The following is a 56,301-nucleotide window of genomic DNA, read 5'->3' as shown; positions in this document are numbered from 1 at the left end:
TGCAAAGCCGAGCAAAAGTCGTTGAAGTGAATCATTCATCCGCCTGTGCATAAAAAAAACACATGCGGAACCTAAAGCTGTTCCTAAAAAAGGAATTGACAACCCCCAAAAAGTTATGCTCAATTTTCATCCTCCAAGAATTTTACGACTAAAAATTCCACATGATTCCTATCGCTGGCAAAAAGCGGAATTTTCCTTTTAAGTCAGAAGCCTCAATTTTGCAAGAATAGGTTTTCTCGTATCCGTTTTCGTCAAAAGTCCATTTTTTCTCAAACGCACTGCTTCCTTTCGGAATGTATCGCAAACCAAGATTTGTATAAAAACCAAAATGAGTGAGCACTTTATAAGAAAGGAATAAATCCAGACCGACATCAAGCGTCCCCATCGAATACTGAGTTTCGATTTTTTTTGTAATTTTTTTGAGTCTTCAATTACATCGTTATCAGTACTGTTAAAAATCGTCACGTCAAAACCCAACATTCCGAGCAATGAAACGGTAAGATTTTCTGTTTTTACAAAAGTGTAGCCTGCACCGAATGCTACGTCATAAAAAAATCCAGTGTCTATCAATTTTCCGTTAATATTTATATCGTCCGAAGACGAAACACCGAGCGAAAAGCCAGCTTTTAACGAAAAACCGTTATCTTTAACGCCCAAAAAAAAGCCGTTTGCACCAAATCCTTTTGTAAAAACAGAATCTGTATTTTCTTCGTCAAATTCTAAAGATGAAAGAGGAAGAGTAAAACCGAGACCAATCTTATTTTTCCATTTTTCAGCTGAAATTCCTGCCAAAATCAATGTAAATGATATCAAAAATGATATAATTCTTTTCATATTGAATCTCCAAATATAGAATGCACATGTCACTGCCAAACTTGCTTGTGCAAGATTATTACACAAACACACGAATGCCAAGGATTCTAACAGTCTTCCTAAATATTTATTATAACGTATATTCAAAAATCATAAAGTTTTTTTATTTTAGAGTTATGGGTACTTCGAAAAATAGAGCTGCCCAATAAATTCAGAATGAAAATATTTTTTGGGCATCTCCATTATATTTCTACAAGAATTTTTTTAGTTCTTCAATTTTTTCTTTTGTAGTCGCCCAACTTGTGGCAAAGCGAACAACAGTGTGCGAGTCGTCGTATTTTTCCCAGAAACTGAACTTTACATTTTTCTGCAATTCCTGCATTTTTGTGTTTTCAAGAATCACAAACTGCTGGTTTGTAGGCGAATCGATAAAAAATTGATAATTTCTTTCTATAAATATAGCTTTTAATTCTTCTGCGCGCTCAATCGCATTCCGGCTGATTTTAAAATACAAATCATCGGTAAAGAGCGTGTCAAATTGGATTCCCAACAGGCGTCCTTTTGCAACAAGCGCACCGTGTTTTTTTGTAAGGTTTTCAAAGTGATTCGGCATGTTCTTTTTGGTAAAGACTACAGCTTCGCCGCAAAGTGCACCAACTTTCGTTCCTCCGATATAGAAGACATCGCAAAGGGAAGCAATGTCTTTTAGAGTAACGTCGGTGTGAAGGCTTTCGAGAGCATAACCGAGGCGCGCACCGTCCATAAAAAGCGGAATGCCATATTTTCTGCAAACTTCGCTCAACTTGGTAAGTTCAGCCTTTGTGTAGAGCGTGCCGTATTCTGTAGGATGGGAAATGTAAACGATTCCTGGAAAAACCATGTGCTCGTGATTACCGTCCGCATAGAAATCTTTGATAAACTGTTCAAGTTCATCTGCGTCCATTTTTCCGTTATGAGCCGGCAAAGGAAGCACTTTGTGCCCAGTATACTCAATGGCACCGGCTTCGTGAACGCTTACATGCCCGGTTTGCACAGAAACCACGCCTTCGTATGGATGAAGCATAGTGTCAATTACAAGTTGGTTTGTCTGAGTTCCGCCTGTAATAAAGGCAATCTGCGCCTCAGGGCAAGCACAAGCCGCTGCAATTTTGTTCTTAGCAGAAGAAGTATATTCATCTGCCCCATAGCCCGAAAGGGCCTCCATGTTTGTCTCTGCAAGCCGCTTTAGAATCTGCGGATGCGCTCCTTCGATATAATCACTTTCAAAAGAAATCATGGGAGGATTATAGCATAAATGCAGCATGAAAGAGAATTAATTATAACAGATTCCATTTCGAGTTTTTACAAATCCCGTCATTCGTCCTATTAATTAAGATTCGATGCTATTCATCTTTAAAAATCACGCGATTTTTTCCGTGAGTTTTGGCAAAATAAAGGCGGTTATCGACACGTTTATAAAAACTTTGAATATCATCATTTTCTTCAATGCCAGCAACGCCCAGAGAAATTGAAATTTGATTCATTTTTTCCCATTTTAGGCTGTAAATCTCTGTTCTAATCCGCTCCGCAACCGCAACTGCAACTTCTTCCGCTGACTCTGGGAGCAAAATCATAAATTCCTCGCCGCCCCAGCGCCCAATCGAATCTTGTTTTCGTATGCATTGCTTAGCAGTCTGAGCAATTTTTACAAGAACTTCGTCTCCCATGTCGTGCCCGTAAGTGTCGTTAATATGCTTAAAATTATCAATATCAAACATAATTAAATGGATATTTTTTGAATCACGCTTTTTTAATTCATAACTTATACGCTCAGAAATTTTTTTGCGGTTAAAAATCTTCGTAAGACCGTCAATTGTCGCCGCTTCCTCAAGCTTGATATTCGCAAGATAAAGGTCTCTTGTTGTTGCATGAAGAAAATTTACAAGTCGCTCTTCAAACGGTAAAAGCTGATTGTCTTTTTTATTCTGCGTAAGTTCGGCTACCCATTTATTAAAATCATTGTAATTGCTCGTGCCGTAAAAAACGTTTTCCACGTAACAATCATCAGAGTAAATTTTCTCTTCTGCATTTTCAAATTCCCTAAATCCCACCGCGACCAACGCACTGTTCTGCAAACCACCGCTTTTATTTTTGTAAAGCAACTCAGAAAATGCATAACAGCCGGCAGTTTCCCTGTAAAAATTCGAAAAAGCCTGAAGTTCCAGATGCTCTGTGTCTTTTAAATAGAGTCGTCTTGTTCGGCAAACGTGCAGCAAAAGTCCTTCAAGATTTTTTCGGCTCATATAATCTGCAAGATTGAATGCCTGCTTTAAAATTATATTTTTTGAGCCATAAGAGAACAAAAGTTTTTCACCTTTTTGAATGTCCGCAGTAAAATGAATGTTTCCGTCCTCATCTTTTTGGATTGGCACCCTTGCAACCCATTTGTCGCCCCGCCTGAGCATAAAAGGAAACTCGCAAGTGTTTTCCAAGAAAAATTTTGCTGAATTAACGCCCAAATATTTTTTGTAGATTTCACTGGCACTTATGTTATCAATCGTTTTTAGAACGTTATTATTTTCCACGTCTGTGACAACCATTTCTTTGCCGATTGGAGTCCACCCCAGCGTCGATTCAGCATAAATTCCAAGTTTCTCTCCGCTGAACAAAGTTATTACAATGCCGTCTTCATAAATTCCGTTGCCAAAAACATAGATTTTTTTATCATCCTCACGGCTTCCAAAGGCTGCCCCCGCTCCAAAAATCGGAATATCTTTTTTGTCAAAATCGTCCAGGGGCATAAAATCGTTTGTAACAGCATTCGCAAGCGGAGTCATGTAGACTTGAATGCCTTTAAGCTCCGGATATTTTTTTATTGAACTCAAAAAAGAGGACTTTGCTTCTTCAATGGAAATTTTTGAAAAATCATACTCTAGAACTTCGATATCTGAACTTTTAAAGCACAAGAATGTGATAATCGTGCTGCCCTTAAAGTTTTCGCCAAGGGCAAAGCCTTCAAGACAGGTAAGGCCGGAAATTTTCGCCTTTGGAAGTTTGCTTTTTATAAGAGATGAAATGTATGAAATATAATCTTTTTGTACGCGTTTTGTAAAAATATTGACAAGAACCGTTTTTGCGTTTTTATAGTCAACGCATTCTTTAGCTTCATCCAAGAATTTTACCGCATCATAGCTATCAACAATTGCACAAGTTATTTGTCTCATATTTCTACAGGCTCCTTCCATAAAATGATACAATGCAAATTCCGGGCCGACAATATAAATCAGTCAGGGAGGCCGAACTAAATTCGGTATGACAAGTTTTTAGCCAGTCTCCCCCCAAAAAGTTATATCATCATCTTGTAGATTTTTGTGCAGTCTTCTTCATTGAGCGTCACAAATCCAGAAAGATAGCCCGGGCGACCATTTCCGTGACAAAGCACTTTGACAAGGTGAGGAATATCTTCTTCCTTTGCGCCAAGTTCGGCAAAATTCTTCGGCATTCCAATTGAAACAAGATAATTCTGCAAAGCATTGATTCCCTCGAGGGCAGTCACTTCCGGGTGCTCAAAGTCCATCTGGCATCCCCACACACGAACAGCAACCTGTGCAAAGCGCATTACGTTATGATTCATTACGTATTTGAAGACAGCCGGCATAGTAACGGCAAGCCCCGCGCCATGAGCACAGTCGTACAATGCCGAAAGTTCATGCTCAATTTCGTGGCTGTTCCAGTCCTGGCTGCGTCCGACTCCGCAAGAATTGTTGTGAGCCATCATTCCAGCCCACATTATGTTCGCACGCGCGTCGTAGTTGTTAGGATTTTCAATAACGCGAGGGCCTTCGTGTTTCATCGTGAGCAAAAGTGCCTCAATCAATCTGTCGGTAACTTCAACTTCTTTTGTGTTGGTAAGATAACGCTCGTAAAGATGAGCGATTATATCCGTAATTCCTGCCGCACTTTGGAAAGGTGGCAATGTCTGAGTGAGCGCAGGATTCAGAATGCTGAACTTCGGGCGAAGTGCATCCCCGCCAGTCCCGCGTTTTAACATTCCTTCCTCTTTTGTAATAACAGAATCACCGCTGCCCTCACTTCCTGCAGCTGCAATCGTCAAGACAGTTCCAACCGGCAGAGCCTTCTCAATTTGCTTTCCGCTGTAAAAATCCCAAAAATCACCGTCGTACACAGTTCCCGCAGCAATCGCCTTTGCGGAATCAATCGTGCTTCCGCCACCTACGGCAAGAATAAAATCAACCTTCTCTTTTTTGCAAAGTTCAATTCCTTCGTAAACAAGCCCGCTCCGAGGATTAGGTTTTACACCGCCAAGCGAAACATACGGAATTTCCTCTTTTTTTAAGGAAGCTTCAACCCTGTCCAATAGCCCGGATTTCCTTGCACTGTTTCCGCCAAAATGAATCAGAACTTTAGTTCCGCCAAAGCGTTTTACATACTCCCCCGCCTGACACTCTGTATTCTTCCCAAAAGCAAAAAATGTCGGTGAATAAAAAGTGAAATTTTCCATAAATCGAATCTCCTAGAAGAAAGGTATGGAAATAGAATAAAATTAGGTTAATAAAAAAACAAATAAAAGATATGTTATTGAAAGCAACGCAAGTCAGTTGCTTCGGAGAATGCGCCCTATTCCAAAGTTTTGAATAAAATCTATTGGTCATTTCGACCACATTCAACGGTAGGTAAATTACTAGAATTGTATTTTGTTTTTTTTATAAAGACTATAATTGCCGTGCTTGACACGGCAATCTTTAAACCAGCGAAAAACTACTGAGCTTCCCACTTCCAGAGTCCGTGTTTATTGCAGAACTCGTATACAGCAAGAACTTTGTCTCCGTCTGCAAGCGCAAACACCGCGGAAGGCTTGTCACCAGGGGAAAGAGTTTTTCTCTGCACTCCATGATTCGTCTCGATTTCGATGAACTGAATCCAATGGTCGCTCTCCATTGGGTGCAAAGCAGAACCAATCGTAACGTCAACAAAATGACCTGCAAGATTTACCACAGGAACATGCTTTTCTGTAGCACCATCGCTCGTATTTGCTTTTAAAAGCACCATTTCGTCCCCACAGCACACCGTAGGACACGAAGAGCCCTGAATCATCTCCACGATTTTTTTGCACTTTTTGCACTGATAGAATTCAACAGCCATAAGTACCTCCTTTATAATCCGTTTTTCAATTATAAAGCACCTTTCACCATTCTCAAAATTAAAAATTAAAAATTAAATTTTCCTTAAATTTTTGGTTGATAAATTCCCCTCCCCCGTGTACAATGATTTAAGATTCATTTAATTTTAAGGAGATTGCAATGAAGAAGACTACAAAGAATATTTTCGCATGTTTGGGTGCGATAACGGTATTCGCCGGATATTTCGTGCTCTCCCTTTCGTGCGCAACAAACAATGGCGTTGAACGAGAAAGCGGTACAGAAGTTTCTGTAAAAACAAATCTAACAGAAAACAAGTGGCAGGATTATGACATTACGGTCGTCAGTTCGGAAAAATGCCCTTCAAGAATTTTAAAGCTCGTTCAAAAGAACGGAACTTCCGGCGAAAACGGAAAAATTTTCTACGCAATTTCTGACCCGAACGACACTGAGGTTTACCAAACCATAAAAAAGGACGGAATGAGCAAAAAGGTAAAAGTTGCCTCAGACCTCGTTACGGCAAGCGAACTTAAAGGCAAGCATTTGATAAACGAGGAAGATGCCAAAGCCGCCGTTGCATTCATCAACCAGCTCGAAACGAAGTTCAAAAAGGAGCGCAAAGGTGACGGTGTTCTCGACAAATTCGAAATATTCAAGGTCGTAAAGAAGAGTGACACTGTTTGGGTTAAGACTGGTGCTTCAAGAACCGGTGGGTACGTTACAGAAACAGGTGAATACCAAACTGTTGAGTGGGAAGAAAAAACACGAGTATTCTTTATTCAGCACTCGACAGCTTACGGAAAAGACGAAATCTTGTATTCCGCAAATGACCCGAAAGTTGCTTTGCCAACAGGCGGAGTCGCTCCAATGCCGCCGGTTGTCGTAAAACTTGAAGAAATCCTTGCAGTAAGAGATGCATTGTCAAAATAATCCAAGGATTTTATCTTGCTGAACAAGAAAAAAGTTTTTGTAGGATTGCTGATACTAATTTTTGCAATTATTCTTTTTGCAGTCCTACATGATTTTACCAATCTTTATATTTTCAAGGATTTTCAAAGTTCTCCCATTTTCGAAAAATACAAGGAAATCCAAATACTCGCCCTGTCATTCCTAAAAAAAGTTCCATGCTTCAAGTTTATCAATAATCATTTAGTAGATTTTCTTTGGTTTCTTTCGTTCGCCTTAATCATTACAGAATTTTTGCCAGAATACCGAAAAATAAGATTTCTCGGTATTCTATTGATGGCACTCCTAAGTGAATTCTCCCAACTACTCTGTCCCAGACTCGGCACCTTCGACATTTTTGACTTGATTGGTTATTTTTTGATAGCCTGCGTTCTTGTTTGGGGCAAAGTTGTTCGATAATTTTATTTTCTCTTGAAGACAAGCTTTCCATAAATTTGCGCAGAATTCAAAAGATGTACTGTATTAGGTTCATTTTCAAACCAATCTTTTTTATAAACAAAAGAATCACGAATTCCCAGCGTAAAATGCTCCGTAAGTTCATATTCATATCCCAATTTTACCTGAGCTATAAAATGTTTGTTGGCTTCTGATTCTTCAAGTTTTGCGTAAATGTACGGAACCAAAAAATTCACTTCGCCTTCGCCGTAAAGACGTCCAAAATTTTCAGTCTCCAGAGAAAATCCAGCCTTAAAAAGCGCACCGCCACCAAAGTTATACGACCGTACAGGATTCAATTTATCTTCTTTATTGGTATTGATACGAATATTTTGAAAAAGCCGATACAAGCTTCTCGTGCCGAGAAAAATTCCATCAATCTGGGCAAAATATCTAAATTTTGCAAAATCATAAATCTTCTCATATCCAAAATATTTCAAGCCAAGCGCGGCATTCGAAAAAGCAATGATATTCGATTTTTCGCCTTCATACATCAAGTTTAAGCCAATCGTTCCTTCTGATTCTTCAAAATAAAGCGCACGTGAATACAAAAATCCATCAATACAATAAACAATATCATAATAATGGGAGGAAATTTTTAATTCCAAATCCGCGGTGAATGAATCATAGTTTTCTTTTGTCGTGTGACCTTCCAGCTTGCCATACTGAATATGAAAAGCTATGCCGCCAGCATTCTTATTTATCTTGTCAGAATCATCGCTTCCGCAATAATCCACGTTTGAATTGTCAAAATCTCCATGAAAAATAATGTCCAACTCCTCGGTACGTCCAGAAGCCCGAATTTCTTTTCCTTTGCACATTGAATTAATCGCATCCAGCGGGCTGATAAGCCATGCAAGTGGCGGAAAAATCTCGTTCGCGTCAATATAGAGACGATGCAAAGTTTCACCAACGAGCGAACCACAGAGCGGAGTCGTAATAAAATCATTCACAGCAGGTGTTGTAGTCTCTCCGAATTCTTCCCACATAAGAGAGCCGCCAGCCGTAACCAAAAAAGACTGCCAAAAATTAAGTCCGTTTGAGCGAGCGGCATTAAAATACAAAGAGCCCTGATAAGGATGCCCGAACTGATTCATAAAAAATCCGTCTTTATCCCAGCACCAGTTTCTGTGCAAATTAGTTTTCATTGTATCGATATCTATCTGAGAATAATCTTCTTTAAGAAAAATCCTTGCGCTGCTGTTGAACACCATGTTTATAAGAAAAACATCGCCAGTCGCAATAACAATGTCCTTTGCAGAAAATTTTTCCTCATCTGAATCAGAGTCAGCCCCGGTCTGTGCAAAAATATTTCCGGCCAAAATTAACAACAACAAAGACGTAAACAACTTTCTCATATTGAAGTGAATTATAGCAAAAAGCAGAGAAAAAAATCCATTATTGATTCAATGTTGCAAAATCCACTTCTCATGCTAGAATATAGGGAACTTTTGTGCATAAACAAAACGGAGGAACGCACTATGGCAGAAAAAGAACAGATTCTTGAGGCAATGAAAAAAGCGGGAGAACCGCTTAACGCAGGAAAAATTGCAGAACTTACCGGCTTAGACCGAAAAGTTGTGGACAAAACAATGACCGCCATGAAAAAAGACGGCTCAATCGTTTCTCCAGTTCGCTGCAAATGGGAGCCTGCCGAAAAATAAAATCATACGGTGTCAATTTACCGATTTTAACGGACGAATTGCACCGTGCGGACATGCAGCTTTGCAGTCGCCGCAACGGATGCAGTCAGCCGAATTCGGTTTTTCGTACACGGGAATATCGAGTTTGCAGATTTTCTGGCACGCACCGCATTTTGTGCATTTTGTCTCGTCGATTTTGAATCGGTAGAACGAGATTTTGTTGAAAATGCCGTAAATCGCACCGAGCGGGCAAACGTATCGGCAGAACGGACGATACAATATAATAGAAGAAAATAGCGTAATTGCGAGAATTGCGATTTTCCATCTAAAGATAAATCCAGCCGCGCCACGCATCGCATTGTTCAGAAGCACAAGCGGAATTCCGCCCTCAAGCGTGCCGACCGGGCAAATCCACTTGCAGAACCACGGTTCGCCCAAGCCGGTAATGTCAATCACGAACATTGGAAGAAGAATAACGAAGATTCCAAGAAACACAAAGCGCAGCCATCTCAGTCCTTTTTCGCCCGGAAGACGGCGGATTTTTTTGACGAAGGGAATCTTAAAAAGCAAATCCTGAATCAAACCGAACGGACAAAGAAAACCGCACACGAATCGTCCGAGCAACGTTCCAAAAATCACAAGAAGGCCCACAACATACAGTGAGATTCTGTACTCGCGGGCGTTGAGCGTTGCCTGCAATGAGCCAATCGGACATGCGCCGAGCGCGCCCGGACAGGAATAGCAGTTCATGCCGGGAACGCAGACGAATTTGGAGTTGCCTTCAAAAATCTTTCCTTGCGCAAAGCCTTTTATGTAGCCGTTTGAAAGGGCTGCAAAACATGCCTGTATTATGAGACGAATGCGAGAATGTTTTTTTAGTTTTAATTTACCTGCCATTTGTTGTCCCCAGTACGAAAAATCACCCGATTCCGATGCATTCCATGCAGATTCTGGTGGCTTTATAAAAAACGGTCTCCGCCTCGCCTCGGAAAATGCCCGTAATTACGAATAAGATTCCAAGGCAAAGGGAAATTGCTGCGATGATTTTTCGTTTTCTTTCGGTCAATCTCATTTTTAAAATCTTATTTTTTCAAAATTTCATCGATGATTTTCTGCCAGTCTTTCTGGCTTCTTGCGCCGAGATAGGCTTCGCCAATCTGTTTTCCGTTTGAGTCAACAAAAATCGTTGTCGGAACAGCCTGAATGTTTTTGAGAAAACCAGAAAACATTTCTTTTGTCGGAATTATGTGCGTGTAATTCGCGCCCGTCTGCTTGATGATTGTCTCTCCGCTTGATTTTACGCGAGAATCAACGTTTCCTTTTCGGTCAAGAATGTCAATCACGATTCCGACTACCTCAACGCCGTTCGATTTGTTCGCCTCGTTGAGTTTAGCAAGGTCAGGCATTTCACGGATGCACGGTCCGCAAAAAGTTCCCCAAATATTCACCATCGTCACTTTGTTTTTGGCAAAAATATCGCTTGAAACAGTCTTTCCGCTCATGTCCGTAGCGCTGAACGAAATTTTGTCGCCAGCTTTCTGCGCAAAAGAAAGTGTCGTAAGTGCGAGCAATGCGATTATCGCAAAAATCTTTTTCATTTTGATACTCCTTGCATTTTTATGCGTTTTGTGTTTTCCGCATAAAAGTACGATATTGTTCTAACACAGAATTGATATTTTTTCTGTGATTTTGTCACTTTTTTTTACAATCATTGAATTTTCAGCAGTTTGACATTTTTCTTCAATTTCATGATTCAAGTATAATCATGAAAAAACAAAGTTGCTTTTTGATTGTCTATAGGATTTCTATAAAAAAATATAGCCTGAAAAACTTTAGGGAACTTCGAAAAACTGAACTTTTTTGAAGTTCCCTTTATTACTTCTATGGAAATTCCGAATTTTCATAGAATGACAAGGTTTGTAAAAACTCCACAGAAACTCAACATTTGCCTTTATAATCAAAATACGCATTGATGATTTTAGCCAATTCTGATAATTTAAAATTACTGCCACCGGGTAGGAATGTTTTAAACATTCAGTCTCATCGTTAGGTCTTAGAAGATGGACAAACAACATAAAAAGGAGTCCATCATGTTTTCATACATCTGGCCAATTTTATTAATCGTTACAGCAAACACGCTTTATCAGATTTGTGCGAAAGGCATTCCAGAATCGATGAACACTTATGCTTCAATGACGGTGACTTATGCCGTTTCGTCTGTTTTTTCGTTCATAATGTTTATCGTCACATCAAAAGCGAAACCTTCCTTTAGTGACTTCGCGCTGACAAACTGGGCAACAATTATTCTTGGAGTCGTAATCACCGGGCTTGAAGTTGGCTTTATTTGCGCCTACAAATCAGGCTGGAAAGTGAACACACTTGCGCTCGTTTCAAGCACAATCCTGGCCGCAGTGCTTATTTTCGTTGGATTCTTTTTGTACAAGGAACAGCTGAGCGTTTCGAAAATTGCAGGAGTTGTAATCTGCCTTGTAGGGCTTTATTTTATCAACAAATAGTTTTTTGAGCGAATTTCGCAAACAGGGAGCATCCACAATAAAAATTCAGATTGACATCACAAGTGACAGCGGAACGACAAATAGGATTTATTCTCCTGCGGTACAGCGGCATTCAAACTTTACGGGAATTTGCAGAAACCTCTAGAATCGTTTTATAATTTATCAGTAAACAGGAGCCAATTTTGAAAAAGTTTGTTTTATTATTTTGTTCGGCAGTAATCCTTTTTAATTCGTCGTGTACTTTCAACAAAAAGGTAGGTTCTATAGTCCGAAAAAAAGTGAGTGCCGAAGGAAAAACTTATGTAAAAAATCTGAAAATTTCTGAATGGAGTGAATTTGACGCGCAGGGCCGAAAAATTTGTACAAAATACAGCAACGGAAGCGAATATATCTTTGATTACGACGAGACCGGAACTAAAATGCATACGGTGAGTTTTTTTAACTCAGAGAAAAACAGCGAATCGTGGAGCGAGCTTGATTCCAAAGGAAATGTGATTTACGAAAAAGATTCCAACGAAATTGAACAATGGTTTGAATACGATGATAAAAACAGACTCATTCATTTGCGGTACAATTCTGGAATTGAGGCCTGGTATGAATTTAATGGAACCATAACCGAAGTATATACTGTTGATAATGATGGAAAAACCTCCACCGCGACAATCGACAATGGAGATGAATATTTTGAATATGACTCCTGCGGAAATAAAATCTATTTTAAAAACAGTGGCGGCTACGAAGAATGGTATGAATACACTTTTTGGCAAGACGGAACCGTAAAGACCAAAACAACGTATACGAAGCCTGAAGACAATATCCTATTCTTTTTATAAAGGAAAGAATGAATCGTAATATAAAAACTACAATCTCTTCTGATCCAAAATGATTTCCTACTCTTACTCTTTCCAGTCCAGCCGCATTTTAAGAAAGTCCTTCATGTCTTTGTAAAAATCCATTGGCGGCGGAGTGATATTGATTTGCTTGAGGGCTTCCTGAACCAGCGGATTTTTGTAGCAGCAGACGGCACTTGATGAAGCATAAAAAAGCACGTCCAGCTGAATTTTGTAGGCAACTTCCTGACTGATTTTTAGCATTTTTGAAAGTCTGTCGCGGAAAGCGTAGGCAAGCTCATAATATTTTTTCTTAAAGGCGGCAAGCCGTTCCACCGTAACATTCGTTTCAATTACCGGGTTAAGGTAAGAAACATAACGCATATAATCCTGATTGGCATTTAAGATTCCTGCCCAGACTTCTGAAATCACTTCAATAGAAAAATTATTGCCTTCCGGAAAAGCCGAAAGCAGAGAGCCGTAATAGGCATTCATTTTTTCAGCAGCGATTTCCAAAAAGATTTCTTCTTTAGTTGTAACGTATTTGTAAAGGTTGGCCCGTGACCAGCCAAGTTTTTCTGCAATTGTGGTGAGCGTAATTTCGGTGTAAGGGGCGTTTTGAAAAAGTTCTGCCGTTGCCTCTTTGATTTGAGAAAGTCGCTCTTCTTTGTGTTCGTCGCTTCGCGCGCGGATATAATTTGGCATAAAAGCAGAATAGCACAGCGGCGGGATTTATGCAATAAGCAACTTTTTGTCACTAAAATAAGATTTTAGTATTGACAAGTCACAAAAGATGGCATACATTTTAGTTAAGTGACATTATGTTACTAAAACGCGTTAGGGATTGGAGCACCCGCGAAGCGGTCCACCGCAGCGAAGCGAGGAGGATGAGCGTTAGCGAAGTGCGCAAAGCCCGGTGGCGAGAGCAAAGCGAACGCCGAACGCCCTAGAAAAATATGGAGAAAACAATGAAAAAAATTATTTCGATTTTTGCTCTGCTGGGCTTCTTTACCATGACAGCCTGTGCAGGCGGGAATAATAAATCATCAACAGAAAAAGGAGAAGCCACAATGAAAATCCAGATTGAAATCACAAGCGAAAGCGGAAATCATACTCTCACCGCTACCCTGACCGACAATTCTTCGGCTGTGGCGTTCTATGAGCTTTTGAAAAAAGGAGCTGTAACGATTTCAATGCACGATTACGGCAATTTTGAGAAAGTCGGCTCGCTCGGAAAAACGCTTCCTCGAAACGACACTCAAATTACAACGAGCGCCGGCGACATTATTCTGTATCAGGGGAATCAGATTACGATTTACTACGACAAAAACAGCTGGAACTTCACACGGCTTGGAAAAGTGGTTTCGACAGGCTCAACCACCACTATTACACAGGCCAAGCTCAAAAAGATTCTGGGCAAAGGCAATGTAACTGCTGTCTTTTCTGTAATGGAATAGAAGGAAATGCTTTTGAAAAAACTATTTCTGTTTCTTGTGGTATTACTTATGACGGCTTTTGTTATGGCTGAGGAAAAACACATGGGAAAGTTTGCGACGAATATAGAATTGAATTCCGGTTACGAAATGCCAATTCTTGGACTTGGTACCTGGACACTTACAGGCGCGACCTGCGAAAACGCCGTTTATGCTGCGCTCAAATCCGGCTACCGTTTAATTGATACTGCAAAATATTATGGCAACGAAAGTGAAGTTGGGAATGCAATTGGCCGTGCTATAAAAGACGGAATCTGCAAGCGGGAAGAAATCTTTGTTACCACAAAACTCGTTCCGTGGAGCAATTCTCCAGACAAGGATATTGACGATTCTTTGCAAAAACTTGGGCTTTCTTACATCGACCTTGTTCTTCTTCATCAGCACGGTTCAGCCTCTGGCGACGACGCAGTTTACAATGCGATGATTCGAGGAGTTAAGGATGGCAAGATTCATTCTATTGGAATCTCAAACTTTTACACGGAAAAATCAATCTTGCATTTTATAAACGATTTTGAGATTCCGCCGGCAGTCATTCAAAACGAAAACCACTTGAAATATCAGAATAATTCTCTGCGCGACTGGGCAAGCAAAAAAGGGATTTATATAGAAAGCTATTATCCATTCGGCGGTCGCGGCCACACAAAAGAGCATCTGCAAAACCCGGCTGTGCTGGAAATCGCCCGTGCCCACGGTAAAACTGCCGCACAAATCATCGTCCGCTGGCATTTGCAGGCGGGTTACATCGCAATTCCCGGAAGCTCAAACCCAGCCCACATTGCGGAAAACTTTGATGTCTGGGATTTTGAACTGACTGAGAATGAAATAAAAAAATTAAGCTCGCTGGACACTGGGCGACGCTATGAAAACTGGTAATAAACTTAGCATAAGGAGATTTTTTATGATTTTGGACAAGATTAATTCACCAAAGGATTTAAAGAAATGTTCTGTTTCGGAACTGGAAACTGTGGCAGGTGAAATCCGCGAAGGGCTTTTCAACCGCCTTACAAAAATCGGCGGACATTTCGGGCCGAACTTCGGTTTTGTAGAAGCGACAATCGCTCTTCATTATGTTTTCGATTCTCCGAACGACAAATTCGTCTTTGACGTTTCCCACCAATCTTATGCGCATAAAATGCTCACAGGTCGAAAGGCCGGCTACTTTGACGACAGCCGCTTTTCAGAAGATTCTGGCTATACAAATCCAGATGAGAGCGAACACGACTTTTTCAACATCGGGCACACTTCCACGTCGATTGCGTTGGCTTTGGGGCTTGCAAAGGGAAGAGACATTCTCGGCAAAAAAGAAAATATCGTTGCCATTATTGGAGACGGCTCTCTTTCTGGCGGAGAGGCACTGGAAGCCTTGAGCGTTGCAGGAAGCGAACTCAATTCAAATTTCATTGTAGTTGTGAACGACAACGAACAGGCAATCGCCGAAAACCACGGTGGAATCTACAAGAATCTTAAAGCTCTTCGTGACTCTAACGGCAAGGCAGAAAACAATATGTTCAGGGCGTGGGGCTTGGACTACATCTACGAGGAAAACGGAAACGACATTTCTTCATTGATTGCGGTTTTTGAGAAAGTCCGTGACTCGAATCGTCCTGTTGTTGTTCACATTCACACACAGAAAGGCAAGGGCTATGAGCTGGCGGAAAAGGACAAGGAAAGCTGGCACTGGTGCATGCCTTTTGACCGCGCGACAGGAAAGCCGACAGTAAATTTTGGAAGCGGTGAATCGTATTTCGGCATGACGAGCCAATATATAGTAGAAAAAGCCAAAAAGGATAAGGATTTTGTAGTGGTAACTCCTGCAATGCCGATGTCTGTAGGCCTTGGTCCTGAAGAGCGGGCTAAGCTTGGAAGTCAGTACATTGACACAGGAATTGCAGAAGAAGCGGCCGTTGCAATCGCGTCGGGAATTGCCCGCCGGGGTGCAAAACCTCTTGTTGTGACCAACATGACTTTCTTACAGCGTGCCTATGATCAGATTTCTCAGGACGTGTGCATCAACAAAACACCTGTCACCATGCTTATGAATTATTCGTCGTTTGACGGACTTACAGATGTAACCCATCTTGGCATATTCGGTCTTGCAGCCTTTACAAACATTCCGAATCTTGTAGTGCTCTGCCCTTCAAGCGCGGAAGAATATATTTCCATGCTGGATTGGAGCCTGGATTCAAAGCAGAAGGAAAATCCTGTCCTCATTCTGATTCCCGGAAATACAGTGAGCCACCGCCCTGCAGATAAAGACTACAGTGCCCTGAACCGCTACAAGATTGAAAAGCAGGGAGAAAAAGTTGCAGTCATCGCCCTCGGCGACTTTTTCCAGAAAGGAGAGGAACTTGCCTCTGCAATCAAAGAAAAATGTGGATTTACTCCTACCCTGATAAATCCTCGTTTTGCCTCAGGCCTCGACGAAGAACTTCTGCATGATCTTGAAAAGAATCATCAGCTTGTCCTTACGATTGAAGACGGAATCCTTGAAGGCGGATTCGGTCAAAAAATCGCTTCATTCTATGGGGATAAAAAATTGCTGGTAAAAAACTACGGTCTTAAAAAGCAATTCTACGACCGCTACAATCCCGATGAACTTTTGCGCGAATGTGGAATGTCTACAGAACAGATTGTAAAAGAGGTCAAATCTCTTTTATAGGAAACAAGGAGACAAATATGGCAGAAAAAATTACACAGACAGCAGGTCGGGATCAGCTTGGAGACTTTGCTCCGATGTTCGCTCACCTGAACGACGATGTACTCTTTGGCGAAGTATGGAACACAGAAGCAATCGATATAAAAACAAAGTGCATCATAACAGTGGTGTCGCTCATGGCAAGCGGAATTACAGATTCTTCCCTCACATACCATTTGCAGAACGCAAAGGCTCACGGAGTTACAAAAGAAGAAATCGCCGCAATCATCACGCATGCTACAATGTACACAGGCTGGCCAAAAGGCTGGGCAGTATTCCGTCTGGCAAAGGAAGTCTGGAAGGAAAATGAGCCTGCCACAAACGAAAAAGACCGCTACCAGAATTCAATTTTCTTCCCGCTTGGAGAGCCAAACCCATATGGGAAATATTTTGTGGGACAAAGCTACCTTGCTCAGATTTCCAAAGAGCAGATTCCGGTTTTCAATGTAACTTTTGAGCCTGGTTGCCGCAATAACTGGCACATCCACAATGTAGGGAGCGCCGACGTAAGTCGGGAAACTGCGAGTGGCGCAGCAGTTTCAGCGAGTCTCGCTCGTGCCCCGTCACGAGCGCTGTCAGGTGGCGGACAAATACTTATCTGTGTTGGCGGTCGCGGCTGGTATCAGGAAGAGGGAAAAGAGGCCGTCGAACTGCTTCCCGGAAGCGTGGTGAACATTAGAGCTGGCGTAAAGCACTGGCACGGAGCGGCAAAAGACTCATGGTTCAGCCATCTTGCACTGGAGATTCCGGCGGAAGAAGGAAGTACGACCTGGTGCGAGCCGGTGAGCGATGAAGATTACGGAAAATTGCAATAAAGCGTTAGGGATAGTAGTAGCGGCCTGACTGCCGACAGGCAGGCGGGTGCGCCCAAAATACATATTACTTACGGAGGAAACTTTATGAAAAAACTTATTCTTGCACTTTTACTCGGAGGTTTTATTTTGGCGGGAACATTTGCAAAAACTGCGGTTGTTTATTTTAGCGCGACAGGAACGACCGAGCGCATGGCAAAAAACGCGGCGCAAGCACTCGGAGCAGATGTAATTGAGATTCAGCCGGCACACAAATACACCGATGCGGATTTGAACTGGCACGACAAAAAATCGCTTTCTACAATCGAATGCAATGACCCGAAGAGCAGACCTGCCATAGCAAATAAAATCGACATCTCTACTTACGACACCGTGATTTTGTGCTACCCAATCTGGTGGGCTTATGCGCCGAAAATCGTCTACACGTTTGTTGAAAGCCAGAACTGGTCGGGCAAAAAACTTATTACCCTTTGCACAAGCGGCGGAAGTAAACTCGGCAGAAGCGGAAGTGATTTAGCAAAATTTGCAAAAGGCGCAGACTTCAAGGGCGGAAAAGACTTTACCCGTGGCAGTGGCTCAGATATTAAGAAGTATGTTGAAGGCTTGTTGAAATAGAACTTTGGATAAACTAATAGGCCGATGCCGAGTTTTCTTTTATGAAACTGAACACGGTGCTGTCAGGCGGCACCTTCGCAACACAGCTACTTCGGAGACCTCCTAAAAACACTTGAAGTAAAAGTTAGTTGGTTGTGGTTTCGGCCGGCTCAACCACCGCACGGTATACTGTATAAATTTCGAAACTAGTTCGGAATGGCACATATTTTACTTCTTTACATCGTCGCAATCTTCCGAAGAGTATTTGCAGTGCGAATTGTAATCATTTCGCCAATGCCAGAGGACGCTGTCTTTTTCCACCAAGCAGCTTTTGCATATAATTTTCGGTCAAAGGACCAAAAGGCTGCATTTGTACAGATTTCTACTTTTTCAAGCTCCGCAGTCGGCTCGCCGATTTTTTCAGCAACCGTTTCGATTCTATACGGAGCAATCGCAAAAATCAGATTGTCATAAATATCTTTACTGTCACTTCCCCACCAAGAAGGCGATTTTTCTAAAAGACCTTTTAATTCATCCTGAGAAATCACAAAAACAGGAATCTCAAGATGAAAGGTCTGAGAAATAATTGAACGCAGACTTTCCGCAAGTTTTTCGACATTCATCTCATCAGCAGAAAAAAGCACATTACCGCTGTTCAGATAAGTTTTTACATCTGCAAAGCCATTTTCGGCAAGGACGGCTTTCAATTCCGGCATAGAAATTTTATTTTTTCCGCTGATATTTATTCCGCGGAGTAATGCAACATATCTGGTCATTTTTCTACCCTACTTTCTTTTCTTCGCTTCAAGCAATTTTTCCTTCAACTTTCGTCTCACCATTTCCAAATCGCTGCTGGTCAAAATCGGGAGCAGTTCATTTATCTCTTCAATTGACTTGTTCCACCAGGAAAACTTTTCCAGAAGCTCAATTAACTCATCATCAAAACGCTTTTTGATTGTTCGGCAAGGATTTCCAACGTTAACCGTATAAGGCGCAATGTTAGTTGCAACAACGGCATTCGCTCCGATTATGGCACCGTCACCAATATGAACTCCCGGCATGACCACGGCATTCTGCCCAATCCAAACATCGTTACCGATGACAGTATCACCCTTGAGCGGCAAATCGTTTTTAGCCGGGGCTTTCATGTTCCAGCCCTCCAGCGTGTAGAATGGGAAAGTTGACACCGCATTCATCTGATGATTCGCTCCGTTCATAACAAATTCCACACCCGCTGCAATCTGACAGAACTTCCCAATAATCAGCTTGTCGCCATTCCATTCGTAAAGATGGGTAACATGACTTTCAAAATCGGAATCTGCAATATAAGTAAAATCGCCAACGAGAATGTTTGGATTTTTAAGAGTCGGTTTTACATAAATCTCTTTGTCATAACCTGCTACAGGATGAATTGTCATTGGATTTGGAATCTTACCGTCTTTCATTCTAAACCTCGTTGTAATTATAGCAAAAAAATATCTTCAAAGCACTGAATAAATCCCCGCATAATGCTAAAATGCACTCAAAGGAAATTCTATGGAAATCACAAAGAAAGAAATGAAACTGCTACTCAAATCTCAGCAGGGAGAACTTGATGCAGTCCTCATGTACAACGCATTGGCAAAAATTGCAAAAATCCAGAAGGACAAGGACACGTTCCGTCAGCTTGCAAAAGAAGAAGGTCATCATGCTTCAGTTTTTCATAAGCTGACACAAAGAGAAATTGCGCCAAAACACACTAAAGAAATTCTCCTTCCCATTCTCTATAAGCTTTTACCGCGCTGTATTTTGTATTCCGCAATCGCACAAGGAGAATATGCCGCCGTAAAAAATTATGCACCTGTGGCAGAAAAGTTCCCCGAAGTTGAGAGCGTAAAAAATGATGAAAAACGCCACGGGGATACGGTAAAAGGATTATTGCACAAAGAACAGGTCTAAAACATGATAGAACTTCGCACTCTGGAAGAATTTGGAATGCGGGATAATCATTTTGAAGAAGACGAGCAGATTATCTCCAGAGAAACAATCGAAAACTCTATCAAAGATGGCGAAGCTTACCGCATAATCGTGGACGAAAAAAGCAGGCGGGCTTGTTATTAAGACAGAAGGAAGCAATGGAGATTTAGATTTGCGTTTCCTGCTTGCATTATTCAGAGTCGGTTTCTTTTCTTTTCATAAAATTATTGAGTTTTTTGTCAAACGTAAGGATTTCGTTTTTCTCAACAATATGATAAGCAGCGAGCAAGCAATCCACAAAATCCAACTTTGTTTCTGAATAATTATGTAGTGCATTTTTCAAAGTTTCAGTATTCTCAACTGTTACATTTGGCAAAAACGAAAGAAGAGCTTTTTCAATATCCCCTCTTTCGATTTTATAAACGCCATACAAAACATAAACAACTTCTGCAATTACTTCATAAGTTGTAGAGCACTCATTATTCAATATCAAATCACGAGCTTTTTGAGAAAGTTCCTTGTTATCATTGAGAATAAATCTAAGAATTATATTTGTATCAAGATACACCACCATATTTCTCCATTACAGCCATCGCCCATGCATCTTTTTCTTTTTTCTGCAATTTGGGATTTGCGTATTGAGAAAGACAACCAAAAGCTGCGTCAACTTTGGCTCTGCGTTCTTCAAATGCGATTTCTTCTGTCGTTTTTTGCACCGTTTCTGTGGGATAAAGCTGTTCAACAGACAGTGATGATTTTGGTGAAATCTGCTTCAAAAAAGCCTTGATTGGCTCAATAATATTCGCGTCTGCATTGTCGATTGTCATTGTTAAAGTCATAGCTTTTTCCTCCTGTTTTCATTATATCACACACATTTGCGCTTGCTCTACAACTTTCCTCGGAACGCGCGCGCAAGAATAGACTTTTTGAGCAAGTCGATTTGAGAAAGCACATACTCCGCCGTTTCTTTTGCGTCCGCCTCTTTTTCAAGCACGCTGTCGAGGATGCGCACAATTTCCTACTGTTCGGGGAGAGATGGGGCATTTACTTTGCGCCTGTCGATTCAGAAGGAAAAATGACGTCTGATGAAACTTCATGGGTAAAAGTGGAAGAATCTAGTCTTTTCCGCAACAAACCGAGCGAACTGAACTTTTTTGTACCGGATTCCCTCAGCGAAGGAAGCTGGAAGATTGTTCTTCGCACAAGTTACCTTGGAAAAAGTTCGAGCCGTAAAACTATGCTGGAAAGCAATATTTTCGTGAGCAGAATCGTTGCGTTTAATTCGAACCTGATTTATCCATTGATTTACGTCATAAGGTAGAAGGCCTTCAGATTTTAAGATTTTAGTTCGTGTATAGTGAGTATTGTCGTATTCGGGTTCCGGGATCTTTTCGATGCGCATAATTTCCCGAACCATCAGTTCAACAAAAAGACCCGATTTATTCTTGCTTGAGGCCGGATCTGTATAAACATATTTTTCTGCAAAATCCAAAGTTTTCGCAAAATCCGGCCAGTAAACTTGTAGAAAGGTAAAATTACTCATAAACATTTTCTCATGACAAAAATCTATCAGTAAATTGTACTATATAAAGTCATATTTTTACAGAATAATATGTGACAATGAAGGTCACTGTGCTTCTGAAACTGTCATTGCCCCTTAAAAAACTCAGTAAGTATGTCTTTCAGAAAGTTATATCGTCTGGCATGGAGGAGTAAAAATGAAAAAAATTCTTGGAATTTTATTATTTATCACAATGAGTTTTGCATGTACTGCAAAGAATCCTGCAACAAAGTATCAGATTTCAAAAGAGATGGAACGTAATGGAAAATACTTTACTGCCTTGTTTGATGTATATGAAACTCTTTATGAATATGACTCAAAAGATAGGTTAATACGACGTTATTATTATGATGGTAATGAAGATCACTGGGAATATGATAAAAATGGTAATCTCATAGAAGAGATTAAGGATGGAAAAAAGATTTCATACAAATATAAAAATAACATGCTCATAGAAAAAAATGATGAATATGGTGTGCATTATTATAATTATGGTGAAAATGGAAATTGTATTTCTGAAAAAACTGGAGCAGTAGAAAAAATATGCAAATATAATAAAGATAATCAACTGATTTATGAAAAAACTCCTTATACTGAAACATATTTTGAATATAATCTCACAGAAAATGATGTTCCCAAAGAACCTTACGATAAAAATAATTACAATTATAAAGGTAATTATTATGCTTTTGATAGTAAAAATAGATTAATTTATAAATTTGTAGAGCCAAATGAATATTGGTGGAAATATGATGAAAACGGAAATTTAGTACAAGAGATGGATTTTGGAGAATATGGTCCTTGGAAAGTAATGTCCGTAAAATTTACGTATAATTCAAATAATCAATTAATTTATAAAGAAGATACCTGGAAAAATAAAATCTGGTTTGAATATGATAAAGATGGAAATCTGTCAAAAGAATATGGCTTTGATGGGGCGAGCTATTGGGATGAAGGAGATTCTGAACAATATGAAGTTGTTAAAAACTATGACAAGCATGGTAATGTAATTTATGAAAAAGGAAATGATTGTGAATATTGGTGTGAATATGAATATAATTCTAATGGAAAAATTATGAAAGAATATTTATATGAGTTATGTAATTGATAGAATGCATATGTTTTATGGCACAATTAATTTGTGATATTATGGGTATCTGAAATAAATGAAGTATCCACAATCCCTTGCAAGAAACTTTCTTTCTCCTGCGAGCCTGTACGGGCAAGGGATAGTAGTGGCGCGGAAGCGTTCGCGAAGCGAATGGAGCGGTAGCGGAACCACGGAAAGCCCGTTTTTTTGCGCAGCAAAAAATCGCCCCCAAAGTAGCTTATGAAAACTATTCGCGCGGAATAATTCTTGGCTGTATTTATGACCAGAAACATCGTCCGCCAGAGCACGACACAGAAAACCCTTCTAAAAGTCAGCTTATACAGACAAAAAATCACAGAATAGAAATCATAAACGAAGACGGAAAGGAAGAAATCCGTGTTGAAACTGCACAGGGGCAGATGCGTGCAATTCTTAGTAAAAAAGGAATTAAACTTATAAACGAACTTGACGGAGGCAGCAGTTTCTTTACTTGCTGCCCTCTGTCTTGCATCATGCACGAACGATGATGATGATGAGAGCAGTTCTTCTGTTGTTGCAACATACAATAGAACTGAGGATTCAGAATGGGCAAAAATTTTCCTTTATTCTGATGGTACAGCAAGTAAGGCGGTGCAAGAAGCTTTGGAACTTGGTGTCAAAGATGGTGTTATTAAAACAGGAACTTTTGTAAAAGATGGCGACAGTTATACAGATTGCTCTATTACTATCACATGGGAAAGAGAAATCCAACGGGATTTGGAATGGCATAATGTTGCTGATACGGACGAAGAAAAAGAGCAGACCTTTATATTTGCAGATAGAACATCATCCGGCGGGTGGGCTTATCAGAGCGAGTAACATCTAAGCTTTAACTTTATAGCCCGTGCATTTTCGCACGGGCTTTTTTTGCAGAAAACGACAATTCAGGCTATTTTCTGCGACCGCCTGCCTGACTCTTTCCTTCTCTTCCTTTCCAGAATCAAAAATACAATCCCGCAGAAAGTAATCTGCACAAAAGTGGAAGAAGGCGTTGCAAGTCCGATTCTAAAAAGCGTTGGATTCACCGTCCGGCTCATCAAATACGAAACTGGAATTCGCACGCCGAACGCTCCAATGATTCCCTGAATCATTACAAAGGAAGTTTTTCCGCAGCCGTTAAAATAGCCGATAAAGCAGAAAAGGAATGAAACAAAAAGAGTGTCGATGGCATAAGCCTTGAGATAAGAATGAGCGGCGGCAACGACTTTTCCGTCTTTGGAGAAAATGGCGGCCAGAAGATTTCCGTGGAAGAAGGCAAAATAGCCCATAAAAAGACCGCAGGCCAAAGAGGCCGCAATAGAATACAAAAGGGCTTTTTTTGCACGGTCATATTTCTCGGCTCCGATATTCTGGGCAACAAAGGCGCTCAAAGACTGAGAAAAAGCCGAAGGAACAAGCATGATAAATCCGCAAACACGCTCCGCAACTCCTACTCCCGCAGAAGCAATCAAGCCCAGACGGTTGATGATTGCCGCAATCACAAGAAAAGAAACCGTAACAAGCCCGTCCTGCAAAGAAATTGGCGCGCCGGTTTTGCAGACTAAGGCCACAAGCTTTCCTTGCCAGCGAATATTCTTTTTTGAAAATGCAAAAGGAAGCCCTCTTTTTTTGGCAACAATCAGACAGAAAATAACGCTCAAAGCTTGGGCAATCACTGTAGCCAGAGCCGCCCCGCTTGCCGCCATGTGAAAAACGGCAACAAAAAGCAAATCGCCAAAAATGTTAATTATGCAGGCAACAAAAACCGTAAGAAGCGGAGTCTTAGAATCTCCCATCCCGCGGAAAACTCCGCCCATCATATTGTAGGCAGTAATAAAAACCGTTCCCGCCGAACAGATGTGAACATACATGCAGGTTTTATCAAAAGCTTCTTTTGGAGTCTGCATAAGAAGTGCAAACGGTTTTGTCAGAAAAATCATCAGGACAGTAACAACAAGTGCAAGCAGGGCAAAGAAGATTATGCTCGTTCCAACAATGTCCGCAGCCTTTTCCTTGTTTCCGGCCCCCAGAGCCTGCCCCATCTGAATGGTCGTTCCCATGGCAAGCCCCACGATTATAAAGGTGATGGTCTGCATCATCATGGTTCCGGTCGCAACCGCAGAAACATCAGCTGCATTTCCAAACTGACCTACAATCAACAAATCAACCGCGCCGTAAAAAGACTGCAAAAACAAAGCCCCAAGAACTGGAAGCGCAAAACGTAAAAGCCGGGGAGCAATTTTCCCGGATGTAAACAAAGTTGTCTCAGCCATAAGTCCTCCAAAAACAAAAAAGGCTGGATAAAATTCAGGCATTCCAACCTGCACCTTATCCAGCCTGTCATTTCCATTTGAATGACACGCCCTCCGCGTGAGCAACGTCATCTTATACAATCTGGTGAAAAAAATCAACGAATCGAATCTATTGATTTTGACGGCTTCAAGTTTTTTGAACATGTGTCTAACGATTCCTATGACGGTAGACGATAGAAAGACAGACGGAAAGTTATATCTTTTCAAACATATTAAAAAAGTTTTCTGAACGAGGAACCAGTTTTTGAACAAAAAGCGACTTATACGATTATTTTGCTGACATGGGCGGTTCAAAAATCAGCATACAATATCTTGAATTTGAAATTGCTCACAAAACCTAAAAGCTGAAGAGCTGTAATATCAACCTTAAGCTCTATTCTGTTCCTGAATTATTTCTTCAACAACATCAACAGCGGTCGCCACCATCTTTGGACAAAAGTCAGTGAATAGTTTATTATCCACACAAAATTGATGACCTTCTTCTGTCGTAATATCGCAGCCCAACAAATCATTGCAGATGTAAGAGCCACATTTTTCTTTGAAGTGGGCCATCATTAAATCATTCACTTTATTTGATAACTGCAAACCTTCTGTGTCGCCAACGCTTTTCTGGCCATACAATAAGCCCAGCACCATCAAAGCACCGCTCACAGCTCCGCATACATGCCCTTTTCGCATACCGCCACCAAAACAGCTACCAAGTTTTAGAGCCTCTTCTTCTGCAATTCCGCATTCTTCTGCAAAAGCCGCCAGAACCGACTGAGAACAATGTAATTTCTGCGAAAAATAATTCACCGCTTTTTCTTTGTGATTCATATTTTTACTCCAAATACTTTTTAACATCTGCAGCACTTAATACCTTGCCGCTCGAAACAATCTTATCGTTCACCGCAAGTGCTGGTAGACTCATTACCCCAGTTTCCATAATCTTCTGCATGTCTGTAATGTACTGAACATCAGATGCAATATTCATTTCGGCCAGAGCGTCTATTACATTCTGATGCAATGTCTGACATCCTTTGCAGCCGCTTCCATAAACTTTAACAGTAAGATTTTCCATTAAATCCTCCTTAACGATTTATAAAAACAATGCCTGAAAAGCATTAAAAAAATAACCTACAAGAATTATTCCAGCTACGCAGATTGAAACAAAAGTTACCAGCAGCTTTGTTTTTATCGCCTTTTTAAGCATAATCAGCGAAGGCAAACTCAAAGTCGTTACTGCCATCATAAAACTCAGGACAACTCCCAAAAGCGCGCCCTTTGCAAGCAAACTTTCCGAAATTGAAATACAGCCAAAAATATCTGCATACATGGGAATGCCCGCAAAAACTGCAAGAATTACGCCGAGCGGATTTTTCTTACCAAGCAGGCTGACAATCCAGTTCTCAGGAATCCAGTTATGAATTATCGCGCCCACTGCCACACTCAAAAGAATATATGGAAAGACTTTTTTGAGAGTATCGGAAACAGAGTGCAATGCAGAAATGAGCCTTTGTTTCTGCGAAAGCTTTTCTTCTGCAAGGCAAACGCTTTTTCCATTACGAATAAAATCAGCAACCTGATCTTCCATATGAAGATGTTCTATTATTGTTCCGCCTGCAACAGCAACTACAAGTCCCAGAACAACATAAGCAATCGCAATCTTCCAGCCAAAAATGCTTGTTAAAAGAATGAGCGATGCAAAATCAACCATAGGAGAAGAAATCAAAAAACTAAAGGTAACTCCAAGCGGCAGCCCTGCTGTCGTAAATCCCATAAAAAGAGGAATTGAAGAGCAAGAACAAAAGGATGTCACCGTTCCCAAAAGGGCTGCAATTATGCGGGCAGAAAATCCCTTGCAGTGCGACAATATTTTTTTACTTCGCTCTGGCGGAAAATATGACTGAATGTACGAAATCAAAAATATCAGCACAAAAAGAAGAATTGTGATTTTAATTACATCATAAAGGAAAAAGTGAAGGCTTCCACCAAAGCGGCTTTCGACATCAAGTCCGGCAGCCACTAACATTTTCCCGATAAGAGTTTTTAGCCACTGCATCCCAAGAATCTGGTTTTGAATAAAATTGCCCATAACATCTAATCCTTACAACAGCATTTTCCTACTGATTTTTTCTCAAGTGAAGCTTTACAGGTAAACTGTGAGACGGCACTTTTAAACTCCGAGAACTTTTCGCAATTTATTGAATAATAAGTCCACTTGCCTTCTTTTCGTGAATTAACAAGATTACATTCTGTAAGAATCTTCATGTGATGAGAAAGAGTTGGCTGAGTGATATTAAAAGCGTCAAGAATTTTACAGGCACATAATTCGCCACCTGAGAGCATTTTTATAATCTTGAGACGGTTTTCATCTCCCAAAGCCTTGCAGATAAGAGCTATTTCTGATGCATTCATACTTTACCTCATATTGATAAATATCTATATGTTGTACTATAAATGATACATAGATGATTGTCAATATGACTGTGTTTTTAATTTGAGAGTTTTACAAATGGAGGCAGTTTTAATTGTTCCTAAATCCTTTCATCCCATTTTCCAGCAGAGTCGTCGCAAGCTCAATCATTTCTTCCATTGGAATCTTTCGCCCGTCGGCAACCCACTGGCGGTAAAGCAGAACAATGCAGTTATTAAAAGTCAAAAGGATGTTGCGCACGCTCTGGTCCAACCCTTTGAGGGGATGCGACTCCGCAGCCTGTTTTGTGACCTTGTTCTGCATTCTTTCGCGGATATAGTCAAAACGGCTGTCGCAGGTAACACGCTTGAAAAAATCGTCCTGCGCTTCCATGTATTCAAAAAAGGAGCGTACCAATTTGTCCGTATCCTTAAGCTGGTCAAATCTAGAGACAATCGCGCTGTATTCGCTTGAATGCTTCGCCTGAATCTCAGCAAGCACATCGTCCACGCAAGTGTAATGAAGATAAAAAGTGTTGCGGTTGATTTTTGCAACTTCGGTAATAGCTTTTACGGTGATTTTTTCATAAGGCATCTCGCAGACCATTCTCTTAAAAACGCTCTGAATCGCTTCCTTTGTGCGTATTATGCGTGGATCGAGTTTGGGTTCGGTCATTGGTTCTCTTCTAAAAAATACTGATATACATATGCCGCTCCCTCACGGTATAAGCCAGTCTCTTTGTCTGAGAGTTTTTCAAACAGCTTTGATGAATACAGTTTTCGTAAAGCCTCATCATACTCGACATTCTCATCCTCAACAATGAAACCTGCGATTTCTTTTGTAAGAGAGTCAATGAGCCAGTCTGATTTGTCTGTCTTATCCATAAATCACCTTCACTTTTTTTAGCAAGGAAACCGCTTTTTCCGTGTGAAAAGAATACTGCATGGAAAGTTCCTTATAGTCATACGTTTTTTTAACATTTCCAGGTCGATAAATTCTTGCTCATATTGTTGAAAAAGGATTGCCATGGCATCGTCTGCGACAGGTCCGTGAACAATATCGTATTTACAATCCTGGTTACAAAGGGAATTCTGCAGGTCAGAAAAATTTCGGTTACGGTTGTTCATTACAAATAAAGCCCATTCTTCAGTCGGAATCGAAGCGAAATCTTTAACCCTCAGATTATGCTTCATAATAAAATTATCATCAATTTCATAAAGGTTTAAAACAGGAGTTCCTCCTTTTATCCGTGAAGTTCGCTTTGCCATGCTTTCTGCCTGACTTCGAATGTCGGTAAGATAAAATCCCTTTCCGAAGTCCCTGAATGGTTTACAGATTTTTAGGTTGATTTCTTTTACATCAACATTGCTCCCGTGGTACAAAATCATAGGACTCCCCCATTCTTGCGGCATATTTCCGTCATGTCTTCAACCGCGTCATCAAGCGACAGTGTGTGTTCAACATCGTAATTTTCTTTTAAAAAAGCGATTGCCTTATTTCCGTAAAGATACAAGAACGCATCTTTTTTTGATAGATTGTGTGCAGCTGCAAAACTACTAACACAAGCGACGGTATAGGATATTTTGTTAGCGGATTGTTGATTTTGAATCATTCTGATGCTCCTTTGCTGTCAACTTCCCAAATAATTTTTACAAGCTTATACAATAGTTGAGATCTTTCTTTCATAGATTGAATTGTAAAAGAATCATACGGAATAAACTCTTTATTGGTGGTTGCTTTAAGCCATTTATTAAAATCTGTAAAATCAGGATTTGTATGATACCAAGTGTTGCACAATGTTTTTGCCCATATAGTTCCATTTGAATAGGTTTTCAACTTTTCTCTATAGGATTCATTTCCTGAACTGATATTCATACGTCCTTTCAAGAGAAGTAGTGCACCTATTCCATTCCGCTCGTTCCAGAATTCCTCTTCGCTTGAGAAATATCCTCTGTTTTCATCATTGTCAGAAAAAATATGTTCAATATGATATCCATTAACATTCGAATGTTTTATGGACATATAGTATACATCATGCTCAGCCGTTTGATTTATCTTCGAGCAAATAAAGTTTTCAACGCGAGCAAGCAAATAGTAAAGAGCTGTTTGATCAATATTTTTCCCATAACCGATTTGTGAAAATCGAGTGTAATCTAAAACAGAAGATGTATTTGTAGTATTCGTTGCTTCGTTTATCCTAGCAATTATCGCGGTATTAAATACTGTGCGGTAATCAGTAATAGGGAGATTTTTTAATTTTTCGTTTAGACTATATGAAATACTGTGAAAATCATTACTGTCATAAACGCCGTTCATACGCAAAAGCATATGTAGACGATCATACTCCTTTGCGATTAGATGAATTTTTTCATCTTCTTCAGAATCATTTATCTTGCAAGCTGACAAAATAAGTTGATATTGTCCGTCAAGTTTATGAATTTCGTTACTATATTTCAAAAACTCATCTTTATTCTCTGTTATCTTTGCATACAATCTTGAGTAGTATACAAGATCTTCTTCAATAAACTTTTTGATTGAAAAAATTCTATTTGCATCAGTTTTTCTGAAGCCAAGAGTTTTCGAATCTTCTTTATCGTCAAAAATATAACGATGATATGCATTATTGATAAGATTTTCTTTATCTGAATTTCGCTTAAATATAAAACGCGATTTTAAATAATTAATAAAGAATTGGTCTTCAATTCCGTTTATGCGATGCAAGGAAGCATCCCACATTTCTGAATAATTATCTGTATCTGACTTTGGCAATGCACCGATTAGTTTTCCTTTTAGGATTTCAAAAGGTCTCAGTGCTTCGCCACGGTCATTAATCACCTCGAAAACCATAGCTGTATCATCCTGATTGTCTATGCTCAATTCAACAAGAACTAGTTTGTTTAGAAAATAGTAAATAAAAGCTTCCAGTTCCTTTTCATCCATGGTCTTTTTGTCGATATATGCAGAAATATCATTATACCGCTCAATCAAAGTTTGCTCTGTCTGATTTTGATACGGCAATTCAAATTCCGTTTCATTCAGTATTGAGTCCATTGCTTTTTTTCGCTTATAGTTATCAATACAATAAATATCTCCCTCAAAATAGTCTTGTCCACAGATACAACTGCGCAACAGATTTTTATGAAATTGCTTTTTAGCCATTTTATAGAGTTTTATGGCAATCAGCGTAAGCGTTGAAAGTCTTTGCTGTCCGTCAACAATATAAGTTTTATTATTTATTTTATTTGTGATAAAAACATTCATATAATACCAATTGAATTTTTCCATAACTTCCGATGTCATTTCTGCATCTTTTACAGGTAAATATGACTGTTCGAATACTTCATAAATATCTTCGAGTAAAACTTTCACAGTTTCCATACTCCAAACATATTCACGCTGATAGAAATCAATATAGTAAGTTTTATCTTTCAAGCAGGCTTGCACAGTCTGCCGATATGGTTCAATGTTTTGTGCCATATGCTAATCTCCAAAGCAGAATCTAATATTATTTATTTTACCACGAAACCCACAAAATTATAGTCACATGCCCTTTTTCTAGTCACATTTCCTAATTCTGTCGTTTAAACACCATTATAACGCAACTTGCCCATAGAAAATAGACAGATGTCGCTTATAATGCAGATGTACACAGGAGGAAACTATGGAATACACCCCAGGCTATGTTTATGAACTTATGGAAAAAGGCGGACCGACAGATGTTCGTGAGCCTTATTTTAAGGAAGCAGTCAGCGAAATGATGAGAGCTAGAAAACTCTGCGCGGTTGCGAACGCAAAAATGCCCGATGACGAAAGTTATGTTTCTGACCTTGAAGAGCTTTTCGGACGTAAACTCGACGACGTGCGCATTCTCACTCCTTTTATCTGCGACTTTGGAAACCGCGTTAAGTTCGGAAAAAACGTCTTCATTAACCATTCGGCAATTCTGTCGGCTTCTGGTGGAATCGAGTTCGGCGACGGAGTTATGGTTGCGCCGGGTCTTCGCATTGCAACAATCAACCACGACTTTAATGAACGTCACACAAAATACACTTACGGCAAAGTCGTTATCAAAAAGAATGCCTGGCTTGGAATGAACGTTACTGTTTGTCCCGGCGTCACAATCGGCGAATATGCAGTGGTTGCGGCGGGAGCGGTCGTTACAAAGGACGTGCCGGATTATGCGGTTGTGGGAGGAGTGCCTGCGAAGGTGATAAAGATGCTCAATCCAGACGAACAAAAAGAATAGGAGTTTTCAAATGAAACTAAAATCACTTTTTTCAATCGTAATGGCAGCGACTTTACTTGCAGGTTCGCTTTCCGCACAAAACAAAAGTTCAAACGGATTTTCAAAGGAGACTCAAATGGGAAAATCACTGGTAGTTTATTTTTCGCTCGCTGGCGAACAGTATAACGTTGGAAACATAAAAGAAGGAAACACTTCAATCATCGCAAAGTTCATTGCAGAAGAAACCAGTTCAGAGCTTTTTGAACTCGAAACTCAAAAGCCTTATCCAACCGACAGCTACAGCCGCCTTACTCAGATTGCAAAAGACGAGCAAAACAAAAAAGCCCGACCTGCTCTAAAATCTGACATAGATATCTCAGCTTACGACACAATCTACATCGGCTATCCAAACTGGTGGGGAGACATGCCAATGCCGGTTTACACATTCCTCGAAGCCCACGACTGGAGCGGAAAAACAATTATCCCGTTCTGCACCCACGAAGGAAGCGGACTGGCCGGAACAGAAAGCCGCATCCGTTCAACCTGCAAAAACGCAACCGTAGAAAAAGGCCTTGCCGTTCAGGGAAAGGTTGCCCAGACCAACAGAAGCGCCGCGAAAAAGGCGGTTCAGGATTGGCTGGGTAAACTGGGAAAGTAGGAGACTTGCATGAAAAGAGGTCTGAAAACATTTTTAATTGCAGGAGTATTTTCTATGATGACAGCTTCGATTTTTGCAGAGGCTCCGGCCTTTGATCTTAAGAAAGGTACTGTAAAGCTGAACTCCGGACATGAAATGCCAGTTCTTGGAATCGGAACATTTTATCTTTCGTCAGACCAGGCAGAAAACTCTGTTTACTGGGCACTCAAAGCTGGAATGAGACTGATTGACACCGCACGTATTTACGGAAACGAAGAAGGCGTTGGCCGCGGAATCCGACGGGCCATTAAAGATGGAATCTGCAAGCGCGAAGACATTTTTGTTACCACAAAAATGTGGACCAGTGATTTTTCAAACGGAGATGCAGCTGTGGACGCTTCGCTCAAACGCCTGGGGCTGGACTACATTGACCTGATGATTCTTCACCACTCTCAGCCAAGAAATGATGTTGATGCCTACAAGGCAATGGAACGCGCGGTAAAGGCCTGAAAGCTTCGTTCAATCGGACTTTCAAACTACTACGAGCCGGATGATTTTGACCGCCTTGTAAAAGCGACAAGCATTAAGCCTGCCCTTTTGCAGAACGAAACCCATCCATACCACCAGAGCGGAAAAATGAAGGCCCACATTGCAAAGTACAGCACAGTTATGGAAAGCTGGTTTCCACTCGGCGGCCGCGGTGACACCCAGACACTTTTCAATGCCCCTACAATCATCGCAATTACAAAGGCTCACGGAAAGTCTTCCGCTCAGATTATCATCCGCTGGCACCTGCAGGCAGGCAATATTGCAATCCCCGGCAGCTCCAACGAAAAGCACATCATCGAAGATGCAAGCGTCTGGGATTTTTCTTTGACTGATGACGAGATGAGTCGGCTGGCTACGATAAATAAAGATAGACGTAATGCGAATTATTAAAAGGTGAATCTGGGCGTTCCCCCGCTCACGCGGGGTCGGGCTTTTCGGGGTTCCGTGCTTTCGCACTTCATTGCCTATCGGCAACGGCTACGCCGCCCCTACAATCCCTAACGCTTGGAATTACTCTCAATCTGTTTCAATTCTTTCAGAGTTTCGATATATGCCTTTTCTACAGAAGAGAGTGTCTTTACCTGATACTTACGATATTCTCCTTCTGCTTTTTCCATAGCTTTTTTGTGGCTGATTTTCCCTGCACCTTCCAGAACCTCTTCACCAACAGACTGAATCGTGCGGTCAAGCTGCTCCACATAATCGCTCATGTGCATTTCGTTGTGGTTTTCAGCCTGATACTCTGCTATATCGAAGAAAGCAGAAACAAGTGCATTCAATTTTTTAAGTTCCTTTTCTGAAAGATAATTCTTTGCTATACGGACATCTTCAAGAGTTACATCTGCCCCCTTGAATGAAGTAAGCCCCATAAAATTCTTTTCGCTGTCTGCGCGGTCGTAGATTATTTCCGCTGCGGTCTGGCGGTTTACCGCATAATGAAGCTTGTTCTGAACCATCTTGAAAAATGCGATTGACTCGGACGACTTCGGATTATAATCAACGCTCGTAGCATACAAATCCAAAACCTGACGGTACATCACTTTTTCAGAAGAACGGATATCGCGGATGCGGGCTAAAAGTTCTTTCCAATAATCTCCTCCGCCAGCCAGCTTGAGCCGCTCATCGTCCATCGTAAAGCCTTTTCGGATATATTCGTTAAGCCGCTTAGTCGCCCACTGGCGGAATTGAGTACCTCTTAACGACTTTACCCTATAGCCTACAGAAATAATGACATCAAGATTGTAGTAATTAGTCGGCTTAGTAGAAAAATCGGAATTTCCGATTTTTCTCACGGAAGTTTCCTTTTCAAGCTCTCCTTCCTCAAAAATATTCAAAATATGCTCGTTTATTGTTGAGCGGGACTTTTCAAACAAGGAGGCCATGTCATCTATTGTAAGCCAGACAGTTTCGCCTTCAAATCGGACATCGATAGATACTTTTTCATCTGAGGTTTTGAATATTACGATTTCGCTTTTGTTTTCTGTGGGCATAATGTTTTCTCCTAAAATTATTAGTACATTAACGTTTGCTTCATAAACGGAAGAGGTATTTATGAACAAACTCGTGTTTATTTTCGTTAGGATTCCATGTTGCCGAACTCCAAGCCTTAATCATATTCTTTCAATTTTTCTCTTTAATAAAATTATCATATTCAGGGCTTGCAATATGTTCTACATAATATTCAGATAACGATAAGAAACTATGCAAAAAGCGTAAAAGTATTATAACCATAATGAAAATCTGCAAAAACACAAAAAAGCAAATAGCAGCAAGGATTGTCTACTCTTATGTAGTAAATAAAAGCTAGAAAGATAATTTGAACCCAAACTTCTGCACACTGCAATATGAAATAAAAAAAGTAGCACCTAAAAGAAAATTAAAATCTAACTGTTTTGACTAAGTTTACAGATTTTTTTTGTTGTTCACATACTTTTTCATACAAAACAGTTTTATTATTTTCTCTAGCAAATTTTTCTAAAGAATAAATACTCCATAAAGCACCATGTCTATCTTTATGAAAAAAATCATCTATTTTGATTGTAACATCAATAAATAATTTTGAAAGAAATAATCTGGCCATAGAAGAAATAAAATATAAAGTGAAAAGGAGAAGCAGAAAAATAGTAATAAATAGAAAATATTCAGGCTTGAATATGAGCGAAAAATCTTTTTCCACAAAACTACAAATATTCTTCTTAAATACAATTACTGAAACAATATCTAAAAGATAGAAGATTTCTAAGAAGTTAAAAACAGCATGAGGATTATTTGTTAGAGATTCTCCCTTATCAACTATTTTTCCAAGAATTTCATTCATTGCTCATCTCCCAAAATCATTCTTTCGACTTTCTGTTTTGCTTCCTGTAGAATCATGTCAGCTTCATTTTTTAATTGTTTTGCATGATTGCGGATTTCTTGAATATGTTTAGCAATTTCTCTTTGTTTTTCAAATGGTGGATACGGAATCAAAATATGTGCGATATCCGAAGATTGCAATCTTGGCAAAGTATTTCCTGTCATTAAATTTGAAGTCTGTTCCAATGTGATTCTTGAAAGAAGGCAATAATGTAAAAAATTAGAATCCATATTTTTTGCATTAAAAACATGAAACTCTGTTGAACATAAGCCGTTAAACTCTGCAAGATAAACTTTATTCAAATATGGACGTAGTTTAGGAAAGAGTATTTGACCTCTCTCAAAAAGCAATGCACTGCTTATCGTTTCTTTTTCATCTGTTTTAATATAATTTCCAGTGTTGCTTTCAATATTCTCAAGTCCGATATATGTATCAGAAGAGGATATTTCTGTTGTTATAAATTTTGTCTCTGTTACAGCATCTTTCAAATATATGAACGATGAATTATTTAAACTTGAGCGAAGTTTTTCTAAAACAGGTGTATTTGCAAAAGGATCTATTCTGCCCCCTGTTAAATTATGAAAAGACGATATAAATATTCTATTTTTCAGTTTGTTATCTTCCAATGGCAATTCAATTCCTAATTCAGCAAAAAGATAATCATCTACACTTTCAAGAAGTTTTTGAGATTCTTCCAATTTTCTTTTTCTTTGATTCTGTGCATTTGTATATAAATCAACTATAGTTTGTTGAACTGATAGAGGCGGAATAGGTGGTAGATATAAATTTCTAATCCGATCAAGTCCCAATTTTGGAATAGTTGTTTGTATATAGTTCAATTCAATTTGTTTTTGAGTGATGTTTAGAATCAGTAATAAAGCTAAATACTGTGACAATACAGATGTATCTTTTATTTGTATTTTTGCACAATTTTCTGTAAGAATTATTTTATTATTCTGAGGAATATTTTTTAAGAAAATAACCTTACCTATTGTTCCAGCAATTGATAACGCAATATCATTTTTCGAGATTTCATAACTTTTCAATATTTCAAATACATCGTTTCCGATGTGATTGAGAGTAGAATAATCAATATCTCCATCCAACATATCTGCTACGCGAAGGTAAAGATAATTTGTTTGTTCTGTTGTATATGACATACCTAATGGAATACGCTTACCACCTTTTACAACTGCAATCTTTGAAAGTTTTATAAATTTTGAGAAATCTGGCTTGTCTTTGTAATAAGGAGGATCGAAACGGTCTTCTATATCAGAACGATTTATTTGGAATATGTTCATCAGTTCACCTTCCGAATAAGTCCAAATCTGTTAACAAGAATTTCTGGTATATTATTTTTCATAATTGATTTTATATCGTTATAATAACCAGTCGATGAATATGGAATCCACTGCAATTTATCCATATCGAAAGGCACTTGTTTTTTTACATCAAGATTTGCATCATCAAATGGGACTTTGCTATTATCTTCATCTAATTTTATTAAAATCTTAGGTTTATCATTTCCTTCCGCCAATCCAACTTCAAAAACTACATTCGAATTGCATTCTGATAAATCCGCAATAAAAATATCACATTCCTTTATTTTTTGTATAAGACGCTGATCAATTCTTTGTGATTCACCTCTAAAACGCATTATTGGAATTAATTCAAGTTTATAAGGTTGATTTCTTGATATTTCATCTAAAACTTCCTTAAAAAGTTTATTAAAATCATTTACCCTTTTGAATGAAATATAAGGCATAGCAACAAATACTTTATACACTTTTGAGAAATTTTTTTCATATGACTCTAGAATACTTTTTACATTACTAAAATCTACATGATTCGTTTTTGTTGTTGTTAACCACTTAAGAAATTTTTGTAAATCATCATTATCGTGTTCTGCTCTATAAGCAATTAAGACTAAATATATAATTTTAAGTGATTCTTGAATTTCGTTTTTCTCATATAACTCATTAATGTATTCCAATGACTCATAAATCTTATCTACGGTGCCATCAGGAAGAGATTGAATAATATTTAATGAAAAAGTATATATCTCATCATTAAATACATCTTTAATAATTTTAAACTCTTTTTGATTCTTTATCCGTTCGATTACTTCATTTAAAGTCAATAAATTATCAATACCTAACAGGGATTTCTTTTCTGCATCAGTAAAATAATCTTCAGCTAAAATAGCTCTTAAATTTTCTTCATCTGTCAATGGTACACTTTTTGCATTTATCAAATAAAAAAAAGCTTGTTCATATTTCTGTGCCTCATCATTTTTCATTTGAATCAAAATAGAAAACGGGACATACATATTTAACAGACTATCTTTTACACCTGCCTGTTTTTCTTGTTCATATATATCTTTTAGTGCAGAAAGTCTATGATTTCCATCAATTCGTGTAAAAAAGGGTGCTGATTCAGGTATTAAAATTGATATTACTTTTGTAGTAGGTTCCTCTCCAATATTTTGTTGAAATGAAAATTTTGCTTTTTTAATTTCTATTCCATTTGGAAGTTTTATACTTCCTTGTGGTTGTTCCCCTTTTAATTTTTTTAGAAATTCATTATCCTCTATTTGCCATCCAAACAGTAATTCTGGGAAAAAAGTGAAAGAAGAATTTCTAAAGAAATTTATTATCTCTGAAAAACGCTCTTTGCATTCATTTCTTTGATAGAAGCCTGGTATTGATAATTCATATAAAGTTCTTAAAGTTGCATAACCTCTAAAAAACTGTGCGACCACCAAAAACATCTTCAACGATTCCTGTTAGTTTTACCATGATTCGCTCCACTATAATGATTCAATAAACTTTCTAAGCTCATTTCCAATTTCAATCAGTTCATTATTGCCAGTCGGCTTTCCTGTCGCATCATAACCAATATCTTCTGCAATCGCCATAAAAATTGGATAATCTGGCAATTCTGACTGTTTGGATTCAAGATAATTTTCTGCAAGTTCTCCCTTAAGATTATCAATCTTTTCCCGGTATTCTTCAGATAATTCTAAATTCCACTGTTTGTATTCTTCTGTTTTTTTTGCTTCTGAACTTGAAACACCAAGTTTTTCTGCTAATTCAGAAACTTTTTCTTTTTGTTTTTTAGTCTTTTCTGCATTCCATGCTTCAATTTGTTCTTTGTAATGCGAATCTGCCAGGATTTTTTGCTCTATTTCTTTTTTCTTATTTTCAAATTCCTCTTCATGAGTTTTATCCCATTTTCTAAGAAAAAGAACAGAGCTTTTTACACCCGCACCTGTTGCCATGAATGCGGTTTGTGGCATGGAAACAACGGCAACAATTCTGAACCAGCTTTCTATTTGATTGCGAACATATTGCAAGCTGCTGTTTGTAAGAATTCCGTCAGGAACTACAATAGCCATATAGCCATTCGGTTTTAAAAAATTATAGCCCTGTTCAATAAAAAGAATTTCTGTATTTTGATTCTCACGAATCGTTTCTGGACTTGATTTGAGAGCGAGCCAATCATCCTCTTTTTTTCCCAGTTTGTAAGTTTTTAAATATGCTTTTTCAGTTTGACGAACTGTGCTTCCAAACGGTGGATTTGTTACAATAAAATCAAATGAGTTGTATTTAAAACCTTGATTCTTTGTATATTCCTCAATATGTTTTTCATCAACAAGACCGTCAGATGTAATTACATTTGTATGACCGTCATCATGAATAATCATGTTCATTTTTGCGGCGCGAGAAATCTGCTCATTAATTTCAATACCATAAAGATTGTTTGATGCAAAATCATGCCAATACTTATACCATCTGTCATACTGTTTTGTATCATTTTTGTAATTTGGATAAAACTCGGTTGCTTGTTTTCTTACTTTATCCAATGCGTATAACAAAAATCCTCCACTACCACAAGATGTATCAAGAACTTTAGATTCATTTTTAATTGGAAGCACATTAACCGCAAAATCAACAATAGGACGAGGCGTAAAATATTGACCGAAGTTTCCTCTAAAATAATCAGTCATAAAAGTTTCAAAAGCACGTCCTTTGCTGTCCAAATCAGTATCGCTTAAATTTACATTCTCAAGATAACCTACAACAGTTCGGATTTTTTCTGGAGTAAGTCGGATGTTATCACGGAAGACCTCTGCATCTTTTTTACGACCTTCTTCATACAATGCAGTTACGCGCTTGTATAAAGTTTCATTTTCTTTATTTCTTCGTTTTATTTCCTTCTGCTTTTTAGTTTCCTCGGAATCACCTTTCTCGGATTTTGGCTCTGTTTCTGTAATAATCTGAAAATCATAAGGCTCGCCCATGCGTCTATCTTTTCGCTCATCCCAAATCTTGCAGAAAATCAATTTATCCAATTCATCAAATGCTTCTGAAGGATTCAGCTGTCCACCAGCCCATAAAGCATCGTGAGCCTGTTTAAAACGCTTTGTTAATTCGGACTGCTCAATTACGGATAAGCCGAAAAATTTCTGTTTTCCTTTTTCTTCCGGTAAGTATTCTGCTCCATATACATATTTATAATTCGCAACTGTTGTAACACCGAACTGAGGAATATCTGGCAGTCTATTACGAGAATTTTTTGTTTTATCTACCTCAAAATATTCTTGTCTGATTTTTGAAGTTACCCATACATATTTCACTTCGCCGGGCAGAGCAAAAGCATAACTGTAAGCCTGTTCGACTGCTTGTGAAAATTCTGCTTCCGAGACTTCTTCTTTTTTGCATTCAACTAAAATATACGGTTCAAGACAAGCATCATCTTTATAAACAATAATATCAGCTTCTTTTACTTCTCTTCCCATTGTTACAGGAACAAACATTTTTATGCGTTCTGCACTGTAGCCATAAGTTTGTACTAATTGAAGAAATATTTCTGCCTGAACCTTTTCTTCTGGATTATTGTAATTGCGTGTTTTATTTTGATTTATATATGTTATTCGACTTTTATCTTCGGAAATTGAAATTAAGCCTTTTCTAACGCCGTCTTCTATTAAACTCATAATTATTTCAATAATCTCCTATCGTCAACATTTTTACTATCTACAGAATGCCAATCACATAATACAGAAAAAAGTTTTTTTGTCAATTCATGTCCCTTAAAATTGACATTTTGTCCCATTATAATATATAATGATTTCTGTGGATGGCGTAATATGAAAAAGAAAGATGTTTTAAATCTTATTAAGTGTTACTCAGAAAATAACGATGCAGGATTTAGAGCCCAGGCATATCAAATAGCAAAGGAATTTGATTCCGAGGGTGATGTCCAGCTCTCAGAATACATTCTGTCATTGCTCTCAGGCTTAAATACGTTTGTGCCACAGATGCTGGAAGGAAAATCTGATTTTTTCAAGAAAATTATTCCCACACAAGAACCGCTTCCTCTACCAGAGGTAATAAAAGATGATTTAATAGGACTTGTAAATGCGGTAGGACATAATATCGGAATAAATAAATTCCTCTTTCACGGAGCCCCTGGAACAGGTAAGACAGAATCTGCAAAGCAGGTTGCAAGACTATTAGAAAGAGAACTTTATTCGGTTGATTTTGATTCCATCATTGACAGCAAGTTGGGACAAACTTCAAAAAACATTGCAACTGTATTTGATGAACTGAATAACCTATCACATCCAGAAAAGGTAGTCATACTGTTTGACGAAATTGATGCGATTGCGTTGGACAGGACGAATACAAATGATTTAAGAGAAATGGGGCGTGCTACATCTTCAATATTAAAGGGATTTGATACGCTGAATGAAAAAATTGTTCTTATAGCGACTACAAATCTTTTTTCAAATTTTGACAAAGCTCTGTCCCGCAGGTTTGATACAATTATTGATTTTAATCGTTATACAAATGACGATTTGCTTGAGATTGCAGATATAATACTTGATTACTATCTACCCAAAATTAAAGGGGCTGGAAAAAACAAAAAACTATTTAGAAAGATTATGGCACTTATGCCAAAATTGCCTTATCCAGGTGAACTAAAAAATCTTATAAAGACATCGCTGGCTTTTAGCACAATTGGGGAAGAATTTGATTATCTGGTCAAACTTTATAAAAATATAACAGGAAAGAACCAAATAACCTAAAAGATTTACAAGAACATAATTTTACAGTAAGAGAAATAGAAATTCTTACAGGCATTTCTAAAAGCCATGTTTCACGACAATTACAGGAGATGTAAATATGAATGACTTATTGCAGCTCAAAGGGCATTTCGAATCTAGAAAAAATTCTCAATCCTTTGGTGCTCGAAAACTTCCTGGTAATGATATAAATGAATCTGTTTCATTGGAAAAGTTGAATCTATTAATAAATCAAATTCAGACAGTAATAAATTTTTGGTCAAGTGACACACTCTTGAATGATAAATTACTTACTGTTTACTATAACAAGATAGTTGCAAAAAGCAATCGGATACAAGAATTATTTCATCCTCATAAAAATACAATTGTAGGCGCAAAATTTACAGAAACAAATCCTATAAAACATATCATTACATATTGTCTCTCCATTGAGGAAATGAAATCCGCTTCTGATAAATTAAAATTATGTACGGAAATAATGAAAAACAGGGGGTGGAACAAAATTACAAATGACACCCTCACAAAAATAAACCTTAAGAAAATCAAAATAGGCTCTGCCATCAGTAAGACATCCTTTATTGGATGTATAGTTGATTCCTATTATATAGAACGCTTAGATATTGATGCAGAAAGAAAGACTTATGAAGAGCCAACAATTGTAACTTTATATAATACAGGAAAAACGGCTAAGGAAATTCTGCAAAATCTAAATATTGATTATAAGCGTGGAAAAATAATTGATGACTATACATTATATTTAACCGCAGCTCAATATGCAGAATTAAAAGCAAAGGCTCCCTATTTAATTGCAATGTCTGTCAAAGATCTCTCAACGCTTACTTCTGATGAATTTATTTCAAAAGATTTTACAACAGAAAGAACCATACGGCTTCCAAAAGGAGAACCAATCATCGGTGTAATTGATACTGGATTTGACGAGAGTGTTTATTTTAGTCCTTGGGTTGACTTCAAAGATATGCTTTCACCTGAAATTCCTCATACAGTAAATGATACACTGCATGGAACCTATGTATCTTCTATTATTGTTGACGGTCCATCCTTAAATCCAGAACTTGACGATGGGTGTGGACACTTTAAAGTAAGACATTTCGGAGTAGGCACAGCAAATGGATTTAGTGCATATACAGTATTAAATTGTATAGAAGAAATAGTTGCCAATAATACTGAAATAAAAGTTTGGAATTTAAGTCTCGGCTCAATGTTTGAAATAGAAAAAAATTTCATATCCCCTGTGGCTTATCTATTGGATAAATTACAATACAAATATGATATAATTTTTGTAGTTGCTGGAACAAATAAAAACAAAGAATTAAACCAGACTTTTATAGGCTCACCTGCAGATTCTATAAATTCATTAGTAGTTAATTCGGTTGATTTTAGTAAAGCTCCAGCTTCATATTCAAGAAGAGGACCAGTTCTCTCTTTTTATAAGAAACCCGATGTAAGTTATTATGGAGGCGACAAAGATAAGGAACTTACTGTATATAATGGTCTAAAGGGTGACGTAAAAAACACGGGAACATCTTTTGCTGCTCCCTGGATTTCTAGGAAACTTGCATATCTTATACATATTATGGGAATGACAAGAGAAGTTGCAAAAGCATTAATTATTGATTCTGCAATTCAATGGAATAAAAATGACAATATTAATGATACAATCGGTTATGGAGTTGTACCTATAAAAATCTCTGATATTATCCAATCTCAAAATGATGAAATAAAATTTGTTATCAATGGAATCTGTGACAACTATAAAACTTATAACAACACCATTCCTGTCCCTATGGAAAAGGGCTTTTTCCCATTCATAGCAAAAGCGACATTGTGTTATTTTCCTGATTGCTCAAGAAATCAAGGTGTGGATTACACAAATACAGAATTAAACATGCAATTTGGACGAGTATCAGAATCGGGAATCGAATCAATAAACAATGACTTACAAGATGCAAAAAATACTGCATGGATTACAGAAGAAAATGCTAGAGACGACTACAGAAAATGGGATAATGTAAAAATAATCCGAGAAAGTCTAAAAAAAAGACTTATTCCCAAAAAAAACTTTAATTCAAACTATTGGGGCATATGTCTAACTTCAAAAGAAAGAACTAATACAGGTTCTAGACCAAAAGTTAGATTTGGAATAGTTATAACATTAAAAGAAATGAATGGAATAAACAGAATTGAAGAGTTTATCCAACGATGTACTTTCTCACAATGGATTGTAAACAGAATTACTATTGAAAATAAACTTGATGTTTATGCGAAAGCTGATACTGATTTAACATTCGAATAAATATTCTATTAAACAAACACGCCAAGTTTTCTCCAAATTCTCACTGAGAATTTTTTAAAAGTCAGTGAGAATTTAAAAAAACTCAGTGACTTTTTGAGCAAAACTCACTGAGAATTTCGCGACAACTTCCGTAAATTTTTCAGAAAAAATACTTGCCGACTGTGACCAGAATTTATTATCTTTTAAGACGTATCTTTCGGCCGAAGATATGGGCTCCGTCGGAGTTCCCAGAGAAAAAAATCGCTAGCGGAGGTGCTTATACGGTACTTCAAAAGTAGTTTAATCATGGAGGATACATTATATGATGTATTCTGTAACAAAGAGACAGAACCCGCTCAACCGAGAAGCGGATTCTAAGTATTATGCGTCGGCTGAGTACGGCGAGGAAATCGATGTCAATGCATTGGCTAAGGAAATTTCCAAGTCCTGCACGCTGACCCCGGCAGATATTGTAGCAGTTATCGAGAGTTTCTTGGATAAGATGCCGCAGTACCTGAAAAGTTCTAACCGCATCAGACTGAACAAGTTTGGAATATTTAAGCTCTCGTTCAGTTCGATTGGGCACGAGAAGGCAGAGGACGTAAGTTCGAACGATATTAAGAACCTGCGTGTCCTTTTTACCCAAGTGCCGAGCTTAAAAAAGAGCTGTCTGATGTGAGCTACACAAGGAAGTAAGTACAGCTTCTTGAGGTAGCGCAAAAACAATTTGTACTCAATATCAGTCTCGCAGAGACTCACAACTGCGACATAAAATTAATTCACGGCTGCTAATCTTTGTTGCAACAGATGCAAGCCTGAACATGAAGCAAATTCCCTTCGTCTGCAAAGCCAGCTCCGACAGGGGATTTTTTAATTTCTTACGCATCTCTGCGTTAGGGATTGTAGCCACGCCGAAGGCGGCCACCGCAACGAAGTGAAGAGGCTGAAGCGATAGCGGAATAGCGGAAAGCCCGACCGCCACTTGTGGCGGGAACGCCCAATTTATTTATATACGCCCTACGCACATTATTAGGCACTTTTCCAAAATCTGTCGCTTATCCCGCATATCGTCAAAATCTGCCCATTGAAAAGGCAGACTTCCATGATACATTTGATTCAAGATTCAGATTCCGAATCAAGTTCGGAGTGACAGGAGAGTCAACATGCAGACAATCAAACTTAACAATGGAATTACTTGTCCTGTAATCGGACTTGGAACATTTATGCTCTCACCGAAAGATGCCCAGAACAGCACCCGCGAGGCTCTTAAGATGGGCTACCGCCTTATCGACACTGCCAATGCTTATGTAAACGAGCGCGCTGTCGGTCGGGGAATCAAAGAAAGCGGCGCGGCAAGAAACGAAGTTTTTCTTTCTACAAAGCTCTGGCCTAGTGAATACGAAAATCCGAACGCTGTTGACGAAACTCTTGAGCGTCTTGGGGTAGATTATGTTGACCTGCTCTACATCCATCAGCCTGCCGGAAACTGACTTGCAGGTTACCGTCAGCTTGAAAAGGCGCTGAAAGAAAGAAAAGCCCGCTCAATCGGCATTTCTAATTTTGAAGGTAACTATATAGAAGAACTTGAGACAAAATGGGAAATTGCCCCTCAGTTCATTCAGGTGGAAGCCCATCCATATTTTACGCAGAAGAATTTACGCATAACTCTGGACAAGTATGACATCCGTCTTATGAGCTGGTATCCTCTTGGACACGGCGACAAGTCTTTGATTCAGGAGCCTGTTTTTGCTGAACTGGGCAAAAAATACGGCAAAACACCAGCCCAGGTGATTTTACGCTGGCATGTTCAGATGGGCTTTGTGGTGATTCCTGGAAGCAAGAACGTTGACCACATCAAAGACAATCTGAACATCATGGACTTTGAACTGACCGGCGAAGAAATGGCAGAAATCGCAAAGCTCGACAAAGGTGAGCGTTACTACCACCGCACTGACGAGCAACTCCTTCAGTTTGTCGCATGGAAGCCTGATTTTGAAAAAGCCTAAGATGAAAAAACTGCCCGCATTTATATTCCTGCTCGTGCTGGCCCTTACCGTCTGCACAGGCCAGGAATCAAAACAAAGAAATGGAGTTCCGCCAATGACCACAGAAGAAAAAGAAGTTTATGCTGCCTATGTAGCAATCAACAATGCCATGATTAAAAAAGACAGGCCGCAATGGAACGATACTTTGACAAAAACCTAACCTTTACCCACATGAGCGGGAAAAAGCAGACTCGCGAAGAGTTCATTGGCGAAATCATGAACGGAACTCTAAACTACTTCAAAGTGGACACAAAGGATTATTCAATCAGTGTGGATGGCGACACCTCGCACATGAAAGTCACCCATACACTCACGGCAAAAGTTTATGGAATTAGCGGAAGCTGGACTATGAGCGGTGAAAACACTTATAAAAAACGGGATGGAATCTGGGTAAGAGTCAGGTAGTCTAACTCCAGTTCATTATTTTTATAGCGTTCAACTGTGTTTTTTTGTTATTTTCTCTGAGTCAGTTTTTTGTTATATTTAAATAAAAGGGTTTATATGACAGTCAGAAAATACGCAGAAAAAGATCTTACAGCAATGATTCAAATCTGGAACGAGGTTGTAGAAGATGGAATTGCGTTTCCGCAGGAAGAGCTGCTGACTCCAGAAAGCGGCAAGGCTTTTTTTGCAGGACAAACCTTATCTTGTGTTGCAGAAGAAGATGGCAAAATTTATGGACTTTACATCCTTCATCCAAACAATGTTGGACGCTGCGGTCACATCTGTAATGCAAGCTATGCCGTCGCTTCCTATGCCCGCGGAAAACATATTGGTGAACAGCTTGTAAAAGACTGCCTTATCCAGGCAAAAAAATGTGGCTATGGAGTTCTTCAGTTCAATGCTGTTGTAGAAAGCAATATTCACGCCCGCCATTTGTATGAGCGACTGGGCTTTGTTCAGCTGGGCACAATTCCAAAGGGATTTAGAATGAAGGACGGACATTTTGAAAACATCTGTCCTTATTATCATGAATTGTAATCGACGTCCCGCCCTAAAGTAAAAGCCCCTGATAAATCTCCAGATCCTTATTTCCAAAGACATTGAAGACAACCTTCTTCACGCTGGAATCTGGATTTTCTGCCAGCCACATTTCAACCGTCTCAACTGCAATCTGAGCAGCAAGGTCAGCAGGGAATCTGAATACTCCGGTTGAAATGCAGCAGAAAGCGACCGATTCAAGCTGATTTTGAGACGCAGTTTCAAGGCAGTTTTTGTAGCAGTTTGCAAGCAGAATCTTTTCGCGCTTTCCCACGCTTGTGTAAATAATGGGGCCAACAGTATGAAGCACATAACGACTTGGAAGATTAAAGGCCGGCGTTATTTTGCAAAGCCCGGTTTCTTCCTCGTGTCCCTGCTTTTGCATCAGCTCGTTACAGGCAAGCCGTAGCTGAATACCTGCATAGGTGTGGATACAGTTGTCGATGCAGATGTGAAGCGGCGCAAAGCATCCAAGCAGCGCAGAATTTGCCGCATTAACAATTGCATCAACTTTTAGAGTGGTGATGTCGCCTTGCCAGAGGTATAGCTTTGGGTTCCTCGTCGTCGGGCTCAAATCCGCAATATCCGTAATCCCCCGCTCTTTATTAACCTGCTGCAGGTACTCATCCTGTATTCTCAAAAAGTCTTCGCTAATGGAATATGGACCACGAATATTCATCAAAGCCCGGAGTATATCGCGCTGACTTTTTTCATCAACAGGAATCACAAAGCCGCCTTCATTTCCGGGCACAAGACCCAGCTTAAAGCCTGCACTCCCCTTATCTTCTTTGAGGAGTTCTGTTATCAAATATGTGCGTCGTTCTTTTTGTGTCATTTCCTTTTCCTCTTCATTTGGGCGTTCGTCGTTCGCCGGGCTTTCCGCACTTCCGCGCTAACCGCGCTTCATACCGCAGGCGGTACTGCTTCGCAGGTGCTCCAATCCCTAACGCATATCCATCAACCATTCCGCATTTTCAAGAAATTTTTGATTTTGCGGAATATCATTTAATTTTCATTCCGCATTTTTATATATTTTTCATTTTTGCGGAACATTTTTTTCACCACCTCCCAAATATCATTATTTACGCAAATACTCTGTTTTTCAATCTCGCCAGGGACCTCGGCCTCTCCCTTGTTTATGCAGATATAAACAGCTTTTGGATTTGCATAGGTCATCTTCCAGAAAGGATATTTAATGATTCCCGGAGTGTTACCGCCAACTCCAAGCTCCAGAAAAACAATCTTTCCATCTTTATTTTCATTCAGAAAATCTTCATAACGGCTAGCAGCCTTATTCCAGCCTTCATCTTCCACAAAAGTGTTGTCTGAGCGAAGATTCATTGTCATAGGCTTTCCGCACACAGGACAGCGGGGAACCAGTTCAGAAGGAACAGACATTTTTATTCCTTCAAATCCATTTTCCGGAAGTTCCAGACCACCATCATCCTGAATTACAAAGCCCTGTTCCCTGACCATCTTTTCAACAAAAAGCTGATTGTCGTAAGTTTTCTTGTGACAAGGCTCCGAACATTGCCAGAGACCGTAATCCCCTTGAGTATAAAACAGTCGTGACTTATCAAAACCCGCTTTCTGAAAGCAGTGGTCAACATTAGTCGTAAGAATAAAATAATTTTTATTCTTCACAAGTTCAAAGAGTTCTTCATAAACTGGAATGGTCGCGTCCATGTAGCGGTTAATCATTATGTAGCGGCTCCAGTAAGCCCAGTTTTCTTCAAGAGTTTTGTAAGGATAAAAACCACCGGAATACATATCGTGAAAGCCGTACTTCTTTTCAAAATCAGCAAAATATTTTTGGAAGCGATGCCCGCTGTAGGTAAAGCCAGCAGAAGTAGAAAGTCCCGCTCCAGCACCGATGAGAATTGAGTCTGCATTTTGTAAGATTGATTTGATGTTTTCCATTCTCCACCTCTATAGATTAAAAACAACAGGCTTAGAAAAAGCTTTATTCTCTTCAAGTCCCCTAACATGACCAAGATTGTTCAGACTGCCGGAAATCTCAGAAAGATAGAAAACCTTGAACAAGGAATGATTTGCATCATTTTTGTACAGCTGGCGAACTATGGAAGATTTTTCCATAATCATTTTCTTAACCGTAAGATTTTCTTCAAAGACAACCCTTGCACTCATGCGAATCCAGGCTGTATCAATTTCATTTTCCATAAGACGGGAACCACAAAGGTCAATATAAGGATTCACAGAAAGCTCCTTGAACATATCCTTCTGGCTGTTTGTGCAGAACGTCGCAAGCTTTCGCTTGCTTACCGAGTTTTTGCAAGCAAAAACTCGCAGGATTAAAATGCGAGTTTGCGTAGCAAACTCGATAAGTTCGCCAACGGCGAACGACGCTTCCCATCCAAACCGATTGTTGCCAGATACTGTAAGCCTACTTTATCAAGATATTCTGCAATTTCTGTAACTGTCATTCGTGGCTCCTTTTAAATTATTTTCCAGGGAAGAACATTCCAGCCGACATATCAAGATAGTTCAGACCTGAATATTTTGGATATGCTGACTGCACTGCTGCCTTAAAGCCTGCAGCATCAACATTTTTGATTGCGATGTTTTTAAGCCCTTTAAGGTATTCTATCTTCATTTTAACATCATCCAGATTTTCCACAACATAATGACTGGTCAGGACAAGGCCGTATTTTTTTCTGGATATAAGATTCCAGTACGGAAATGAGTGCGTCGACGTGTGCTTTTCCTGCGACAATTGAATGAACATCGTGGCCCAGCATGTGAGTATAAACCACATTGATTTCAGGAATGAAGATGTCGAAGGCTTCCTGGGTGCGGGTGATTTTCATTTCCACACCGCAAAGGGTCAGGCTGTCACCCTCAATAAAATCCGTAGTCGTATAGATTGATTTATCAAAAGCTTCCCCAAATGCTCCCGCGAAGTTTGAAACAAGCCCTGCCCCGCCACCGTTGTGATTGTAGTCATCAGCATTCTTTGTCGAATAAACTTTACTGTCCTTCATAAAAGAAGCCCCCGCTCCATGATAGGCAATGACTGCACCCTCATACTTGAGCCCCTTGTCTGAAATATATTTTTCCAGCTCCTTAATGTTATCAAAAAAGCATGGGGATTCAATCATAAAGCAACGGCCGTCTTTTTCCACCAGAAAACATTCGTCCGAAATCAAGTCATTAGTCTTGAATGCGTGAAGTTTGACTGAACCAAAATCATAGATTTCCATTAACCCCTTTGAAAGCTGAACCGATGTGAACTGTGTCTTTTCCATAAAATTACCTCGTTAAGTTTTTATCTTAAAAGCAGGTGATCAGGCTGATTAAAAGATGTGTTTTACTGCGAGTTGTAACTTAATATTTACAACTATGAATAATATAGCGTTGTAATTTATAAATGTCAAGTGGTGTTATTTATTTTTTACAACAAAATGATGAGAAAAGACAAAAAAAGCCACCTCAAAAACAGGTGGCTTTATAAAAAATTTGGATGGGCGGCGTATGCGTCGCTTTGCTCCGCGTACTGCAAGGAAATTATCAAACAGTTCGCTCTCGCTCACGGCGTATCCATCATATCAGGGTGCCTTTCCTGCTCGTCAAATTTCATTTTATTATCAATGGCATGGATGAAATGTAACAGATTTAGGAAGCATATTTTACACTCCTTCCTTCAAAAAAGCCTTATACAAAGCCTCTGCCATCATCTTTCGCATAAAGTTATATTTCTCTTTATCCTTAAGCCAAGATTCGTAAGCTTCCATATTTTCAAGATAAGAATTTTGTAATGTATCGTCAAAAGATTTAGGCATGATATTATTTTCAAACATTTGTTGACCATTTGAACGTGCAGATGTTTTCAGCTTATCATCCTTTACCATTGTATTAAACACATCTTCAAAGATTACTTTATCTCTTTCTGTAAACTTTGTTCCAAATTCTTCATTAATCTTTTTTATTACTTCTGAAAGCGGAGTTTTCTTTTCCTTTTCACTAGGAGTATTTTTAATTCTTTGTGGTTCAAGAACACCATTTTCCGGTTTTAGCTCAATGCTACCCTCAAAAGTTTTTTCAAGTTTATAATATTCAAGCTTAATCTTGTTTGTAATATCAATCATTGTAACAGGATCTGCAGGAACAAGTCTTTCAAGGTATTTACAGAAAAGATATTCCCTATGTAAATCTTTAGAGAACATTCGGATAATCTGTGAAATAAAGTTGTACCATTTTACAAAAGATCGCAAAAGTTTTCTAAATTGATACCTTTGTTCCTGATTCAAATTATTATATCCTTGAACAACTGGCAAAAGTGCATTTGTAATCTTTGCCTGCTTTGATGGATTTTTCTTTTGAGCCAGATAGATATCTGTAACATTTTTGATATCTTCATCATTGTAAATCTTATATCCACGTAAAAGCTTCTGAGTCTGATAAATCAGGTTTTTATTTAATTCTTCTTTTAATTCAGTTGTTTGAAAATATGGCTGGAATGCTTCTAGAATCTGTTCTTTAGTATTTACGAAGTCCAAAATAAAAGTATCATCTTTTCCTTCGCAGGTTCTATTCAGGCGACTAAGAGTTTGAACAGCTTTTACATCACGCAGCTTTTTATCGACAATCATTGTATGCAGGTAGGATTCGCTAAAACCTGTCTGGTATTTTTCCGCAACAATAAGAATATTTCCTTCATCATGGAATACTTTCTTTGTTTGAGCTTCACTAACAGGTCTTCCGTTATGATCTCGGTTCATTCCGCTTTCTGTATATTCTGTTTCTGTCGGGTCTTCAGGATCTTTCAGGCTTCCTGAAAAAGCTATGAATATTTCGAGATTTTTATAGGCATCGTCTTTTGCAGCTTGAGTTTCAATATAGCGTTTGATTTCATGGTAATATCGAACAGCGGCAAGACGGCTTGCAGTTACGACCATCATTTTACCACGACCATTTATTGCATGGCGGGTTCTATCCATGTATGTTTCAACGATAATCTGAGATTTTTGCTGCAAGTTATGAGGATGAAGTTCCTCATATCTTTTTATAAGCTTTACACTTTTTGAAGCAAATACCTGAGGATCGTCACTGGATTCCTGCAAAATCTTGTAGCAATTTTTGTAGGTCGTATAGTTTTCAAGGACATTCATTATGAAGCCTTCTTCAACTGCCTGTCTCATAGAATAAACATGGAAAGGCTTAAAACTTCCATCAGCCTGCCGAGTTCCAAACATTTCCAATGTCTTGTTTTTAGGAGTTGCAGTAAAGGCAAAGAAGCTTAGGTTCTTGTGATTACCATGAGCCGTCATTTCCTTAATCAGCTCATCTTCACTGTCTGGAGTTTTTTCTTCGTTATCGGCTTCTATTTCTTCCCATTCTTTGAGGGCATCAGTTTTATCGTCAAGGGCAATCTTAAGTTTTTTGGCACTGTCACCAGTCTGGCTTGAATGAGCTTCATCTACAATAATGGCAAACTTCTTTCCATTAACACCTTCAACTTGCTCATAAATCACAGGGAATTTTTGCAATGTTGTGATGATGATTCTTTTTCCATCGTTGATTGCATTTCGTAAGGCTTTGGAGTTCTTTTCGCCATCAACTTCGGTTTTGTCATCAATTGTAATAACGCTTCCGATTGTATGGTCAAAACCACTGACGGTTTCCTGCAACTGCTGATCCAAAACTTTGCGGTCAGTAATTATGATAACAGAATTGAACATTGGCTTGTCGTTATCATCAAAGAGAGACGCCAGACGATAAGCAACCCAAGCAATACTGTTACTCTTTCCACTTCCAGCACTGTGTTCAACCAGATAATTTGTGCCGCTTCCTTTTTCACGAACATCTGCAATCAGTTTTCGTACAACATCAAGCTGATGATAGCGGGGGAAAATAACCTTCTTAACAGTTTTTATTTTTTCTTCGCCGTTCTCGTCAATATATGTTTCCTGATAGTTTTCATAGTGAATAAATTTGTTCAGAATATCCAGAAGCTTGTCTTTCTGTAAAACTTCTTTCCAGATATATGAAGTTACATAATCATCATCAACACTTTGAGGGTTTCCAGCACCACCATCGACACCAGGGCCATTAGAGCCTTGATTAAATGGAAGAAAATCATCTTCCTTCATTGGCTTTTTTGTAGCCATAAAAGCGTTATATAAATCAATACAGAAATAAACTAAGATTCTGTGATTAAGCTTAAAGCAGCTTTCTTTAATATCACGGTCATTTATCCATTGTAATTTTGCATTATCGCAACTCTGCCCGGTTAGTTGATTTTTTAGTTCAATTGCAACAAGGGGAATGCCATTTACAGCAAGCACCATATCTACAGAGTTGTTGTTTTCTGTAGTGTAATGCCATTGTCTAATACAATGACATACATTTTGTTTATAGTGTTCAAGGGCTGTTTGATTCAATGAGTTTTCAGGCTTAAAATAGCAAACCTTAAATTCAATTCCAAGATGCTTAAAGCCATGGCGTAAAACAGAAATAAGTCCATCATTATTTACAGCATCTTCAAAAGACTGGTAGAAAGCATGCTCTGTATTTGAAGGATTCATCTTTTCAAAGCGAGTCCAGGCTTTTGGCTGAGTATCGCGGATAAAGCCGATTAAAGTTGCAATATCCAAAGCATAGCCGTCGGCATTGCCTGCACGATAGCCTGCATCATGTGCCTGCCGCCAACCACCTTCGGAAGAGATTAAATACTTTTCAATGTCGCTTTCAAACTGTTTTTCGCTGTCTGCCATAAAATACTCTCACTTTTTTCCTAGTTCTTGTATTTTTTCAATCAGCAAATCGACATTGCACATACTGTAATCAGAAGAATCTGCGTTTTTATTTCGTTCTCTTAATGTTTTTGAGTTTTCTAAAGCAGTATTAATCTTATCTTTGAGCATTGAATAGATATCATTTTTATCAAGCCATTCCTGTTTTTTACAATAGTTTGGAATATGTTTACACAATTCTTCAATAAGTTTATCTTGATTTTTATAAGTTTGTTTTGGTAAACAATAATGGAGTAAAAACCATATTTCAAAACAAGGCATAGAGTCTGCAATATCTATTCCATGCTTTTTAAGTTTTTCCGGATTATTAATTAAATCTAATGTTGTTTTTGGAAGTTTTTGAGTTTGCAAAACATCGCGATCAAAAAGGAGCCAGACATAATCATAAGCTCCTGAGGCTTGCTCATCTTTTGCATAATCCAAAAGAGTCGTTAAATTGCTATGTTTAGGTAAATCTGGTCTGATTTTTAGGGAAGAATATCTTTCTAAGCCCTTTAAGCGTTCAAAATATATTTTTTCAGTTGTTCCCTCAACAACAAGCAAAATTGTAGTCACGGTAGGTTTATTTTTCTTCGCTCTTGCCATTGAACAAATCCTTTAATTTCTGAATGTCAATATTCGGTAAAGCTCCGAATTTTCCTGCCTGATATAATTTTTTACGAGAAGTTTCTTTTCTTAGACCTGTATAATCAGAAATTGAATCATATACACTATTACCATCATTTGTTTTACTGCAAAACCAAATTTCATCATCTAATAGTAATCCTGAATCAAGGAAAGCTTGATTATGGGTTGTAAAAAGTAATTGTGAATCTTTTGATAATTCAAGGAATAATCTTAAAAAGCTTTCTACTAAATCTTGATGTAATGATGACTCTAATTCATCAATTATTGTCATGCTGGAACGCGAAGATTCTACAAGAGGTTCAACAAGTTCAAGCATTCTTACTGTTCCAGCCGATTCCCAGCCTAAAGGTAATGGATATTTTTTATTGTTGTATTCATGAATAACTGTTGCCCGACGCTTTATATTTTTATTTTCATTCATTCCAGCATTATTAGTATCGTTCTTCTCTGCTCGAATTGCGATTTCAGAAATAGAACCAAAATCTGCATAAGATAAAAATCCTGTTGCTTTTTTATTTAGAGAATAATCTTCATCAAGTTTTTTTAATAAGTCTTGTGATATGTTTCCATCAGAATAAACTCCTATATATCCCTTAAAACGAATCGACATATAAGTGAATACATCTTTTAATACAGTGAAATTTGTTTTTGAACCAGCAGAAATAACAGTACAGTTAGGAAGAATTATATCTTCCAAAGCCTTTTTTGCTCCTTTGATAGATGCTCCCCATTCTATATTTTGCATTCTACGCTCGAAAACAAGCCTTGGTAATTTCTTAGGGTAATAAGATAAAGATTCTTCTATTATTTGTTTTCGATTCATTTTTAGATGATAGCTATATTTTACATAGCGTTGTTCCTCTGTACTGAGAGCAAAAAAATTAAGATCAAATTCTCCACAGATAGAATCTATATCGTCATAGGTAAACACAAATGGAATTAGTGGAATTTCAGAATCTGGTCTGCTGGAATAAAAAGAATATGCCATGAAATTTAAATAAAATCTCAGGGCAAGAGCTATATTTGACTTTCCTGCAGCATTCGGTCCATAAATACATGCTGTTTTTAGTAATTTTGTTCCTTCAACATCAATGTAATGAAGTTTATCGGATTCATCATAACTGGTAGGTTCATAACTTATAGTCTGTTTTTCTCTTATTGAATATGTATTTGCAATAGAAAAATCAATAATCATATAAACTCCTTGATATCTAATCTATTATCGACATAAAACACCAAAAGTATTGTTATTTTTGCAGATTTTATGCAAATTTTCAATTACTTTTGACATACAAAGTAAAAACTCAAGTAATTCCACTCTTGCAAATCTTGCTCTAAATTGTTTTTCTGTTTCTGCTATAATTTACTCCATAAATTAAAAACTCTTAAAATCCTTAAATAAACTATCAATATCTTTCTGAATCAATTCATATACATACTTTGAAAATGGAAAGTTTTCTAAACCTCCAGGAATAAAATTTTCAATTATTGATGAGCATAAAGATGCTGAATGCATTCCTTTTGTATTTTGAATCATTTCGTTATAAAAGTCTGTATAAGTAATATTACCATTTCTCAAACAGGGATATTCAATTGCATTACTTGGAATATGATAGTAGGTAACTCCATTATAAAAACAGTCTTTTTTACCTGTCTCCAAATTATATATAATTTGATATGGTATATCCAAATAAAGAGAAAAATAATCTTTCAAATTAGTAAAGTTTTTCTCAACCATATCTTTATATGCTATTTCAGAGTAATAAAAGAAATTACTCATGTATTTTTTCATTTCGTTTTTTGAATAAAATTCTCCGATATATCCAATTTCTGGAAATTGATCTTTTTTTGGTAAAGGGAAAATACCTAAATCAAAATCTAGAGTCTTTAGTATAGATAATTTTGTTAGAAACTCTTTTGTTTTGATTCCATTATAAGCAGCTATAAAACATTTTTGTCCATTTGGCAAAAGGCTGTCTTTGTTTAATTTTTCTTCAAAATGCTTATAAATATCAGAAACAAAATTATCGTTACAAGTTTCTCTAAAGCAGTTTTTTATAATATTTACATACTCGCAAATTATATATTCAGATTCTATTAGTACATGTTCTTCTAGGATTCTCTTTAGATTAGTGTAAACTTCTCGCATAGCCAAGTATCTTGCAGAATCACCTTCTAATCTGGATAAACTCAAATTTATAGTATTAGTTCTATATGTGCGTTGGTCGTTTTTACAGTTTTCAGTATGTTGGAAATCAGCTTTTTGAAACTCATTCGGGGATATTATAAAAACTCTTTTAGAAGGATTGGATATTCTATCGAACCAATAATAAAACATCCTTCGGTCTTCTGAAAAACATCCATAACAGCATATTGTTTTATCAATATCAATTCCAGGCATAGGATCAAAACGGTTTATTATGTTTAGAAAAATACAAATTCAAAGTCGTTATATAT

General features: G+C 38.4%; 63 protein-coding genes and 3 pseudogenes (1 of these 66 only partly in view). 24 read left to right on the top strand and 42 right to left on the bottom strand.

The genetic code is table 11. From position 1 onward, the window contains the following. The 6 genes from JI65_RS06270 to JI65_RS06245 all read right to left on the bottom strand — a co-directional run. Window positions 1-39 carry the 5' portion of a ZIP family metal transporter gene (locus tag JI65_RS06270; RefSeq protein WP_242457178.1) on the bottom strand. The gene continues 657 nt to the left of window position 1, outside the view, so the window shows 39 of its 696 coding nt (coding positions 1-39); its start codon is at window positions 37-39; its stop codon lies off the left edge, out of view. A gap of 159 nt (window positions 40-198) precedes the next feature. Further along, complete coding sequence (locus tag JI65_RS06265) at window positions 199-834, bottom strand: hypothetical protein (protein ID WP_191014525.1); 636 nt, start codon at window positions 832-834, stop codon at window positions 199-201. Window positions 835-1,063: 229 nt separating this feature from the next. Continuing rightward, entirely contained in the window at window positions 1,064-2,089 is a 1,026-nt protein-coding gene (locus JI65_RS06260) for a threonine aldolase family protein (RefSeq protein ID WP_191014524.1), read from the bottom strand. A 106-nt stretch (window positions 2,090-2,195) separates the two neighbouring features. Further along, complete coding sequence (locus tag JI65_RS06255) at window positions 2,196-4,016, bottom strand: sensor domain-containing diguanylate cyclase (RefSeq protein WP_191014523.1); 1,821 nt, start codon at window positions 4,014-4,016, stop codon at window positions 2,196-2,198. 122 nt (window positions 4,017-4,138) lie between these two features. Beyond that, window positions 4,139-5,314, bottom strand: a complete 1,176-nt coding sequence (locus JI65_RS06250) for an iron-containing alcohol dehydrogenase (RefSeq protein ID WP_191014522.1) — start codon at window positions 5,312-5,314, stop codon at window positions 4,139-4,141. Between the two features lie 257 nt (window positions 5,315-5,571). Further along, entirely contained in the window at window positions 5,572-5,955 is a 384-nt protein-coding gene (locus tag JI65_RS06245; RefSeq protein WP_191014521.1) for a desulfoferrodoxin family protein, read from the bottom strand. Window positions 5,956-6,113: 158 nt separating this feature from the next. Between JI65_RS06245 and JI65_RS06240 the strand changes: the two genes are divergently transcribed. Further along, the gene (locus tag JI65_RS06240) at window positions 6,114-6,881 is read left to right on the top strand and encodes a hypothetical protein (protein ID WP_191014520.1); all 768 of its coding nucleotides are present in this window, start codon (window positions 6,114-6,116) and stop codon (window positions 6,879-6,881) included. A gap of 437 nt (window positions 6,882-7,318) precedes the next feature. On the opposite strand, the gene JI65_RS06235 is transcribed toward JI65_RS06240, so the two are convergent. Beyond that, window positions 7,319-8,689 carry a DUF3943 domain-containing protein gene (locus tag JI65_RS06235; RefSeq protein ID WP_191014519.1) on the bottom strand — a complete coding sequence of 457 codons (1,371 nt, stop codon included), beginning with the start codon at window positions 8,687-8,689 and terminating at the stop codon, window positions 7,319-7,321. Window positions 8,690-8,833: 144 nt separating this feature from the next. On the opposite strand from JI65_RS06235, the gene JI65_RS06230 reads away from it, so the two are divergent. Then, entirely contained in the window at window positions 8,834-9,016 is a 183-nt protein-coding gene (locus JI65_RS06230; protein WP_191014518.1) for a helix-turn-helix domain-containing protein, read from the top strand. Between the two features lie 12 nt (window positions 9,017-9,028). On the opposite strand, the gene JI65_RS06225 is transcribed toward JI65_RS06230, so the two are convergent. Genes JI65_RS06225 through JI65_RS06215 form a run of 3 tightly spaced genes read right to left on the bottom strand, consistent with a single transcriptional unit; the run spans window position 9,029 to window position 10,593 of the window. Beyond that, window positions 9,029-9,892: a 4Fe-4S binding protein gene (locus tag JI65_RS06225; RefSeq protein WP_191014517.1), complete on the bottom strand. Its 864-nt coding sequence runs from the start codon at window positions 9,890-9,892 to the stop codon at window positions 9,029-9,031. A gap of 22 nt (window positions 9,893-9,914) precedes the next feature. Beyond that, window positions 9,915-10,067, bottom strand: a complete 153-nt coding sequence (locus JI65_RS06220) for a CD1871A family CXXC motif-containing protein (RefSeq protein ID WP_191014516.1) — start codon at window positions 10,065-10,067, stop codon at window positions 9,915-9,917. A 10-nt stretch (window positions 10,068-10,077) separates the two neighbouring features. Continuing rightward, the gene (locus JI65_RS06215; protein ID WP_191014515.1) at window positions 10,078-10,593 is read right to left on the bottom strand and encodes a TlpA family protein disulfide reductase; all 516 of its coding nucleotides are present in this window, start codon (window positions 10,591-10,593) and stop codon (window positions 10,078-10,080) included. 492 nt (window positions 10,594-11,085) lie between these two features. Here JI65_RS06215 and JI65_RS06210 point away from each other — a divergent pair, with 492 nt between their 5' ends. Together JI65_RS06210 and JI65_RS06205 are read left to right on the top strand one after the other, a co-directional pair. Beyond that, window positions 11,086-11,511 (top strand): EamA family transporter, encoded by a 426-nt coding sequence (locus tag JI65_RS06210; protein ID WP_191014514.1) that lies wholly within the window; start codon window positions 11,086-11,088, stop codon window positions 11,509-11,511. Window positions 11,512-11,693: 182 nt separating this feature from the next. Next, window positions 11,694-12,344 (top strand): hypothetical protein, encoded by a 651-nt coding sequence (locus JI65_RS06205; RefSeq protein WP_191014513.1) that lies wholly within the window; start codon window positions 11,694-11,696, stop codon window positions 12,342-12,344. A 63-nt stretch (window positions 12,345-12,407) separates the two neighbouring features. On the opposite strand, the gene JI65_RS06200 is transcribed toward JI65_RS06205, so the two are convergent. Beyond that, the gene (locus tag JI65_RS06200; RefSeq protein WP_191014512.1) at window positions 12,408-13,046 is read right to left on the bottom strand and encodes a TetR/AcrR family transcriptional regulator; all 639 of its coding nucleotides are present in this window, start codon (window positions 13,044-13,046) and stop codon (window positions 12,408-12,410) included. Between the two features lie 263 nt (window positions 13,047-13,309). On the opposite strand from JI65_RS06200, the gene JI65_RS06195 reads away from it, so the two are divergent. From JI65_RS06195 to JI65_RS06175, 5 genes are all read left to right on the top strand, one after another. Further along, window positions 13,310-13,798: a cyclophilin-like fold protein gene (locus JI65_RS06195; RefSeq protein ID WP_242457177.1), complete on the top strand. Its 489-nt coding sequence runs from the start codon at window positions 13,310-13,312 to the stop codon at window positions 13,796-13,798. Window positions 13,799-13,804: 6 nt separating this feature from the next. Next, a complete protein-coding gene (locus JI65_RS06190; protein ID WP_191014511.1) occupies window positions 13,805-14,707 on the top strand; it encodes an aldo/keto reductase in 903 nt (300 codons plus the stop codon). Between the two features lie 25 nt (window positions 14,708-14,732). After that, window positions 14,733-16,493: a 1-deoxy-D-xylulose-5-phosphate synthase gene (locus JI65_RS06185; RefSeq protein ID WP_191014510.1), complete on the top strand. Its 1,761-nt coding sequence runs from the start codon at window positions 14,733-14,735 to the stop codon at window positions 16,491-16,493. A 17-nt stretch (window positions 16,494-16,510) separates the two neighbouring features. Beyond that, entirely contained in the window at window positions 16,511-17,344 is an 834-nt protein-coding gene (locus JI65_RS06180; RefSeq protein ID WP_191014509.1) for a carboxymuconolactone decarboxylase family protein, read from the top strand. An 84-nt stretch (window positions 17,345-17,428) separates the two neighbouring features. Further along, complete coding sequence (locus JI65_RS06175; protein WP_191014508.1) at window positions 17,429-17,956, top strand: flavodoxin; 528 nt, start codon at window positions 17,429-17,431, stop codon at window positions 17,954-17,956. 215 nt (window positions 17,957-18,171) lie between these two features. On the opposite strand, the gene JI65_RS06170 is transcribed toward JI65_RS06175, so the two are convergent. Next, complete coding sequence (locus tag JI65_RS06170) at window positions 18,172-18,711, bottom strand: DUF1697 domain-containing protein (protein ID WP_191014507.1); 540 nt, start codon at window positions 18,709-18,711, stop codon at window positions 18,172-18,174. 9 nt (window positions 18,712-18,720) lie between these two features. After that, window positions 18,721-19,380, bottom strand: a complete 660-nt coding sequence (locus tag JI65_RS06165) for a CatB-related O-acetyltransferase (protein WP_191014506.1) — start codon at window positions 19,378-19,380, stop codon at window positions 18,721-18,723. Between the two features lie 91 nt (window positions 19,381-19,471). On the opposite strand from JI65_RS06165, the gene JI65_RS06160 reads away from it, so the two are divergent. Continuing rightward, window positions 19,472-19,873 carry a ferritin family protein gene (locus JI65_RS06160; protein ID WP_191014505.1) on the top strand — a complete coding sequence of 134 codons (402 nt, stop codon included), beginning with the start codon at window positions 19,472-19,474 and terminating at the stop codon, window positions 19,871-19,873. Between the two features lie 3 nt (window positions 19,874-19,876). Further along, window positions 19,877-20,035, top strand: a complete 159-nt coding sequence (locus JI65_RS06155; RefSeq protein ID WP_197971914.1) for a hypothetical protein — start codon at window positions 19,877-19,879, stop codon at window positions 20,033-20,035. A gap of 46 nt (window positions 20,036-20,081) precedes the next feature. On the opposite strand, the gene JI65_RS06150 is transcribed toward JI65_RS06155, so the two are convergent. From JI65_RS06150 to JI65_RS17535, 3 genes are read right to left on the bottom strand one after another with little or no spacing between them, the layout of a single operon-like run. Next, window positions 20,082-20,459, bottom strand: a complete 378-nt coding sequence (locus JI65_RS06150) for a PIN domain-containing protein (protein WP_197971913.1) — start codon at window positions 20,457-20,459, stop codon at window positions 20,082-20,084. Continuing rightward, window positions 20,449-20,730, bottom strand: coding sequence for a hypothetical protein (locus JI65_RS06145; protein WP_191014503.1), 282 nt, complete (start codon window positions 20,728-20,730; stop codon window positions 20,449-20,451). The genes JI65_RS06150 and JI65_RS06145 overlap by 11 nt, the downstream gene beginning before the upstream one ends. 47 nt (window positions 20,731-20,777) lie before the next feature. Next, a complete protein-coding gene (locus JI65_RS17535) occupies window positions 20,778-20,903 on the bottom strand; it encodes a hypothetical protein (RefSeq protein ID WP_277950587.1) in 126 nt (41 codons plus the stop codon). Between JI65_RS17535 and JI65_RS17355 the strand changes: the two genes are divergently transcribed. Beyond that, on the top strand, window positions 20,844-21,212 hold the full coding sequence (locus JI65_RS17355; protein WP_277950588.1) for a DUF4469 domain-containing protein: 369 nt from the start codon (window positions 20,844-20,846) through the stop codon (window positions 21,210-21,212). The two genes, JI65_RS17535 and JI65_RS17355, sit on opposite strands and share 60 nt — an antisense overlap. Here JI65_RS17355 and JI65_RS17350 read toward each other — a convergent pair. Next, a pseudogene (locus JI65_RS17350) lies at window positions 21,204-21,434 on the bottom strand (hypothetical protein); the annotation flags it as partial. The gene JI65_RS17355 and the pseudogene JI65_RS17350 overlap by 9 nt on opposite strands. A 175-nt stretch (window positions 21,435-21,609) precedes the next feature. On the opposite strand from JI65_RS17350, the gene JI65_RS06135 reads away from it, so the two are divergent. Next, entirely contained in the window at window positions 21,610-22,560 is a 951-nt protein-coding gene (locus tag JI65_RS06135) for an RHS repeat domain-containing protein (RefSeq protein WP_191014501.1), read from the top strand. A 447-nt stretch (window positions 22,561-23,007) separates the two neighbouring features. Then, window positions 23,008-23,400: a hypothetical protein gene (locus JI65_RS06130; RefSeq protein ID WP_191014500.1), complete on the top strand. Its 393-nt coding sequence runs from the start codon at window positions 23,008-23,010 to the stop codon at window positions 23,398-23,400. A 65-nt stretch (window positions 23,401-23,465) separates the two neighbouring features. Here JI65_RS06130 and JI65_RS06125 read toward each other — a convergent pair whose 3' ends face one another. From JI65_RS06125 to JI65_RS06080, 10 genes are all read right to left on the bottom strand, one after another. Continuing rightward, entirely contained in the window at window positions 23,466-24,833 is a 1,368-nt protein-coding gene (locus JI65_RS06125; protein WP_191014499.1) for an MATE family efflux transporter, read from the bottom strand. Between the two features lie 405 nt (window positions 24,834-25,238). Next, window positions 25,239-25,688, bottom strand: coding sequence for a C-GCAxxG-C-C family protein (locus JI65_RS06120; protein WP_191014498.1), 450 nt, complete (start codon window positions 25,686-25,688; stop codon window positions 25,239-25,241). Between the two features lie 4 nt (window positions 25,689-25,692). After that, window positions 25,693-25,932: a thioredoxin family protein gene (locus JI65_RS06115; RefSeq protein WP_191014497.1), complete on the bottom strand. Its 240-nt coding sequence runs from the start codon at window positions 25,930-25,932 to the stop codon at window positions 25,693-25,695. 18 nt (window positions 25,933-25,950) lie between these two features. Further along, window positions 25,951-26,946, bottom strand: coding sequence for a permease (locus JI65_RS06110; RefSeq protein ID WP_191014496.1), 996 nt, complete (start codon window positions 26,944-26,946; stop codon window positions 25,951-25,953). 5 nt (window positions 26,947-26,951) lie between these two features. Beyond that, window positions 26,952-27,269, bottom strand: a complete 318-nt coding sequence (locus JI65_RS06105; protein WP_191014495.1) for an ArsR/SmtB family transcription factor — start codon at window positions 27,267-27,269, stop codon at window positions 26,952-26,954. Window positions 27,270-27,378: 109 nt separating this feature from the next. Beyond that, a complete protein-coding gene (locus JI65_RS06100) occupies window positions 27,379-27,942 on the bottom strand; it encodes a TetR/AcrR family transcriptional regulator (RefSeq protein ID WP_191014494.1) in 564 nt (187 codons plus the stop codon). Continuing rightward, window positions 27,939-28,151, bottom strand: a complete 213-nt coding sequence (locus tag JI65_RS06095; RefSeq protein ID WP_191014530.1) for a hypothetical protein — start codon at window positions 28,149-28,151, stop codon at window positions 27,939-27,941. The genes JI65_RS06100 and JI65_RS06095 overlap by 4 nt, the downstream gene beginning before the upstream one ends. 18 nt (window positions 28,152-28,169) lie before the next feature. After that, window positions 28,170-28,655: a DUF3990 domain-containing protein gene (locus tag JI65_RS06090; RefSeq protein ID WP_197971912.1), complete on the bottom strand. Its 486-nt coding sequence runs from the start codon at window positions 28,653-28,655 to the stop codon at window positions 28,170-28,172. Then, window positions 28,652-28,879 carry a DUF3791 domain-containing protein gene (locus JI65_RS06085; RefSeq protein WP_191014493.1) on the bottom strand — a complete coding sequence of 76 codons (228 nt, stop codon included), beginning with the start codon at window positions 28,877-28,879 and terminating at the stop codon, window positions 28,652-28,654. Before JI65_RS06085 ends, JI65_RS06090 begins: the two co-directional genes overlap by 4 nt. Then, window positions 28,876-30,744, bottom strand: coding sequence for a DUF262 domain-containing protein (locus JI65_RS06080; protein ID WP_191014492.1), 1,869 nt, complete (start codon window positions 30,742-30,744; stop codon window positions 28,876-28,878). Before JI65_RS06080 ends, JI65_RS06085 begins: the two co-directional genes overlap by 4 nt. Window positions 30,745-30,928: 184 nt before the next feature. Here JI65_RS06080 and JI65_RS06075 point away from each other — a divergent pair, with 184 nt between their 5' ends. The 3 genes and pseudogenes from JI65_RS06075 (at window position 30,929) to JI65_RS17345 (ending at window position 33,068) form a co-directional block, all read left to right on the top strand. Next, a complete protein-coding gene (locus JI65_RS06075) occupies window positions 30,929-31,513 on the top strand; it encodes a DapH/DapD/GlmU-related protein (RefSeq protein WP_191014491.1) in 585 nt (194 codons plus the stop codon). 10 nt (window positions 31,514-31,523) lie between these two features. Then, complete coding sequence (locus tag JI65_RS06070; RefSeq protein WP_191014490.1) at window positions 31,524-32,150, top strand: flavodoxin; 627 nt, start codon at window positions 31,524-31,526, stop codon at window positions 32,148-32,150. A gap of 9 nt (window positions 32,151-32,159) precedes the next feature. Further along, a pseudogene (locus tag JI65_RS17345) lies at window positions 32,160-33,068 on the top strand (aldo/keto reductase). Between the two features lie 107 nt (window positions 33,069-33,175). On the opposite strand, the gene rhuM reads toward JI65_RS17345, so the two are convergent. The 5 genes from rhuM to JI65_RS06040 form a co-directional block, all read right to left on the bottom strand. Beyond that, window positions 33,176-34,168, bottom strand: a complete 993-nt coding sequence (gene rhuM, locus JI65_RS06060) for a virulence RhuM family protein (RefSeq protein ID WP_191014489.1) — start codon at window positions 34,166-34,168, stop codon at window positions 33,176-33,178. A gap of 386 nt (window positions 34,169-34,554) precedes the next feature. Continuing rightward, window positions 34,555-34,995 (bottom strand): hypothetical protein, encoded by a 441-nt coding sequence (locus JI65_RS06055; protein ID WP_191014488.1) that lies wholly within the window; start codon window positions 34,993-34,995, stop codon window positions 34,555-34,557. Further along, complete coding sequence (locus tag JI65_RS06050; RefSeq protein WP_191014487.1) at window positions 34,992-36,335, bottom strand: restriction endonuclease subunit S; 1,344 nt, start codon at window positions 36,333-36,335, stop codon at window positions 34,992-34,994. Before JI65_RS06050 ends, JI65_RS06055 begins: the two co-directional genes overlap by 4 nt. Continuing rightward, window positions 36,335-37,810 (bottom strand): hypothetical protein, encoded by a 1,476-nt coding sequence (locus JI65_RS06045; RefSeq protein ID WP_191014486.1) that lies wholly within the window; start codon window positions 37,808-37,810, stop codon window positions 36,335-36,337. The genes JI65_RS06050 and JI65_RS06045 overlap by 1 nt, the downstream gene beginning before the upstream one ends. Window positions 37,811-37,843: 33 nt before the next feature. Further along, window positions 37,844-40,033 carry a type I restriction-modification system subunit M gene (locus JI65_RS06040; protein ID WP_191014485.1) on the bottom strand — a complete coding sequence of 730 codons (2,190 nt, stop codon included), beginning with the start codon at window positions 40,031-40,033 and terminating at the stop codon, window positions 37,844-37,846. Window positions 40,034-40,186: 153 nt separating this feature from the next. Between JI65_RS06040 and JI65_RS06035 the strand changes: the two genes are divergently transcribed. From JI65_RS06035 to JI65_RS06005, 7 genes and pseudogenes are all read left to right on the top strand, one after another. Beyond that, window positions 40,187-41,128: an ATP-binding protein gene (locus tag JI65_RS06035; protein WP_242457175.1), complete on the top strand. Its 942-nt coding sequence runs from the start codon at window positions 40,187-40,189 to the stop codon at window positions 41,126-41,128. A 97-nt stretch (window positions 41,129-41,225) separates the two neighbouring features. Next, window positions 41,226-43,439 carry a S8 family peptidase gene (locus JI65_RS06030; RefSeq protein WP_191014484.1) on the top strand — a complete coding sequence of 738 codons (2,214 nt, stop codon included), beginning with the start codon at window positions 41,226-41,228 and terminating at the stop codon, window positions 43,437-43,439. A 301-nt stretch (window positions 43,440-43,740) separates the two neighbouring features. Next, a complete protein-coding gene (locus tag JI65_RS06025) occupies window positions 43,741-44,097 on the top strand; it encodes an HU family DNA-binding protein (RefSeq protein WP_242457174.1) in 357 nt (118 codons plus the stop codon). Between the two features lie 484 nt (window positions 44,098-44,581). After that, window positions 44,582-45,424, top strand: a pseudogene (locus JI65_RS17340) (aldo/keto reductase). A gap of 1 nt (window position 45,425) precedes the next feature. Further along, window positions 45,426-45,623, top strand: coding sequence for a hypothetical protein (locus tag JI65_RS06015; protein ID WP_191014483.1), 198 nt, complete (start codon window positions 45,426-45,428; stop codon window positions 45,621-45,623). Beyond that, complete coding sequence (locus JI65_RS06010; RefSeq protein WP_191014482.1) at window positions 45,596-45,868, top strand: nuclear transport factor 2 family protein; 273 nt, start codon at window positions 45,596-45,598, stop codon at window positions 45,866-45,868. Before JI65_RS06015 ends, JI65_RS06010 begins: the two co-directional genes overlap by 28 nt. Window positions 45,869-45,964: 96 nt before the next feature. After that, on the top strand, window positions 45,965-46,444 hold the full coding sequence (locus tag JI65_RS06005) for a GNAT family N-acetyltransferase (protein ID WP_191014481.1): 480 nt from the start codon (window positions 45,965-45,967) through the stop codon (window positions 46,442-46,444). Window positions 46,445-46,457: 13 nt separating this feature from the next. Here JI65_RS06005 and JI65_RS06000 read toward each other — a convergent pair whose 3' ends face one another. The 10 genes from JI65_RS06000 to JI65_RS05965 all read right to left on the bottom strand — a co-directional run bounded on the left by JI65_RS06000 (window position 46,458) and on the right by JI65_RS05965 (window position 56,245). After that, the gene (locus JI65_RS06000; protein WP_191014480.1) at window positions 46,458-47,279 is read right to left on the bottom strand and encodes a protein-ADP-ribose hydrolase; all 822 of its coding nucleotides are present in this window, start codon (window positions 47,277-47,279) and stop codon (window positions 46,458-46,460) included. 170 nt (window positions 47,280-47,449) lie between these two features. Next, window positions 47,450-48,364: an SIR2 family NAD-dependent protein deacylase gene (locus tag JI65_RS05995; RefSeq protein ID WP_191014479.1), complete on the bottom strand. Its 915-nt coding sequence runs from the start codon at window positions 48,362-48,364 to the stop codon at window positions 47,450-47,452. 9 nt (window positions 48,365-48,373) lie between these two features. Further along, window positions 48,374-48,661: a hypothetical protein gene (locus JI65_RS05990; RefSeq protein WP_191014478.1), complete on the bottom strand. Its 288-nt coding sequence runs from the start codon at window positions 48,659-48,661 to the stop codon at window positions 48,374-48,376. Window positions 48,662-48,756: 95 nt separating this feature from the next. Further along, window positions 48,757-48,888: a hypothetical protein gene (locus tag JI65_RS17530; protein WP_277950586.1), complete on the bottom strand. Its 132-nt coding sequence runs from the start codon at window positions 48,886-48,888 to the stop codon at window positions 48,757-48,759. Between the two features lie 17 nt (window positions 48,889-48,905). Beyond that, a complete protein-coding gene (locus JI65_RS17075) occupies window positions 48,906-49,058 on the bottom strand; it encodes a hypothetical protein (RefSeq protein WP_197971908.1) in 153 nt (50 codons plus the stop codon). Window positions 49,059-49,065: 7 nt separating this feature from the next. Next, entirely contained in the window at window positions 49,066-49,710 is a 645-nt protein-coding gene (locus JI65_RS05985; RefSeq protein WP_197971907.1) for a hypothetical protein, read from the bottom strand. A gap of 381 nt (window positions 49,711-50,091) precedes the next feature. Continuing rightward, on the bottom strand, window positions 50,092-53,178 hold the full coding sequence (locus JI65_RS05980) for a type I restriction endonuclease subunit R (RefSeq protein WP_191014477.1): 3,087 nt from the start codon (window positions 53,176-53,178) through the stop codon (window positions 50,092-50,094). A gap of 9 nt (window positions 53,179-53,187) precedes the next feature. After that, window positions 53,188-53,802, bottom strand: a complete 615-nt coding sequence (locus tag JI65_RS05975) for an RloB family protein (protein ID WP_191014476.1) — start codon at window positions 53,800-53,802, stop codon at window positions 53,188-53,190. Next, complete coding sequence (locus JI65_RS05970) at window positions 53,780-55,039, bottom strand: AAA family ATPase (RefSeq protein WP_191014475.1); 1,260 nt, start codon at window positions 55,037-55,039, stop codon at window positions 53,780-53,782. Before JI65_RS05970 ends, JI65_RS05975 begins: the two co-directional genes overlap by 23 nt. 180 nt (window positions 55,040-55,219) lie before the next feature. After that, on the bottom strand, window positions 55,220-56,245 hold the full coding sequence (locus JI65_RS05965; protein WP_191014474.1) for a hypothetical protein: 1,026 nt from the start codon (window positions 56,243-56,245) through the stop codon (window positions 55,220-55,222). Window positions 56,246-56,301: the final 56 nt, after the last annotated feature.

The organism is Treponema zioleckii (assembly GCF_014737315.1).
In the GTDB taxonomy this organism is placed as follows: domain Bacteria; phylum Spirochaetota; class Spirochaetia; order Treponematales; family Treponemataceae; genus Treponema_D; species Treponema_D zioleckii.
Note: the sequence above shows the minus strand (reverse complement) of the source record. Positions and strands in the feature narration are given on the sequence as shown.

What these genes read in the sequence shown, in the direction of transcription:
- JI65_RS06265 (WP_191014525.1), bottom strand. Translation starts at nt 834, where the DNA reads ATGAAAAGAATTATATCATTTTTGATATCATTTACATTGATTTTGGCA.
- JI65_RS06260 (WP_191014524.1), bottom strand. Translation starts at nt 2,089, where the DNA reads ATGATTTCTTTTGAAAGTGATTATATCGAAGGAGCGCATCCGCAGATT.
- JI65_RS06255 (WP_191014523.1), bottom strand. Translation starts at nt 4,016, where the DNA reads ATGAGACAAATAACTTGTGCAATTGTTGATAGCTATGATGCGGTAAAA.
- JI65_RS06250 (WP_191014522.1), bottom strand. Translation starts at nt 5,314, where the DNA reads ATGGAAAATTTCACTTTTTATTCACCGACATTTTTTGCTTTTGGGAAG.
- JI65_RS06245 (WP_191014521.1), bottom strand. Translation starts at nt 5,955, where the DNA reads ATGGCTGTTGAATTCTATCAGTGCAAAAAGTGCAAAAAAATCGTGGAG.
- JI65_RS06240 (WP_191014520.1), top strand. Translation starts at nt 6,114, where the DNA reads ATGAAGAAGACTACAAAGAATATTTTCGCATGTTTGGGTGCGATAACG.
- JI65_RS06230 (WP_191014518.1), top strand. Translation starts at nt 8,834, where the DNA reads ATGGCAGAAAAAGAACAGATTCTTGAGGCAATGAAAAAAGCGGGAGAA.
- JI65_RS06225 (WP_191014517.1), bottom strand. Translation starts at nt 9,892, where the DNA reads ATGGCAGGTAAATTAAAACTAAAAAAACATTCTCGCATTCGTCTCATA.
- JI65_RS06220 (WP_191014516.1), bottom strand. Translation starts at nt 10,067, where the DNA reads ATGAGATTGACCGAAAGAAAACGAAAAATCATCGCAGCAATTTCCCTT.
- JI65_RS06215 (WP_191014515.1), bottom strand. Translation starts at nt 10,593, where the DNA reads ATGAAAAAGATTTTTGCGATAATCGCATTGCTCGCACTTACGACACTT.
- JI65_RS06210 (WP_191014514.1), top strand. Translation starts at nt 11,086, where the DNA reads ATGTTTTCATACATCTGGCCAATTTTATTAATCGTTACAGCAAACACG.
- JI65_RS06200 (WP_191014512.1), bottom strand. Translation starts at nt 13,046, where the DNA reads ATGCCAAATTATATCCGCGCGCGAAGCGACGAACACAAAGAAGAGCGA.
- JI65_RS06195 (WP_242457177.1), top strand. Translation starts at nt 13,310, where the DNA reads ATGAAAAAAATTATTTCGATTTTTGCTCTGCTGGGCTTCTTTACCATG.
- JI65_RS06190 (WP_191014511.1), top strand. Translation starts at nt 13,805, where the DNA reads ATGCTTTTGAAAAAACTATTTCTGTTTCTTGTGGTATTACTTATGACG.
- JI65_RS06185 (WP_191014510.1), top strand. Translation starts at nt 14,733, where the DNA reads ATGATTTTGGACAAGATTAATTCACCAAAGGATTTAAAGAAATGTTCT.
- JI65_RS06180 (WP_191014509.1), top strand. Translation starts at nt 16,511, where the DNA reads ATGGCAGAAAAAATTACACAGACAGCAGGTCGGGATCAGCTTGGAGAC.
- JI65_RS06175 (WP_191014508.1), top strand. Translation starts at nt 17,429, where the DNA reads ATGAAAAAACTTATTCTTGCACTTTTACTCGGAGGTTTTATTTTGGCG.
- JI65_RS06170 (WP_191014507.1), bottom strand. Translation starts at nt 18,711, where the DNA reads ATGACCAGATATGTTGCATTACTCCGCGGAATAAATATCAGCGGAAAA.
- JI65_RS06165 (WP_191014506.1), bottom strand. Translation starts at nt 19,380, where the DNA reads ATGAAAGACGGTAAGATTCCAAATCCAATGACAATTCATCCTGTAGCA.
- JI65_RS06160 (WP_191014505.1), top strand. Translation starts at nt 19,472, where the DNA reads ATGGAAATCACAAAGAAAGAAATGAAACTGCTACTCAAATCTCAGCAG.
- JI65_RS06155 (WP_197971914.1), top strand. Translation starts at nt 19,877, where the DNA reads ATGATAGAACTTCGCACTCTGGAAGAATTTGGAATGCGGGATAATCAT.
- JI65_RS06145 (WP_191014503.1), bottom strand. Translation starts at nt 20,730, where the DNA reads ATGACTTTAACAATGACAATCGACAATGCAGACGCGAATATTATTGAG.
- JI65_RS06135 (WP_191014501.1), top strand. Translation starts at nt 21,610, where the DNA reads ATGAAAAAAATTCTTGGAATTTTATTATTTATCACAATGAGTTTTGCA.
- JI65_RS06125 (WP_191014499.1), bottom strand. Translation starts at nt 24,833, where the DNA reads ATGGCTGAGACAACTTTGTTTACATCCGGGAAAATTGCTCCCCGGCTT.
- JI65_RS06120 (WP_191014498.1), bottom strand. Translation starts at nt 25,688, where the DNA reads ATGAATCACAAAGAAAAAGCGGTGAATTATTTTTCGCAGAAATTACAT.
- JI65_RS06115 (WP_191014497.1), bottom strand. Translation starts at nt 25,932, where the DNA reads ATGGAAAATCTTACTGTTAAAGTTTATGGAAGCGGCTGCAAAGGATGT.
- JI65_RS06110 (WP_191014496.1), bottom strand. Translation starts at nt 26,946, where the DNA reads ATGGGCAATTTTATTCAAAACCAGATTCTTGGGATGCAGTGGCTAAAA.
- JI65_RS06105 (WP_191014495.1), bottom strand. Translation starts at nt 27,269, where the DNA reads ATGAATGCATCAGAAATAGCTCTTATCTGCAAGGCTTTGGGAGATGAA.
- JI65_RS06100 (WP_191014494.1), bottom strand. Translation starts at nt 27,942, where the DNA reads ATGACCGAACCCAAACTCGATCCACGCATAATACGCACAAAGGAAGCG.
- JI65_RS06095 (WP_191014530.1), bottom strand. Translation starts at nt 28,151, where the DNA reads ATGGATAAGACAGACAAATCAGACTGGCTCATTGACTCTCTTACAAAA.
- JI65_RS06090 (WP_197971912.1), bottom strand. Translation starts at nt 28,655, where the DNA reads ATGATTTTGTACCACGGGAGCAATGTTGATGTAAAAGAAATCAACCTA.
- JI65_RS06085 (WP_191014493.1), bottom strand. Translation starts at nt 28,879, where the DNA reads ATGATTCAAAATCAACAATCCGCTAACAAAATATCCTATACCGTCGCT.
- JI65_RS06080 (WP_191014492.1), bottom strand. Translation starts at nt 30,744, where the DNA reads ATGGCACAAAACATTGAACCATATCGGCAGACTGTGCAAGCCTGCTTG.
- JI65_RS06075 (WP_191014491.1), top strand. Translation starts at nt 30,929, where the DNA reads ATGGAATACACCCCAGGCTATGTTTATGAACTTATGGAAAAAGGCGGA.
- JI65_RS06070 (WP_191014490.1), top strand. Translation starts at nt 31,524, where the DNA reads ATGAAACTAAAATCACTTTTTTCAATCGTAATGGCAGCGACTTTACTT.
- rhuM (WP_191014489.1), bottom strand. Translation starts at nt 34,168, where the DNA reads ATGCCCACAGAAAACAAAAGCGAAATCGTAATATTCAAAACCTCAGAT.
- JI65_RS06055 (WP_191014488.1), bottom strand. Translation starts at nt 34,995, where the DNA reads ATGAATGAAATTCTTGGAAAAATAGTTGATAAGGGAGAATCTCTAACA.
- JI65_RS06050 (WP_191014487.1), bottom strand. Translation starts at nt 36,335, where the DNA reads ATGAACATATTCCAAATAAATCGTTCTGATATAGAAGACCGTTTCGAT.
- JI65_RS06040 (WP_191014485.1), bottom strand. Translation starts at nt 40,033, where the DNA reads ATGAGTTTAATAGAAGACGGCGTTAGAAAAGGCTTAATTTCAATTTCC.
- JI65_RS06035 (WP_242457175.1), top strand. Translation starts at nt 40,187, where the DNA reads ATGAAAAAGAAAGATGTTTTAAATCTTATTAAGTGTTACTCAGAAAAT.
- JI65_RS06030 (WP_191014484.1), top strand. Translation starts at nt 41,226, where the DNA reads ATGAATGACTTATTGCAGCTCAAAGGGCATTTCGAATCTAGAAAAAAT.
- JI65_RS06025 (WP_242457174.1), top strand. Translation starts at nt 43,741, where the DNA reads ATGATGTATTCTGTAACAAAGAGACAGAACCCGCTCAACCGAGAAGCG.
- JI65_RS06015 (WP_191014483.1), top strand. Translation starts at nt 45,426, where the DNA reads ATGAAAAAACTGCCCGCATTTATATTCCTGCTCGTGCTGGCCCTTACC.
- JI65_RS06010 (WP_191014482.1), top strand. Translation starts at nt 45,596, where the DNA reads ATGGAACGATACTTTGACAAAAACCTAACCTTTACCCACATGAGCGGG.
- JI65_RS06005 (WP_191014481.1), top strand. Translation starts at nt 45,965, where the DNA reads ATGACAGTCAGAAAATACGCAGAAAAAGATCTTACAGCAATGATTCAA.
- JI65_RS06000 (WP_191014480.1), bottom strand. Translation starts at nt 47,279, where the DNA reads ATGACACAAAAAGAACGACGCACATATTTGATAACAGAACTCCTCAAA.
- JI65_RS05995 (WP_191014479.1), bottom strand. Translation starts at nt 48,364, where the DNA reads ATGGAAAACATCAAATCAATCTTACAAAATGCAGACTCAATTCTCATC.
- JI65_RS17530 (WP_277950586.1), bottom strand. Translation starts at nt 48,888, where the DNA reads ATGACAGTTACAGAAATTGCAGAATATCTTGATAAAGTAGGCTTACAG.
- JI65_RS17075 (WP_197971908.1), bottom strand. Translation starts at nt 49,058, where the DNA reads ATGAAGATAGAATACCTTAAAGGGCTTAAAAACATCGCAATCAAAAAT.
- JI65_RS05985 (WP_197971907.1), bottom strand. Translation starts at nt 49,710, where the DNA reads ATGGAAAAGACACAGTTCACATCGGTTCAGCTTTCAAAGGGGTTAATG.
- JI65_RS05980 (WP_191014477.1), bottom strand. Translation starts at nt 53,178, where the DNA reads ATGGCAGACAGCGAAAAACAGTTTGAAAGCGACATTGAAAAGTATTTA.
- JI65_RS05975 (WP_191014476.1), bottom strand. Translation starts at nt 53,802, where the DNA reads ATGGCAAGAGCGAAGAAAAATAAACCTACCGTGACTACAATTTTGCTT.
- JI65_RS05970 (WP_191014475.1), bottom strand. Translation starts at nt 55,039, where the DNA reads ATGATTATTGATTTTTCTATTGCAAATACATATTCAATAAGAGAAAAA.
- JI65_RS05965 (WP_191014474.1), bottom strand. Translation starts at nt 56,245, where the DNA reads ATGCCTGGAATTGATATTGATAAAACAATATGCTGTTATGGATGTTTT.